Raw genomic sequence first — 54,353 nt, forward strand, 5'->3', positions numbered from 1 at the left:
CACGAGCGCGAACAGCGCCACGAAGGACACGGCCAGGGTCGAGCGGGTGATGTCGTAGATCTGCAGGCCGACGGCGACGATCGTGATCTGGCTGCCGATCCCCGCGATGGCGTTGCCGATCCACAGCCGAGCGAACAGCGGGCTCTCCCTGAGCGGCGCCGTGTCGACGAAGACCGAGCGGCGCACCGCTGTCGCCGGCGCCGGATGGTCGGGGTCGCTCACCGATCCAGATTACGGCAGGTAGGGGGCCAGCCTCCGTTTCAGCGCGGGCGCCAGCGCCGCCGAGAACGTGGCCGTGATGTGGTGGGAGTCGCGGTACACGAGCCGGCCGCCGATGATCGGCGGGCAGGTGCGGGCGCAGAAGTAGTCCGTCATGTCGACGAACTCCGCGCGCGTGCTGTCGGCGGCCTCGCGCACCGCTTCGCTCACCGGCTTCTTGAACGCGAGGGATGCCTCGCGCGCGCACGCCGCCGTGTCGTCGAGGTGCGCCGACAGGCAGTCGACGGGGCTGGTCCCGAAGTCGGGGGTGTCCGAGAGCAGCACGATGCGGGTCTGGGCCGGCACCGCCACGATGGTTGCGGCGAGGCCCTGCGACCACTGCTGCTTGGTCGACGATCCGTCCGGCAACTCCTCGCCTTCGTAATCGGCCAGCACGAGCACCTCCGGCGGGTCCGCGGCGAGCTCACGCAGCACCGCGTCGCGCCACTGGTCGCAGGACGGATACGGTGCGCCGTCCCGCACGTGGTCCTCCAGCACCGAGGCGCAGGCGCTCTTCGTCTGGGTGACGAGCTGATATCCGCTCTGCTTCGCGATCTTCTCCAGCGCGGGCGCCCACTGGGCCGCCTGCGAGTCGCCGAACAGGACGATGCGGGGCGCCCCGTCCTTGCCGAAGGAGCACGGCTTCGGCGTCGACTCGGAGAAGCCCAACTCGCAGCCGTCGTCGTACAGCTCGGCGTTGTCGTCCTTGGCCGCGGCGAGGGACGGTTCCAGGTTGCTGGGTACGAACGGCGTGCCCACCGGCGGCGCGGTCGGCGCCGTGTGCGGCACGGCCTCGTCGACGTACATCCGCGTGGAGCTCGCCCCCGACAGGGCCGTCACGGCGAGGCACGCCAGCACGGCGCTGCCGGCTCCGGCGGCCAGCAGCGAGCGCTGCGGGCGGGCGGCGGCGAGCCGGCGCATCCGTCGCATCGGCTGCTCGACGAAGCGGTACATGGCCCACGCGATGGGCACCGCGACGGCGGCGAGCAGGCACGTCGCCCAGAGCGGAAGCGGCGACTCGTAGCCGACCCGCGCCTGCGTGAGCTGCAGCAGCGGCCAGTGCACCAGGTACAGCGAATAGGAGATCGCGCCGACGAACTGGAACGGCCGGGTGGACAGCAGCGGCCCTGGCCCCCAGCGCACCGGCACGCACCCGGCCGCGATCAGGGCGGCGGCGCCGGCGACCGGCAGCACGGCGGCGATGCCAGGGAAGGAGGTGTCCGAGCCGAACAGCGCGCACGCGGCGACGATCGCCGCGAGACCTGCCCAGCCCAGCACCGCTGAGACGGCCGGCCGCAGGACGCGGCCGAGCAGGGGAGCGCCGATCGCGAGCAGGCCGCCCGAGGCGAGCTCCCACGCGCGGGTCCACAGCGAGAAGAACGCCCAGGGCTGGGACGGTCCGGTCAGCGCCACCTCGATCGCCAGCGAGACCGCGATCACGACCGCCATCGCGGCACCCACCAGCACCCGGCGCCGCCGGACCCGGTGCGCCAGCGCCCACAGCCCGAGCAGCAGCGCGGGCCAGAGCAGGTAGAACTGCTCCTCCACCCCGAGCGACCAGTAGTGCTGGAAGACCGACGGCGCCGTGTCGGCCAGGTAGTCCGTGCCGCGTATCGCCAGGACGTAGTTCGGCACATAGAGCGCGACCGCCACGGCGTCGGAGAACGACTGCGGGCGCAGCGCCGGTGGCACGCACACGAGCACCCCGGCGATGGTCAGCGCCAGCACCGTGAACGACGCCGGCAGGATGCGGCGGGCGCGGCGGGCGTAGAAGTCGGCGAATCCGATGCGCCCCTGCTCCGACAGCCGCCCGAGCAGCTGCCCCGTGATGAGGAATCCGGAGATCACGAAGAACACGTCGACGCCGACGTAGCCGCCGTCGACGCCGGGCACGCCGGCATGGGAGAGCAGCACGGCGGCCACCGCGATGGCGCGCAGGCCCTGCACATCAGCACGGAATCGGGATTTCACTCGTGCCACACTCCCAAACACGACCTTGCCGGCGCCCCGCAACGTACCCGGGTTTGCCGGAAGTTCACCCGGCCCCGGAGTGCCCGCAGTGCTCTGCTAGACTCTGGAGGTTGCCGTCAATCGGCCGCGGATCAAGAGAGCTCAGGCATCCGGCCCCGGGCACCGCGCAACGAGAGAACGAGAGAGAGGGGATCCCATCCATGGCACTTGATGCAGAGGCCAAGAAGGCGATCATCGACGAGTACGCTACCCACCCCGGTGACACCGGATCCCCTGAGGTCCAGGTCGCCATCCTGACGAAGCGGATCAAGGATCTGACCGAGCACCTGAAGGAGCACAAGCACGACCACCACTCGCGTCGTGGCCTCCTCATCCTGGTCGGCCAGCGCCGCCGCCTCCTCGGATACCTGCAGGAGATCGACATCGAGCGCTACCGTTCGCTGATCGAGCGCCTGGGACTGCGCCGCTAGTCTTTTCAATTCGCCTTTTCAGGCTCTGGGACGGCCGCCACTGTACTGTGGCGGCCGTTTCCCGTATCCGTCGTCGACTACGAAGAAGAGGATCCCGTGCCCCGGCCCCGACGCAAGCCCTTCTGGCGGTGGACGCCGCTGCCCTGGGTGGTCGTCGTGCTGCTCATGCTGGCCACCGGGACCGCGCAGGACGTCGGGGCGGCAAGCGCCTTCCGCGTGCTGCTCGCGGTCACGATCGCGGCGGCGGTCGCGTCCGCGATCTACGTGGCGACGGATGCACGGCGCCGCGGCCCGCAGTTCACGGCCGAAGGGCAGCTGCGATCGCTGGAGGGGCTCGAGCTGGTGCCGGTCGCCGGCACGGGGCATCCGATCACCGTCGCCGACGCCCGGCGCGACCAGCACGGAATCGAGGCGGCACGCGCCCGCGGCGGCGAGCGGCTGCCCGCCGTGCTCGTACCCGACGCGGGCAACTGGTGGAATCTGCGCAGTGACATCGCCGTCTATCTCGTGGTGGACGGCGTCGCCTACCGTGCCGGGCGCCTCGGCGACCAGGCGCAGGTCGCCTGGCAGCAGCGCCTCGACGAGCTGAAGGCCTCCGGCCGCTACGCGGTGGTCGAGGCCGAGATCGTCGGCACGGCCCGGCCGTTCGCCGTCGATGTGCGGTTGGAAGGAGCCCGAGTCTGATGTTCCGTCGTCATCCCGTGCTGGCCCCCCTCACCCTGCTCTATCTAGCGGGAGTGGCCTGGATCACCCTCGGCCCGCAGCCCCTCGACAACCACCAGCAGGAGTGGGTGTACCGGCTGCTCGTGTTCGCCCGGCGGGTGACCGAGTACCGCTGGCCGCGGCTGTCGGAGCAGCTCACCTACGCCCATGTCGAGTTCGCGGCGAATATCGCGATGTTCATCCCGGTCGGCGTGTTCTTCGTGCTGCTGCTCGGCCGCAGGCTGTGGTGGGCGGCGATCCTGCTGTGCTTCGGCATGACCCTCGCCATCGAAGCCGCTCAGCGGTACATCCCGGGGCGGGTGTCGGATGTGCGCGACCTCGAATCCAACGGGCTCGGCGCGATCATCGGCGTCCTGCTGGCGCTGCTGCTCACCATTCCCTCGGCGCTGCGGGAGCGCGACCGACGGCGCATCGACGAGCTCGAGGGCGAGCTCGCGCGCTACCGTGCCCAGCGCGGCTGAGCATTGCCGACGGCGTCCGTATTCTGAGGGAGAGATGAGCGACACCCTCGTCAAGCAGAACCCGTCGGCGCCGCCCGGCTTCTTCGAGGCCGAGGCGGCCGGCTTGCGCTGGCTGGCCGAGGCGACGGATGCCGGCGGCGCCCGCGTCGCCCGCGTGATCGGCGTCTCGCCCGGCCGCATCGAACTGGAGCGCGTGCCGTCCGCGCGGCCGTCCGCACAGGCGGCCCGCGAGTTCGGCCGCGCGCTGGCGGTCACCCACGACGCCGGCGCCGCCGCCTTCGGCGCCCCGCCCGACGGGTGGGACGGCCCCGGTTTCATCGGCAAGCGGCCGCAGCCGTTCGCCCACGAGGAGCGCTGGGGTGCGTTCTACGCCCGCGACCGGGTGCTGCCGTTCCTCGCCGTCGCCGAGCAGGCCGGCAGCGTGACGGCGGACGAGGCCCGCGTCATCCGTGACGCCTGCGAACTCGTCGCGGACGGCGCCTTCGACGACGACGAGCCGCCGGCGCGGCTGCACGGGGACCTGTGGAACGGCAACGTGCTGTTCTCGCCGGACGGGGTCGTGCTGATCGACCCGGCGGCGCACGGCGGCCACCGCGAGACCGACCTCGCGATGCTGCAATTGTTCGGAGCGCCCTTCCTCGGCGAGATCCTCGCCGGCTATGAGAGCGCGCATCCGCTGCGGCCCGGCTGGCGGGAGCGCGTGCCGGTGCACCAGCTGCACCCGCTCGCCGTGCACGCGGCCGGCTTCGGGCGCGGCTACGGCGTCGAACTCGTCGACGCGGCGCGCGCCACGCTCGCGCTCGGCCGCCACTGACGCGCCTGCTGATAGCATCGACAGCAAACAGGAGCAGGCCCGACAGGCGCTGGTCCTCGGTGGTGGATTTCGGAAGCACGGGCTTCCGCGTTCTTCTACTGGTGGCCAGCACGAGCCCGGGCGGAGGAGTCCGACTCGATTCTGTGACGTTTCCTGCTCCTGACGTACGCCTGCATCGCAACACGGCGATGCGGAAAGACCGAAGGAGAGAGACCTCGATGGAAGGTCCCGAAATCAAGTACGCCGAGGCCGTTCTCGACAACGGCAAGTTCGGCAAGCGCGTCGTCCGGTTCGAGACCGGCCGCCTCGCCCAGCAGGCACAGGGCGCCGTCGCCGCCTACCTCGACGAAGACACCATGCTGCTGTCCGCGACGAGCGTCAGCAAGCAGCCGAAGGACAACTTCGACTTCTTCCCGCTGACCGTCGACGTCGAAGAGCGCTCGTACGCCGCGGGCAAGATCCCCGGCTCGTTCTTCCGTCGCGAGGGCCGCCCCTCGACCGAGGCGATCCTCGTCTGCCGCCTGATCGACCGCCCCCTGCGCCCCTCCTTCGTCGAGGGCCTGCGCAACGAGGTGCAGATCGTCGTCACCGTGCTGTCCATCGCCCCGGACGAGTTCTACGACGCGCTGGCGATCAACGCCGCATCCGCCTCGACCCAGATCTCCGGCCTGCCGTTCTCCGGCCCGATCGCGGGCGTCCGCCTGGCCCTGATCGACGACCAGTGGGTGGCCTTCCCCAAGCACTCTCAGCTCGAGAACGCCGTCTTCGACATCGTCGTGGCCGGCCGCGTCGTCACCGACGCGCAGGGCAACGAGGACGTCGCCATCATGATGGTGGAGGCCGAGGCGACCGAGAGCAGCTGGAACCTCATCAAGGCCGGCGCCACCAAGCCGTCGGAAGAGGTCGTCGCCCAGGGGCTCGAGGCGGCCAAGCCGTTCATCAAGACCCTCGTCGAGGCGCAGGCGAAGCTCGCCGCGCAATCGGCCAAGGAGGTGCAGGACTACCCCGTGTTCCTGCCCTACACCGCGGAGACCTACCAGGCCGTCGAGCAGCTCGCACTCGAGGAGCTCGGCCCCATCTACCGCATCGCCGACAAGATCGAGCGCCAGAACGCCGACGACGAGCTGAAGGCCCGCGTCAAGGAGCAGATCGCCGCGAAGATCGACGCGGGCGAGCTGCCCGAGTCGGCCGCCGCCGAGGTGTCCGCCGCCTACAAGTCGGTCACCAAGAAGGTCATGCGCGGCCGCGTGCTGCGCGAGGGCGTGCGCATCGACGGCCGCGGGCTCGCCGACATCCGTCCGCTCGACGCGGAGGTGCAGGTCATCCCGCGCGTGCACGGTTCCGCCATCTTCCAGCGCGGCGAGACCCAGATCCTGGGCGTCACCACGCTGAACATGCTCAAGATGGAGCAGCAGATCGACTCGCTGAGCCCGATCACGCACAAGCGGTACATCCACCACTACAACTTCCCGCCCTACTCGACCGGCGAGACCGGCCGCGTGGGCAGCCCGAAGCGCCGCGAGATCGGCCACGGCTTCCTCGCCGAGCGCGCCCTCGTCCCGGTGCTGCCGAGCCGCGAGGAGTTCCCGTACGCGATCCGCCAGGTCTCCGAGGCCCTCGGCTCCAACGGCTCCACCTCGATGGGCTCGGTGTGCGCCTCGACGCTGTCGCTGCTCAACGCCGGTGTGCCGCTCAAGGCGCCGGTCGCGGGCATCGCGATGGGCCTCATCTCCGAGACCGTCGACGGGGAGACCAAGTACGCCGCGCTGACCGACATCCTCGGCGCCGAGGACGCCCTCGGCGACATGGACTTCAAGGTCGCGGGCACCAGCGAGTTCGTCACCGCCATCCAGCTCGACACCAAGCTCGACGGCATCCCCTCGCACGTGCTCGCCGCCGCCCTGAAGCAGGCGAAGGACGCGCGCACGACGATCCTCGACGTGATCAACCAGGCCATCGACGGTCCCGACGAGATGGCCCCCACGGCGCCGCGCGTGATCAGCGTGCAGATCCCGGTCGACAAGATCGGCGAGCTGATCGGCCCGAAGGGCAAGACGATCAACGGCATCCAGGACGAGACCGGCGCCGAGATCTCCATCGAGGAGGACGGCACCGTCTACATCGGCGCGACCGACGGCCCGAGCGCGGAGGCCGCGCGCGCCGCGGTGAACGCGATCGCGAACCCGACCAACCCCGAGGTCGGCGAGCAGTTCCTGGGCACGGTCGTCAAGATCGCGACCTTCGGCGCGTTCATCTCGCTCCTTCCCGGCAAGGACGGCCTGCTGCACATCTCCGAAGTGCGCAAGCTGGCCGGCGGCAAGCGGGTCGAGAACGTCGACGACGTGCTCGGCGTGGGGCAGAAGATCCTGGTCGAGATCACCAAGATCGACGACCGCGGAAAGCTCTCGCTCGCCCCGGTGATCGCCGAGGCCGAGGTCGGCGAGGCCGCGGCCGAGGAGCCGGTGGCCGCCGAGTAGACCGCCCGACACACGCACGGATGCCCGTCCCGGACCCCCGGGGCGGGCATCCGTCGTTCTCGCCCGCCGAGGACGGATTCCGACCTCGAGTCGAACGTTTGATAACGGTTGCGCGTTTCGCGGCCGGCGATGTCGGCGGGCTGACATACCCTCACTGACAAGCGGGGCCGAGGCCGCACGGCCCGCGGAGTTGGACAACGGGGGGCCGGCATGGGCGAATTCTCACCACGCGGGGCGAGGGACCACGTCGCGAGTTCGGGGCGAGGCGCCGCGCAGGAGGCTGCGCCTGCGGGCATCTTCGCCGACGACGGCGCGCTCACCCGGCCGGTGCCCATCGTGGCTCCGCGCCGCGTGGGCGATTCCGAGCTCTCCGTGTACCCCTTCGCACTGGGGGCGGGCCGCCTCGCGGAGGTCGACGAGGTCGCCGCGGGCCGTATCCTGCACCGTTTCGCCGTGCGCGCCGGCGGCCTGATCGACGTGGTCGACGTCGACCGCTCCGGCCGCAGCGAGGAGGTGGTGGGGCTGTGGCTGAAGCGCGAGCGGCCCGCCGCAGCGGTGCTGGCGCTGTCCCCGTCCCTCACGCGCGACGCATCCGGTCTCGCCGGCGGCGCCCGGCTGCGACGCGCGGTGGAAGCCTCGCTCACCCGCCTCGGCGTGGAGCACGTCGACCTGCTGGTGCTCGACCTCGGCTCGGCCGAGCTCTCGATGGAGCAGCAGCTCGGGGCGGCGGAGCAGCTCGTGGCCGAGGGCAAGGTGCGGTACCTTGCCGCGTCGGCGGCGACGGCCGACCAGCTGCTGCAGGCGCGTCTGCTCGCGGCGGAGGGGCTGCCTCGTCTCGTGGCGGTGCGCAACGCCTGGGACGCGACGTCGGCGCCCCGGAGCGCCGACGAGGTGCGCATGGTGGCCGCGGCGCAGGGCCTCGCGCTCCTGCCCGACGCGAGCGCGGCGTCGCTCGCGCTGGCCGCTCCGTCGCTGCCGCAGAAGGTGCTGGCGGGGTGGGGCCGCAACGCGAAGCTCAGTCTCGCGGTGAACACCCGCGTGGTCGCGCCCGCGCCCGAGCGTGCCACCGATGTGCTGGTCGGCCGTGGGCGCCCGCACCGCATCGCCGTGGCGCTCGACCGCGTCTCGGCGGAGCTCGAGGTCGCGCCGGTCACGACGCACGCGGCATGGCTGCTGGCCAAGCGCGGAGTCGTGGCGCCGATCGTCTCCGTGACGAGGGCCGATCAACTCGAGCCGCTGATGGACGCGGCGGCCGTACGGCTCACCCGCTCGCAGATGCTCGAATTGGATCGCGCCATCGACGAGCGCTGAGCGGCGGGCCCTCCGTCAGACGGCGAGCGCGGTCGGGCTGCGCTCGGCGATGACGCGTTCGACGGCGCGGGCCAGCGCCAGCCCGGCACGCACCGGGTCGCCCACGTTGCTTCCGCTGAGCGCCCCGTCGCGGAAGAGCATCAGATCGTCGGCGGCCTCCTCGACCCGGGGGTGGGACAGCCGCTCGAGGATGTCGACCAGCACGGCGCGCTCCCATTCACGGTGCCGGGTGACCGCCCTGCGTGCGGGATGCTCCGGGTCGCTGAACTGCGCGGCGGCGTTGATGAACGGGCAGCCGTGGTAGTTCGGCTGCGTCGCGACCCGGCGGATCAGGTCCGACAGGGCGCGCAACTCGTCCGCGGGCGTCTGCGCGCCCGCCCGCGCCTGCTCGAAGAGCTCGACGGCCTGCTCGTGGCGCCGCTGCACGTACGCGACGATGAGCAGGTCCTTCGAGCGGTAGTGCTTGTAGAAGGTCGCCTTCGTCACGCGGGCCGACTGGATGATCCGGTCGACACCCACGGTGTGGATGCCCTCCGTGTAGAACAGGGTGTCGGCCACCTCGAGGATCTTGACCTTCGCCGGAGCGGGCGGTCGGTCATGGCGGGGGGCGAACGTCGTCAAGCGGTCCTCCGGGTCGGGCCAGGTTGCTGTTGCAGTATATCGGGCCTTGTCCTCATTCAAGGGGACAACGCCGAGGAGGCCGAGACGCCCGCGCCGCAGCGACCTCCGCCCCGCCGGGCGCGCCGATGCGCGGGGCACGCTCGGCTGCATAGGGTGGTCAGTGATGAACGGCGCCGTCAGCCTCCCCCTCGATGCACCCGACCTGGCGTTCGCCGCTTCCGGTGACGCACTGGTGCGACGCACGGTGCTGCCGGGCGGCGTGCGCGTGCTCAGCGAGCGCGTCCCCGGCGCGCGCAGCGCGACCATCGGCTTCTGGGTGACCGTCGGCTCGCGCGACGAGACCGGCGCGAGCGCCGAGCACAGCGCCAGCTACGGTTCCACGCATTTCCTCGAGCACCTGCTGTTCAAGGGCACGGCCACCCGCAGCGCGCTGGACATCGCCACCTCCTTCGACGCCGTGGGCGGCGAGCACAACGCCGCGACGAGCAAGGAGTACACCTGCTACTACGCCAAGGTGCAGGACAAGGACCTGCCGATGGCGGTCGAGGTCATCGGCGACATGCTGACCTCGAGCCTGATCGATCCCGACGAGTTCGACAACGAGCGGCAGGTGATCCTCGAAGAGCTGTCCATGGCCGAGGACGACCCCGCCGACGTGGCGAGCGAACGCTTCTACGAGAGCGTGCTCGCCGGCCATCCGCTCGGGCGGCCGATCGGCGGCACGCCCGAGACGATCCGCGCCGCGACCCGAGACGGCGTGTGGCAGCACTACCGCAGCGCGTACCGGCCCGGCAACATCGTGGTCGCCGCGGCCGGAGCCGTCGACCACGAGCGACTGGTGGCGGACGTGACGGCGGCGCTCGCCGCCCTGGGCGAGACGGATGCCTCGGGGCCGAGCCCCCGTCGCACCGCCCGCGCGGCCGAGCTGCAGCCCGCGGCATCCGTCGTGACCGTCTCGCGCCCGGTCGAGCAGGCGAACCTCCTCCTGGGGATGCCCGGGCCGGTGGCCACAGACGATCGGCGCTGGGCGCTCGCGGTGCTCAATTCCGTGCTCGGCGGCGGCATGTCGAGCCGGCTGTTCCAGGAGATCCGCGAGAAGCGGGGGCTCGCGTACTCGGTGTACTCGTTCGCGTCCGGGTTCTCCGACGCGGGCGTGTTCGGGGTGTACGCGGGCTGCGCGCCGCAGAAGGCGCCGCAGGTCGCCGAGCTGGTGCTTGACGAGCTCGCGCGCCTCGCCGAGTACGGCATCACCGGGGAGGAGCTGCGCCGCGCCGTCGGCCAGCTGTCCGGCTCGTCTGCGCTCGCTCTCGAGGATTCCGACACCCGCATGACCCGGCTCGGCCGCGCCGAGATCACGATGGGCGAGTTCGCCGATCTCGACGAGAGCCTGCGCCGGCTCGCCCTGGTCACGGCCGCCGACGTGCGGGAGCTGGCCCGGGAACTGCTGGCGCGCCCGCGCACGCTCGTGGCGGTCGGGCCCGTCGCGGACTCCGATTTCGCGCACCTGGGGCTCGGATGACGCACTACCTGTACCTCGTGCGGCACGGCGAGCAACTCGATGCGGAGCACGGGCTCGAAGACGGGCCGTTGTCCTCCCGCGGCAAGCGGCAGGTGACGATGCTCGCCGAGCGCATCGGCGGGGTGCCGTTCACCGGAGTGTTCCATTCGCCGCTGCAGCGCGCCGAGCAGACCGCGCAGGTGCTCTCGGCCAGGCTGCCCGCGCTCCAGCCCGAGCCGTCGAACCTGCTCTTCGACTGCATCCCCTCCGGGCCCGTGCCCGGCATGCCCCGGGCGTACGAGAGCTTCTTCCACGGGGTCAAGCCCGCCGAGATCGAAGCCGGCCGCGCCCAGATGGACGACGCGGTCGCCGAGTTCCTGGCTCCCTCGCGCGCCGAACGGCATGACCTGCTGATCACGCACAATTTCGTGGTCGGATGGTTCGTGCGCGAGGTCATGGGAGCCCCGTCGTGGCGCTGGCTGGGCCTCAACGCGGCCCACGCCTCCCTGACGGTGATCCGGCACCGGCCGGCGAAGCCGCCCGAGCTGATCGTCTTCAACGACCTGGGGCACCTGCCCGCCGAGTGGCGCACGGGCCTGCCGGAGGTGCTGCCGTACTAGCCGACGCCTAGCGGAGGTCCTTGCGGTACCAGGTCGTCGCGTTCGGGTTGTCGTTGTACGCGGGGATCGGCGAATAGCCGCTGGAGGCATACAGTCCGTTCGCCGCGGTCAGGCTCGCGTTGGTGTCGAGCACGAGCGTCTGCGCGCCCCGGGCGGCGGCCCGTCCCTCCAGCTCGGCGAGCAGGCGCCGGCCGGCCCCGGAGCCGCGAGCCGTCTCTCGCACCCAGAGGTGCTTCACCTCCCAGACGCTGCGGGCGGGCGCGCCGAGCACTTCGTCCGCGAGGCGCCGCACGGCGCCGCATCCGATCGCCCGGCCGTGGTCGTCGGTCAGCAGCAGGAACTCGCCGTCCGGCGGGGTGAAGGCGTCGTCCGCCGGCATGGCGACGACGTAGCCGCCGGGGGAGGGGAAGGTGGCGGCGCGGTAGCCGAAGTACTCGGTGAGCAGCTCGCGGGCACGGGGGTCGGTCACGGGCACGGACTCGAAGGGCACGCTCCCAGATTAGGCTGACCGTCATGAGCATTCGGGTGGCCGTGGTGGGCGCGACCGGGCGGCTGGGTTCGGCGGCGACCGCGCTGCTGGAGCGCACGGAGGGCTACGAGGTGGTGGCGCGGCTCGACTCCACGAGCTCTCCGGAGGACATGCTCGGCGCGCCCGAGGCTCCGAGCGACGTGGTGCTGGACGTCTCGCTGCCGCAGGTGAGCCCGGGCGTCGTCGAGTTCGCGATCACGCACGGCCGCAACGTCGTCGTCGGCACCTCCGGCTGGTCGGCGGAGCGGCTCGCGGGCCTGCGCACCCTGCTCGCGCGGCACCCGGAGCGCGGGGCGATCGTGGTGCCGAACTTCGCCCTCGGCTCGGCCCTCGGCACCGCCTTCGCCGCCGCGGCGAGCCGCTTCTTCGACGCGATCGAGATCATCGAGGCGCACGGGCCCGGCAAGATCGACTCGCCGTCGGGCACGGCGGTGCGCACCGCCGAGCTCATCCAGGCCGCCCGCGGCGAGCTCGGCCCTGTGCAGGCCCCGCACGTCGATCAGCGGGCCCGCGGGCAGCAGGTCGGTTCGGTGCCGATCCACAGCCTGCGCCTGCCCGGCATCTCGGCCAAGCAGGACGTCGTGCTCGGCGGCGAAGGAGAGACGCTGACCATCACGCACAGCGTGCTCGGCCCGGCCGCCTATTCGTCGGGCATCCTGCTCGCAGTGCGCAAGGGCGTGGACCAGCTGGGCCTCGCCGTCGGGCTCGACGCGCTCATCGACCTGGGGATCACGACGCCGTGAAGAACCGGTTCGCGGCGCTCCTGATGGCGGCGCTGCTGCTGATGTACATCGTGCTCGCCGGGCAGCGCGCGGTGCTGCTGTTGTCGTCGGGCTCGGTCTGGGGCGTCATCGGCGGGCTTGCGCTCCTCGTCTTCCCGCTCATCGCCCTGTGGGCGCTGTGGCGGGAGCTGCTCTTCGGCTGGCGCACCGAGCAGCTGGTGCGGCGGCTCGACGCCGAGGGAGGGCTTCCCGTGGAGCCGGCGACCGACTCGCGCCAGGCGGCGCGCGCCGCCGCCGACGCCGAATTCCCCCGGTTCAAGGCCGACGTCGAGGCCGATCCCGCCAGCTGGCGCGCGTGGTTCCGGCTGGGCCTCGCCTACGACGCCTCCGGCGACCGCCGCCGGGCCCGCTGGGCGTTGCGCGAGGCCATCCGGCTGTCGCGCGCGTCGGGCTGAGGGACGGCCGCTACTCTGCTGAGGTGAGCCTCAGCCCGGATGCATCCGTCGTCGACCGCCTGATCGTCCAGGTCCCCGACTTCCCCCAGCCCGGCGTCGTCTTCCGCGACCTGACTCCCGTGTTCGCCGACGCGGCCGCGCTCACCGCCCTGGCACGCGGGCTGGTGGCGCCGTTCGAGGGGCGGTTCGACCACCTCGGCGGTCTCGAGGCCCGCGGCTTCCTCATCGCCGGCGCCGCCTCGGTGCTGAGCGGCGCCGGGGTGCTGAGCGTGCGCAAGGCGGGCAAGCTGCCCCGGGCCGTGCTCACCCAGGAGTACGCGCTCGAGTACGGCACCGCGGCGCTCGAGGTGCACGTCGACCAGCTGCCGCCCGGCAGCCGCGTGCTGATCGTCGACGATGTGCTCGCCACGGGCGGCACGGCGCTCGCCGCGGTCAACCTGATCGAACGGGCGGGTTGGCACGTCGTGGGTGTCGCCGTCGCGCTCGAACTCGACGGGCTGGGCGGCCGGGCCGCGCTCGAGGCGCGCGGCGTCGAGACGTTCGCGCTGCTCACGTACTGAGACGCGGCCCGGCCGACGGATGCCTCAGGCCAGCGTGGCCTCGAGGGTGATCGGGATCCCGGCCAGCGCCTTCGACACCGGGCAGCCGGCCTTCGCGGCTTCGGCGATCTTCTGGAACTCCTCCTCCGAGATGCCGGGCACCTCGGCGTTGACGAGCAGGTGGCTGCCGGTGATGCCGCCCTGCGAGATGTCGAAGCTGACCGCCGCGGTGGTCGACACGCTCACCGGCGGGTGGCCGGCCGAGGCGAGCTCGTTCGAGAAGGCCATCGAGAAGCAGGCGGCGTGCGCCGCTCCGAGCAGCTCCTCGGGGGTGGAGACCCCGGCCTCTCCCTCCGAGCGCGCCTTCCAGTTGTAGGCGAAGGTGGCGAGCTTCGACGAGTCGAGCGTGATGTTGCCGCTGCCCGAGGCGAGGTCGCCGTTCCAGACCGCGGATGCTTCGCTGGTGAGTGCCATGTGGTTCCTCCTGACGATGGGTTCGTTCCGTCCTCACCCTAGGAGTACCCGCTGTTACGCGGCAGCCCCTCCCGAGCGGCCCAGCAGGCCCGAGCGCACGAGCAGCAGGTAGAGCTGGCAGCCCAGGCAGAAGCCGAACGCCGAATTGAGGAACGCGGCCACGAGGGCGAGCGCCGCGGCGATCGCCACGACGACCGGGAACAGGCCGCCGATCAGCACCCCGAGCCCGGTGATGACGAGTCCGACCAGCTGCGCGAAAGCAGGGGGCGCCGGGTCCTCGAGCTCGGCGGGGGCGGCCAGTCGCGGGCGCACGAAGCGCCGGTAGAGCCATCCGTACGGGTGGCGCTGCACGCCGGCCACGGCGCCCCAGGCGAACAGCACGGCGATCGCGAACAGCAGGATCCAGGCGGCGAGCTGCGCGCCGACGAGGGAGAGGAAGAGGTCGAGCGCGAGCAGCACGGCGGTGATGCCGGCCGAGAAGCGCGGGCCACGCGGGTCTATCCCGGCCCGGTCGGGCTTGGAGTGGGGATCAGGCTGCGACATGGTCTTCTCCGTTCAGGATGTCGGCGACGGTCGCCTCGAGCTCCGTCGGGCGCGGCGGTCCGCCGATGCGGCCGCGAACCGCGCCGTCGGCGTCGAGCAGCAGCGTCGTCGGCGTCTGCAGCACCCGGAAGCGCTGGGCGAGCGCGGGGGAGCGGGTCAGGTCCACCTCGACGTGGGCCACCCCGGGAGTCCGCTCGGCGAGGGCGCCGAGCAGCCGGCGCGTGGCGGGGCAGAACGCGCAGTGCTCCGTCGAGAACTGCAGCAGGGTGGCGCGCTCTCCGAAGACGGCGTCGGCCGCGCCATCCGTCACGTCGGCCGGTGTCACCACCTGCGCCTGCGCGCGCGGGCCCGCGACACGGCCGGCACGCGCGCGCCAGAGCACCCCGGCGAGCGTGGCAAGGGCGAGCAGTGCGATCACGAACACAGCGGCGGAGGTGGGGTCCATCGCGATCCAGGGTAGGTCGCATGCCGCGCCCGCGCAGCGCGGTGACGAACCGTTACGCGGTCGCCTGCCGGGCCGGCGGCCAGGTAGCCTGAGGGCATGTCCCACGCGCCCGACAACCCGTTCGGCCAGGTGCTCGTCGCCCTGGTCACGCCCATGACTCCGGATGGCGAGGTCGACTGGGCCGGCGTGGAGAAGCACATCGACGACGTCATCACGAACGGCGCCGACGGCATCGTCGTCTCGGGCACGACGGGTGAGACGTCGACGCTGACGGATGCGGAGAAGCTGCGGCTCATCGAGGTGGCCAAGAGCGTCTCGGCCGGCCGGGCCAAGATCATCCAGGCGGGCGGCTCGAACGAGACGGCGCACGCGATCCAGCTCTACAAGAAGAGCGAGCAGATCGGCATCGACGGCATCATGGTCGTCACCCCGTACTACAACAAGCCGACCCAGTCCGGCATCCTGACCCACTTCCGGCTGATCGCCGACTCGACCGACCTGCCGGTCATCCTCTACGACATCCCGGGGCGCACCGGGGTGCCCATCAAGTACGAGACGCTGCTGCGCGCCGCGAAGCACCCGAACATCCGCGCCGTGAAGGACGCGAAGGGCGACTTCGCCGAGGTCAGCCGCGTGCTCAACAACACCGACCTGCTGTACTTCTCCGGCGACGACGCCAACGTGCTGCCGCACCTCGCCATCGGCGCGAGCGGCCTGATCGGGGTGACGGCGAACATCACCTCGCGGCCGTACCGCACCATCGTCGACGCCGTGAACCGCGGCGACCTGAAGACCGCCACCGAGCAGCACAAGAAGCTCGAGCCGCTGGTGCGCGCCGTCATGACGCACATCCCGGGCACGGTGTCGGCGAAGTACATCCTGCACGGCCTCGGCCGCATCGGCAGCCCGCGGGTGCGCCTTCCGCTCGTCGGCCCGGAGGACTTCGAGGCCGCCATCATCGAGCAGGAGCTCGACCTGGTGCGCGACGTCGACGGCGCGGACTTCTCCAACTTCCGCCCCGACCGCAACGCCGCCGCAGGCGGCGCGCTGCCGAAGGTCGCCGGCGCCACACGCTAAGCGGGGCCGATCCCCGCATCATCCGATCGGAACCCAACAGAACATCGAGGAGACATGGCAGAAGCCGTCTTTGATCCGCCCGCACTCCAGCCCGGCACGCTCCGCGTGTTCCCCACCGGCGGCCTCGGTGAGGTCGGTCGCAACATGACCGTGTACGAGATCGACGGGAAGATCCTCATCGTCGACTGCGGCGTGCTCTTCCCCGACCCCGACCAGCTCGGCGTCGACCTGATCCTGCCCGACTTCGGCCCCATCCGCGACCGGCTCGACGACGTCGTCGGCGTCGTGCTCACGCACGGGCACGAGGACCACATCGGGGCGGTGCCCTACCTGCTCAAGCTGCGCCAGGACATCCCGCTGATCGGCTCCGGGCTCACCCTCGCGCTCGTGGAGGCGAAGCTCAAGGAGCACCGCATCAAGCCCTACACGCTGCTGGTGAAGGAGGGCCAGGTCGAGAAGCTCGGCCCGTTCACGCTCGAGTTCATCGCGGTGAACCACTCCATCCCCGACGCGCTGGCGGTCGCGATCACGACCTGGGCGGGCGTCGTGCTGCACACCGGCGACTTCAAGATGGACCAGCTGCCGCTCGACGGGCGGCTCACCGACCTGCGCGCCTTCGCGCGGCTCGGCGAGAACGGCGTCGACCTGTTCCTGCCCGACTCCACCAACGCCGACGTGCCCGGGTTCACCCCCATCGAGCGCGAGATCGGGCCGGTGCTCGACAACATCATCGGCCGCGCCCCGCGCCGCGTCGTCGTCGCGAGCTTCTCGAGCCACGTGCACCGCGTGCAGCAGGTGCTCGACGCCGCCGCCGCGCACGGCCGCCGCGTGGCGCTGCTCGGCCGCTCCATGGTGCGCAACATGGGCATCGCCGCCGAGCTCGGCTACCTCAAGGTGCCGGACAACGTGCTGATCGACTACAAGAAGGCCGCCGACCTGCCCGACGACAAGATCGTCTACATGTCCACCGGGTCGCAGGGCGAGCCGATGGCGGTGCTCTCCCGCATGGCCAACCTCGATCACCAGATCGAGCTGGGGGAGGGCGACACCGTGATCCTCGCCTCGAGCCTCATCCCGGGCAACGAGAACTCCGTGTACCGGGTCATCGACGGCCTCACCAAGCTCGGCGCCACGGTCGTGCACAAGGGCAATGCGAAGGTCCACGTGTCCGGCCACGCGGCGGCGGGCGAGCTGCTGTACTGCTACAACATCCTGAAGCCCAAGCACGTGATGCCCGTGCATGGCGAGTACCGCCACCTCACCGCCAGCGCGAAGCTCGCGCAGTCCACCGGCGTTCCGCCCGAGAACACGATCATCGGCGAGAACGGCACCGTGGTCGACCTCACCGAGGGCGTCGCCCGGGTGGTCGGCCAGCTCGACATCGGCTTCGTCTACGTCGACGGGTCGAGCGTGGGCGAGATCACCGACGCCGACCTGAAGGACCGCCGCATCCTCGGCGAGGAGGGCTTCATCTCCGTCATCGTCGTCGTCGAGGCGGCGACCGGAAAGATCACCGCCGGCCCGGAGATCCACGCCCGCGGCTTCGCCGAGGACGACAAGGTCTTCGACGCGGTGAAACCGAAGATCGCGGATGCGCTGAAGGAGGCCGCCCGCAACGGCGTGCGCGACAACCACGCGCTCACCCAGACCGTGCGCCGCACCGTCGGGCGCTGGGTGAACACGAGCTACCGCCGCCGGCCGATGATCGTGCCGCTCGTCATCGAGGCGTAGCAGGAGAGAGCGGATGCCCCGGCCGGGGCATCCGCTTTTCTCATGCCCCGCTCACAGACTCTCCGCGCCCGTTGCCGTCCGACGTCGCACCCCTCGGCTACGGTCGGATCCATGGCCACGAGTACCAAGTCGTCTTCGCGCGCCCGCGGGGCGGGCGGCGGCTCGCGCGCTCAGTCGTCGCGGCAGAAGACCGCCCCCACCAAGAAGCTGCCGGCGAGCCAGGCGGTGACGATGGAGCACAGCGAGGCCGGCGCCCTGGTCAAGGCGTGGCTCGGGCTCGCGCACCTCGTGGGCGGTGCGGCGCGCGCCCTCGGCCCCGAGACCCTCGCCAAAGAGGAGCGCCGCGACGGCGGCCCCTTCTTCATCGTGCTGCTCGCCGTGGCCGGGGCGGTCGTCGAGTGGTTCTTCATCAACGCGGGCTGGGCTCGCACCCTCGACGCGTGGACCTTCGGCGGCCTGTTCGGCCGGGTGGCCTTCGCGCTGCCCGTCATCATGCTGCTGTTCGCGGTCTGGCTGTTCCGCCACCCCTCGTCGGTGCACGACAACACCCGCATCGGCATCGGCCTCGCGATCGCGCTGATCTCGATCTCCGGCCTCTGCCATATCTTCTCCTCGCGGCCCGAGCCGGTCGACGGCATGCCCGTGCTCGCCCAGGCGGGCGGCGTGATCGGATGGATGGTGGGGGCGTCCCTCACCTTCCTGATCACCCCCTACGGCGCCTCGGGCGTGATGATCCTGCTCGCCGCGCTGAGCGTGCTCATCATCACCAAGACGCCGCCCAACCGCATCGGCGCCCGGCTCCGCGAGCTGTACGCCTACCTGTTCGGCGCACCGGTGGCGTCGGAGGAGGAACGTCAGGCGGCGAAGGCCGCCAAGGCCGAGCGCACCGTGCAGGCCGAGCTCGACGGGATCGACGAGGAGTCCTCGCCGAGTTCGCTGCCCTGGTGGCGCCGCAACAAGTCGGGCAGGGAAGAGGATCCCGACTTCGACCACTCGGCCGACTCCATCACCGAGGTGCTCGGCGAGGGCGCAGGCAAGGGCGGCTTCACGTCGGCGCTGGAGGGCACGCCGGAGCCCGCGGCCGAGCCGGGCGGCATCGACGTGTTCGACGAACTCACCAAGGCAGAGGAGGCCGTCAAGCGATACACCGGCGAGGTGGCACCGAGCCGTGCGGGCGGTCTGCGCAGCGACAACATGACCGAGGTCATCCCGGTCGATGACAAGCTGCCGCTGGTGGGGGAGTCCGGAGAGCCGGCGCCCGCGATCGCGAAGGCCGACGAGCGGCCTGCCCACCCGTATGTGCTGCCGTCGGCCAACACGCTGTCCGCCGGTCCGCCGCCGAAGACCCGGTCGGCCGCGAACGACGAGGTCGTGCGCGCGATCACGGGCGTGCTCGAGCAGTTCGGCGTCGACGCCAAGGTCACCGGCTTCTCCCGCGGACCGACGGTCACGCAGTACGAGATCGAGCTCGGTCCCGGCGTCAAGGTGGAGCGGGTCACCGCCCTGTCGAAGAACCTCTCCTACGCGGTCGCCAGCAACGAGGTGCGCATCCTGTCGCCGATCCCCGGCAAGAGCGCGATCGGCATCGAGATCCCCAACTCGGACCGCGAGACGGTCTCCCTCGGCGACGTGCTGCGCTCCGCGGCGGCCACCGGCAGCAAGCATCCGATGACCATCGGCGTCGGCAAAGACGTCGGCGGCGGCTACGTCGTCGCCAACCTGGCGAAGATGCCCCACCTGCTCGTGGCCGGGTCCACCGGCTCCGGCAAGTCGAGCTTCGTGAACTCGATGATCACCTCGCTGCTGATGCGGGCGAAGCCCTCCGAGGTGCGCATGGTGCTCATCGACCCGAAGCGCGTCGAGCTGACCATCTACGGCGGCGTCCCGCACCTGATCACGCCCATCATCACGAACCCCAAGAAGGCGGCCGAGGCGCTGCAGTGGGTCGTGAAGGAGATGGACATGCGGTACGACGACCTGGCGTCGTTCGGCTTCCGCCACATCGACGACTTCAACAAGGCGGTCATCAACGGCGAGATCCAGCTGCCGGAAGGCAGCGAGCGCAAGCTCAAGCCGTACCCGTACCTGCTGGTCGTGGTCGACGAGCTGGCCGACCTGATGATGGTCGCGCCGCGCGACGTCGAGGACTCGATCGTGCGCATCACGCAGCTCGCCCGCGCATCGGGCATCCACCTCGTCCTCGCGACCCAGCGCCCCTCCGTCGACGTGGTGACGGGTCTCATCAAGGCCAACGTGCCCAGCCGTCTCGCCTTCGCGGTCACGAGCGTCACCGACTCGCGCGTCATCCTCGACCAGCCGGGCGCCGACAAGCTGATCGGCCAGGGCGACGCGCTATTCCTGCCGATGGGGGCAGGCAAGCCGATCCGTGTGCAGGGCGCCTGGGTCAACGAGTCCGAGATCCAGAAGGTCGTCGACCACGTCACGCGCCAGGCGCAGCCGGACTACCGGCCGGACGTGGTGCCCGCGGAGCAGAAGAAGCAGGTCGACTCCGACATCGGCGACGACCTCGAGCTGCTGCTCGCTGCCGCCGAGCTGGTGATCTCGAGCCAGTTCGGCTCGACCTCGATGCTGCAGCGCAAGCTGCGGGTCGGCTTCGCCAAGGCGGGGCGCCTGATGGACCTGCTCGAGTCGCGGGAGATCGTCGGGCCCTCGGAGGGCTCGAAGGCGCGCGACGTGCTCGTGCCGCCGGACCGGCTCGGCGAGGCGCTCGCCCGCATCCGCGGCGAGGACGTGGCGCCGGCGCCGGCCGCGCCGGCCCAGGCATCCGGTCACGGCGACCGCTACGGCACCGACGCGGTGGGGGCTCAGTACGACGGTCTGGAGGAGGTCGACGGCGGTTCCGACGAAGACGCGTGGGGCCTCACCGGCCGAGACTGATCGGCGACACCGGGCCTAGGCTGGAGCCATGACCCAGCCCGGTGCCGTCCCGAGCCGACCGGCCCGCCCGAGCAATCTGAACCTCCCCAACACGATCACCGTCGTGCGCATCCTGCTCGCGCCGATCTTCGTCTGGATGCTCTTCGCCGACGGCGGTCAGGACGGGCCTCTGCGCTGGTGGGCGGCCGTGCTGTTCATCGTCGCCATCGCGACCGACGGCCTCGACGGCTACCTGGCGCGCAGCCGCGGCCTGGTCACCGAGCTCGGCAAGCTGCTCGACCCGATCGCCGACAAGGTGCTCACGGGGGCCGCGCTCGTGTCGCTGTCGATCCTCGGCGAGCTGTGGTGGTGGGTCACGATCGTGATCCTGGTGCGCGAGATCGGCATCACCGTCTACCGCTTCGCGGTCATCCGCGAGGGGGTGATCCCGGCCAGCCGCGGCGGGAAGTGGAAGACCATGTTCCAGGCCGTCGCCATCTCGCTCGCGCTGCTGCCGTTCTGGACGCTGCTCGGCGACTGGGTGCATTGGGTGAACTGGGTGCTGATGGCCGTCGCACTCGTGCTCACCGTGGTCTCCGGTCTCGACTACGCGGTGAACGCCGTGCGGCTTCACCGGGGCGATGCGGGCACGGATGCCTGAGCCGGCGCTCGCTCCGGATGCGTCGGCCGAGCTCATCCGCGCGCTCACCGCGCGCGGCCAGACGCTCGCCGTCGCCGAGTCGCTCACCGGCGGTCAGCTGACGGCCGAACTCACGCGGCCGGCCGGCGCCTCGGCCGTGGTCACCGGCGGCGTGGTGGTCTACGCGACGCAGATCAAACGCGACGTGGTGGGTGTGGATGCGCAGCTGCTCGAGCGGCACGGCCCGGTGCATCCGGAGGTCGCCCGGCAGCTGGCAGAGCGGGTGCGCCGCGTGCTCGCGGTCGACGGCCGCCCCGCCGACATCGGCGTCTCCACGACCGGCGTCGCCGGTCCCGACCCGCAGGGCGGGCAACCGGTCGGCACGGTCTACCTCGGCATCTCGATCTGGGACCGCACCGAGTCGGTCGCGTTGCAGCTGTCGGGGGACCGGTCGGAGATCCGGGCCGCGGCGGTGCGTCATGCGGTGTCCGAGCTCGTGTCCCGGCTCGCGGAATAGGGGTGGTTTCGACCGCGTTACGTTTGCCAGCTTTAACCAGCGGATTGCAGGGATTGTGAATTACAGTGCATCGCATGGAACGCCACAGGGTAGTGTTCCCTCCACATCGCAAGCGTTCGGCCGGCAGGTCGAGAAGGGGGCTCCAATGATTCTCGTTCGTCAGGAGATCGGCGACGTCCTCCGCGACTTCCGTCTGCAGAAGGGTCGCACGCTGCGGCAGGTGGCCAGCAAGGCGAGTGTCGCGCTGGGCTACCTCAGCGAGGTGGAGCGGGGTCAGAAGGAGGCGTCGAGCGAGATCCTCGCCTCGGTCGCCGAAGCGCTCGACACCCCGATCTCGGTCATCATGCGCGAGGTCGGCGACCGGCTCGCCGTGCTCGAGGGCATCGACGCGATCGTGCCCGACGCCCTGCCCGACGACTTCGCGTCCGACATCGACGCCGAGCTGGTCTCGCAGCGCTGATCACGTCAGACGTTCTCATCGGATGCCCCGGGGTACAGCCCCGGGGCATCCGCCGTATCTAGGCTGGAAGAGATGCGACTGAGTGAGTTCAACCGCGCCGTCGCCGACGAGTTCGGCGCCGCGTACGGACGGCAGCTGGTGCGCGACCTCGTGATCGTCGAGCTGGGCGGCCGCACCTGCGAGCAGGCGCTCGCGGCCGGCGTTCCGGCCCGGGATGTGTGGCTCGCGCTGTGCGAGGCGACGGATGTGCCGGCGGAGCGGCGGCACGGGGCGGGGCTGCCCGACCCGAAGAAGCACTGAGGCGTGCATCCCTCGCCGCGGTACGAGAAAAACCGGGTGACACGCCGTGTCGATGTCGAACACGAGTTCGAGGATTGCTAGGGTGGCGTCATCGGCGACTTGCCCTGCACAGCTCGGCCGCCGCCAGAGTTTCACACCGTTCCCGCTCGTCCGGCAGTCGATGTCGGAGGCGGCGCGTACTGTCTCAGACGTCACCGCTCACGTCCTCTCGAAGGGATTGAAATGCCTACTCCAGCCGATCGCGAGAAAGCGCTCGAAACCGCTCTCGCTCAGATCGATCGCCAGTTCGGCAAGGGCTCGGTCATGCGCCTCGGCAGTGACGAGCGCGCGCCGGTCGAGGTGGTCCCCACCGGCTCGATCGCCCTCGACGTGGCCCTCGGCATCGGCGGCCTTCCGCGCGGCCGCATCATCGAGATCTACGGTCCCGAGTCCTCCGGCAAGACGACTCTGACGCTGCACGCGATCGCCAACGCGCAGAAGAACGGCGGCATCGCGGCCTTCATCGACGCCGAGCATGCGCTCGACCCCGAGTACGCGAAGAAGCTGGGCGTCGACATCGACTCGCTGCTCGTCTCGCAGCCCGACACCGGTGAGCAGGCGCTCGAGATCGCGGACATGCTCGTGCGCTCGGGTTCGATCGACCTGATCGTCATCGACTCGGTCGCCGCGCTCGTGCCGCGCGCCGAGATCGAGGGCGAGATGGGCGACTCGCACGTCGGTCTGCAGGCGCGCCTGATGTCGCAGGCGCTGCGCAAGCTCACGGGTGCGCTGAACTCGACGAACACGACGATGATCTTCATCAACCAGCTGCGCGAGAAGGTCGGCGTGTTCTTCGGCAGCCCCGAGACCACCTCCGGCGGAAAGGCGCTCAAGTTCTACGCGTCGGTCCGCCTCGACATCCGCCGCATCGAGACCCTGAAAGACGGCGCCGACGCGGTGGGCAACCGCACCCGTGTCAAGGTCGTGAAGAACAAGATGGCCCCGCCCTTCAAGCAGGCCGAGTTCGACATCCTCTACGGCGTCGGCATCTCCCGCGAGGGCAGCCTGCTCGACTTCGGCGTGGAGCACGGCATCGTGAAGAAGTCGGGCGCGTGGTACACCTACGAGGGCGACCAGCTCGGACAGGGCAAGGAGAACTCGCGCAACTTCCTGATCGAGCATCCCGAGATCGCGGCCGAGATCGAGCAAAAGATCCTCGTCAAGCTGGGCGTCGTGAAGGGCGCCGAGGCTCCCGAGGCGGCACCGGTCGACGAGATCTCGGCGAAGCTGCAGCAGCGCAAGGGCGCATAGCGGGGCCTCATGGTCGTCCGGTTCTTCCCATCCGACGAAGAGCGCTCGGATCGGCGCCGGTCCGACCGGTCCGGCGCGAGCGGGCGCAGCGAGCACGGCGCCCGTCCCGGGGCTCGGCCCGCCGGCGCCGCTCCCATCGCGTACCTGCCCGGGGCCGAGCCGAGCGCGAAGTCCCGAGCCGCGGCCGCGGCGGTGCAGGCGGTGGCCGATGCTGACGCCGCGGCCGATGCTCCGGAGAGCGGCGATGCCGCCCTCGAGCGGGTGCGAGAGAAGGCGGGGCGCCGCGCACTCAACGTCTCGACCCACCAGCTCGCCCGGCGCGGCATGTCCCGATGGGAGCTGCAGCAGGTGCTGCGCAAGCGCGGCGTGGAGGACGAGGTGGCCGAGGCCGAGCTCGACCGGCTCGAGTCCGTGGGCCTGCTCGACGACGACGCGCTCGCGGTGTCCCTCGTCTACGCCGCCCGTGCCCGCAAGGGGCAGGGTCGGCAGGCGATTGAGCGCGAACTGCGCCGCCGTCACATCGACGACGACGCGATCAGCGCCGCCCTCGCCGACTTCGACGAGGAGGCGCAGGTCGATCAGGCGATCGAGCTTGCGATCAAGCGCGTCGGGCAGCTGCGCGACCTCGACGACGCCACGGCCGAGCGGCGTCTGTTCGGCTATCTGCACCGGCGCGGCTACCCGACCGAAGTGGTGTGCATCGCCGTCGGCGATGCCATGCGTACCCGGCACTGACGGCGCCGGGCGAGTACGCCCGCGCGTCGTGCGCGACAGTGACCGCTACGTATGATTGACGCACCATGAGCATCGCCATCTCCCGTCGCGATCACGCCCGGCCGAGCGAGGCGCCGACGCTGATCCCGCAGTCCGACGCCGCGTTCGATGAGAGTGGCCGCGTGCGCACCTATGAGGTGCGCACCTATGGCTGTCAGATGAACGTGCACGACTCGGAGCGACTCTCGGGCTCGCTCGAGGCCGCCGGCTACGTGCCCGCGGGCGATGCGGAGCCCGATGTCGTGGTGATCAACACCTGCGCCGTGCGCGAGAACGCCGACAACAAGCTCTACGGCAACCTCGGCCACCTCGCCGCCGTCAAGCGCCGGCACGCGGGAATGCAGATCGCGGTCGGCGGCTGCCTCGCCCAGAAGGACAAGAACGTCATCCTCGAGAAGGCGCCCTGGGTGGACGTTGTCTTCGGCACCCACAACATGGGCTCGCTGCCCAGCCTGCTCGAGCGGGCTCGCCACAACCACGAGGCGCAGATCGAGATCCTCGAGGCGCTCGAGACGTTCCCGTCAACACTGCCGACCAAGCGCGACTCCAGCTACAGCGGCTGGGTGTCGATCTCGGTCGGATGCAACAACACCTGCACCTTCTGCATCGTCCCGTCGCTGCGCGGCAAGGAGCGTGACCGGCGCCCCGGCGAAGTGCTGAACGAGATCCAGTCGCTCGTCGAGCAGGGGGCGATCGAGGTCACGCTGCTCGGCCAGAACGTGAACTCCTACGGCGTCGAGTTCGGCGACCGCCAGGCGTTCGGCAAGCTGTTGCGCGCGGCGGGGCAGATCCCGGGCCTCGAGCGCATCCGCTTCACCAGCCCGCACCCGGCGGCCTTCACCGACGACGTGATCGATGCGATGGCCGAGACGCCCGCCGTCATGCCACAACTCCACATGCCGCTGCAGTCCGGCTCCGACCGCGTGCTACGCGCCATGCGCCGCTCCTACCGCAGCGAGAAGTTCCTCGGCATCCTCGACCGCGTGCGGGCGAAGATCCCGCATGCTGCCATCTCGACGGACATCATCGTCGGGTTCCCGGGCGAGACCGAGGAGGACTTCCTCGAGACGATGCGGGTCGTCGAGCAGGCCAGGTTCGCCTCGGCTTTCACCTTCCAGTACTCGATCCGGCCGGGCACGCCGGCCGCGACCATGGCCGACCAGGTGCCCAAGGAGGTCGTGCAGGATCGCTACGACCGCCTCATCGCGCTGCAGGAGCGCATCTCGCTGGAGGAGAACCAGAAGCAGGTCGGCCGTGAGGTCGAGGTGCTGGTCTCCACCGGCGAGGGGAAGAAGGATGGCGAGACGCACCGCATGTCGGGGCGCGCCGAAGACAGCCGGCTCGTGCACTTCGAGGTGCCGGCCGGTTCCCCCGTTCCCCGTCCCGGCGACATCGCGACCGTTCGGGTCACGCACGCCGCGCCGTTCCACCTGCTTGCCGACTCGCCCGACGGTGCCCCCTTGCGGGTGCGGCGCACCCGCGCCGGCGATGCGTGGGATCGCGAACAGGCGGAGTCCTGCGCCGTTCCGAGCCATGGCGCCCCGGCGGCCGGTGGCCCCGTCTCGCTCGGCATGCCCGCGCTTCGCGCGCCCGGCGCGCCCGCCGTCGCCACGGTGCCGATCTACAGTCCCGACGACGACCTGCGGTGACGTGAACGCCGGGCCGCTCCTTGTCATCGTCGGCGCGACCGGCAGCGGCAAGTCCGACCTGGCCCTGCGCGTCGCCGAGCTGCTGGCGGCGCGCGGGGAGTGCGCCGAGATCGTCAACGCCGACGCGATGCAGCTGTACCGCGGCATGGACATCGGCACGGCGAAGGTGCCCCCGGCCGAGCGCCACGGCGTTCCCCACCACCTGCTCGACGTCCTCGACGTCACCGAGGAAGCGAGCGTGGCCGCCTACCAGCTCGATGCCCGCGCCGCGATCGAGGGCGTCCTCGCCCGCGGGTCGGTGCCGATCCTGGTCGGCGGCAGCGGCCTGTACGTCAGCGGCGTCGTCTTCGACTTCCGATTCCCCGGCCGTGACCGAGAGGTCCGGGCGCGACTGGAACGCGAGCTCGACGAGCACGGCCCGGGCGCGCTGTTCCAGCGTCTGAAGCAGCTCGACCCGGCTACCGCGGCGCGCGTCGACCCGTCCAACGGCCGCCGCGTGGTGCGGGCGCTCGAGGTGCACGAGCTCGCCGAGCAGGGGCACGGCGGCGCGCTGCCCGGGGCGCCCCGGCTGTGGCATCCGTCGCTCATCGTGGGCCTCGCGACCCCACGCGACGTGCTCGTCGAACGACTCGACCGGCGAGTGGTCGCCATGTGGCAGGCGGGGATGCTCGATGAGGTCAGGGCGCTGCGCGAGCAGGGCCTCGAGCAGGGCGTCACCGCCAGCCGTGCGATCGGCTACGCCCAGGCGCTCGCCCAGCTGCGCGGCGAGCTCGGCGAATCCGACGCCATCGCCCAGACCCAGGCGCTCACGCGTCGCTACGCGCGCCGCCAGGTGAGCTGGTTCAAGCGCTATGCGGGCGTCGGATGGCTCGACACCGAGACGCTCGGCGGCGCCGATCGGGCCCGGATGGTGCTCGATAGGCTGGAGCAATGGCGATCACGCTCCGCTTCAGCAAGGGCCACGGCACCGGCAACGACTTCGTCCTCTTCGCCGACCCCGACGGTTCCCTCGAGCTGACGCCCGCGCAGATCGCCGCCATCTGCGACCGCCACTTCGGCGTGGGCGCCGATGGGATCATCCGCGCCGTACGCTCCGCGAACCTGCCCGCCGGCCGGGCCGCGCTCGAAGAGGACCCTGACGCGGAGTGGTTCATGGACTACTGGAACGCCGACGGTTCCGTCGCCGAGATGTGCGGCAATGGCATCCGGGTCTATGCGGAGTTCCTCACCCGCAGCGGTCTGGCCGAGCTTCCCGCCGGTGAGACCCTTCCGATCGGCACGAGGGCCGGAGTGCGCGACGTGCAGCGCTCCGCCGTGGGCTACCGCGTCGACCTCGGCGGCTGGCGGCTGGACGGCGGGGAGCCGCTCGTGAACGCGCGCGAACTCGCCGTGGCGCGGCCCGGGCTCGGCATCGACGTCGGCAACCCGCATGTGGTGGTCGCCCTCTCCGACGAGGCCGAGCTCGAGGGCCTCGACCTGAGCTATGTGCCGGTGCTCGACCCCGAGCCGCCGGCCGGCGTGAACGTGGAGTTCGTGGTGCCGGGCGACCCGCTCGTGAAAGACGGCGTCGGCCGCATCCGCATGCGGGTGCACGAGCGGGGCGTCGGCGAGACGCTGTCCTGCGGCACCGGTGTGGTCGCGGCTGCGCTCGCGACGCGCCACTGGGCCGGCCAGGGAGCACCCGATGATTGGCGCGTCGAGGTGCCCGGGGGAGCGCTGGCGGTGAAGATGTTCCCGACCGAGGAGGGCGAGCACGTCGCGCTCAGTGGGCCGGCCGAGCTGGTCTTCGACGGAGAGCTGACCCTCGCCTAGGGTCTACGCGGCCTCGGCCCGGTTGCGCACGCGCAGCACGCGGAAGCCCTTGCTGGTCGCCGCGCGCGTCGTCGCGAAGGTCGTCGGCAGGGTCGCTCCGAGCCAGCGCTGCAGCGAGTCCGAGCCGAGATTCCGAGCGATCACGAGCCACGCGTCCGATCCCGGCTCCAGGCGGGGGAGCCAATGCTGCAGCAGGTTGTGCAGCACGTTCTTGCCGACCCGGATCGGCGGGTTCGACCAGATGGTCATGAACCTCAGCTCGGCCGGAACATCCTCCGGAGTCACGACGTTGACGTTGTCGACGCCCGCCGCGGCGGCGTTGCGCCGCGTCAGATCGAGCGCCCTCTCATTGACATCCACCGCCCACACCGTCGCATGCGGCGAGGCGAGCGCCAAGGAGATCGCGACCGGGCCCCACCCGCAACCGATGTCGAGCAGATGCCCTCCCGGCGGGGGCGTGGGCGTGTGGGCAAGCAGCACCTGGGTTCCGACGTCCACATGGTCGGGGCTGAACACGCCCGACGCGGTCGTGAGTTCCAGATCCCGACCCGCGAGCCGCACGTGGAGCGGACGCAGCCGAGCGGCGCTTTCCGGCGACGCGCTGAAATAGTGGTCGCCGGATGACATGACAGAAACCGTACAGCACGATGAGAACTAGAGTTAAGCCTCAATAATGACCGAAGATCACACGGGCACCACCCCCGCCAGCGCCCCCGAGAGCGACGACGTCGTCGCTCGGATTCTTGCGAACGCCGACTCGCGTGCCTCCGGGTACGCCCTGTTCGCCTCCCCCGCGCAGGCGCTGTCGAGCGACACGGATGCCGCAGCCGGCGACGGCTACGACGGCGAGCAGTTCGACCGTGAGGAGCGCGCGGCGCTGCGCCGTGTCTCCGGCCTGTCCACCGAGCTCGAAGACGTCACCGAGGTCGAGTACCGGCAGCTGCGCCTCGAGAACGTCGTGCTCATCGGCGTGTACTCGCAGGGCTCTCTCGACGACGCGGAGAACTCGCTGCGCGAGCTGGCCGCGCTCGCCGAGACGGCCGGCGCGGTCGTCCTCGACGGGCTGCTGCAGCGACGCCCGCATCCGGACCCCAGCACCTACCTCGGTCGCGGCAAGGCCGAGGAGCTGCGCGGCATCGTCGCACACCTCGGCGCCGACACGGTCATCGCCGACACTGAACTCGCCCCGAGCCAGCGCCGCGCACTGGAAGACGTCGTGAAGGTGAAGGTGATCGACCGCACGGCCGTGATCCTCGACATCTTCAGCCAGCACGCCAAGAGCCGCGAGGGCAAGGCGCAGGTGGAGCTCGCACAACTCGAGTACCTCCTTCCCCGGCTGCGCGGCTGGGGCGAGTCGATGAGCCGCCAGGCGGGCGGCCAGGTCGGCGGAGCCGGCAACGGCATGGGCAGCCGCGGCCCCGGTGAGACGAAGATCGAGTTGGACCGCCGCCGCATCCACTCCCGCATGGCGAAGCTGCGCCGGCAGATCAAGGACATGAAGCCCGCGCGCGACGCCAAGAAGGCGAACCGGCGCCGCAACGCCGTGCCGTCGGTCGCGATCGCCGGGTACACGAACGCGGGCAAGTCCAGTCTGCTCAATCGCATCACCCGGGCGGGCGTCCTGGTCGAGAACGCTCTGTTCGCCACCCTCGACTCGACCGTCCGGCGGGCCGAGACCTCCGACGGGCGGCCGTACACCCTCGCCGACACCGTCGGGTTCGTGCGCAATCTTCCGCACCAGTTGGTCGAGGCGTTCCGCTCCACCCTGGAGGAGGTGCAGGACGCGGACCTCATCGTGCACGTCGTCGACGCCTCGCACCCCGACCCCGCGTCTCAGCTGCAGACCGTGCGCGACGTCATCGGCGAGGTCGGGGCCCGCGACGTGCCCGAGCTGGTCGTCTTCAACAAAGCGGACCTCATCGACCCCGACACCCGCCTCGTGCTGCGAGGTCTGGAGCCCGGGGCCGTGTTCGCCAGCGCGCGCACCGGCCAAGGCATCGACGACGTGCTCGCGGCGATCGAGCGACTGCTGCGCGACCCGGCGGTTCCGGTGGAGCTGCTGGTGCCCTACGATCGTGGCGACGTCGTCGCGGCCGTCCACGCGCGCGGCCGGGTGACGGCCACGGCCTACACGGCGGAGGGGACCCACGTGAGCGCACTGCTCGATCCGACCTTCATCGCCCCCTTCGAGCCGTATCGACTCGAGGCGGGCGCGAGGTCGTGAGCCGAGTCCCGTTCTCGTTCGAGTTGCATCCACCGCGGAACGAGCGGGTCGCGGCCGAGTTGCCCTCCCGCATCGCCCGGCTCGTCGCCGCGGGGCCGGACTTCGTCTCGGTCACCTACGGAGCAGGCGGCTCCTCGCGCGAGGCGTCGCTCGATGTGCTCAAGCACCTCATCGCCACGCATCCGCGGGTACGGGCCATGGCGCACCTCACCTGCGTCGGCTCGACGTTCGCACAGGCCGGGCAGACCGTGCGCGAGTTCCTCGCAGCGGGAGTCCGCAGTTTCCTCGCCGTGCGCGGCGACCCCCCGGCCGACGCACCGGAGGGTTTCGCGGCGGGGGAGATCAAGACGGGCGCCGAGCTGGTCCAACTGATCCACCGCATCCAGTCCGAATACGCACCGTATCGGGAATCCGCCGTTCCCGGGCTGCGCGCCCGCGCCGTCGACCCCGAGCGGCGCGAAGAGGTGACGATCGCGGTGGCGGCGTTCCCGAACGGCCACCCGCGCTCCCACTCGCCCAGCCAGGACATCGACACCCTGCTCGCGAAGCAGGCCGCAGGCGCCAACCTCGCGATCACCCAGTTGTTCTTCCACGCCGAAGACTACTTCCGTCTCGTGCGCCGTGCCCGCGAGGCCGGCGTCGAGTTCCCGATCCTGCCGGGCATCATGCCGATCACGAGCCCCGCGAGACTTCATCGGATGCTCGAGCTGAGCGGCGAGGACGTGCCGGCCGACCTCGCCGTCGCCCTCGAGGTGGAACCGACGGAGGAGGGGCGCCGTGAGATCGGCATCCGGCACGCCGCCGACCTCGCCCGTCGTCTGATCGAGGGCGGCGCACCGGGGATCCACCTCTACACGCTCAATCAGCATGAGGCGCCGCTGGCCGTGCTCGAGCGCGCCGGCCTGATCGACGCGGCGGTCTCCGGCTAGACGGCGCGCAGCACGGCGACGACTTTGCCGAGCACCTCGGCCTGATCGCCGAGGATCGGTTCGAAGGCGGTGTTGCGGGGCAGCAGCCAGGTGTGCCCGTCGCGCTGACGGAAGACCTTGACGGTGGCCTCGCCATCGAGCATCGCCGCGACGATGTCGCCGTTCTCGGCGGTCTGCTGCTGCCGCACGACGACCCAGTCGCCGTCGCAGATGGCGGCGTCGATCATCGACTCGCCCACGACCTTGAGCATGAACAGCTCGCCGTTGCCGACGAGCTGGCGGGGAAGGGGGAAGACCTCCTCCACCTGCTGGTCGGCGGTGATCGGCACGCCCGCGGCGATCCGGCCGACAAGAGGCACCAGGGTCGCGTCGCCGACGGGCACCTTGCCCTCGAAGTCCATGGACTCCTCCGCCGGCGCCGGCGGATCGATGAGGATCTCGAGGGCGCGGGGACGATTCGGGTCGCGACGCAGGTAACCGGAAAGCTCGAGCTGGTGGAGCTGGTGCGTGACGCTCGACAGCGAGGCGAGGCCGACCGCGTCGCCGATCTCCCGCATGCTCGGCGGGTAACCGCGGGCCGCAAGCGACTTCTTGATCACGTCGAGGATGGCGAGCTGCTTCTCGCTCAGGTTCTTGCGGCGGCGCGTGCGTCGTTTCGGTGCGGCGTCAGTGGTCACGAGAGTCCCCAATGTCAGTGGTGCCTGTTTGCATTTCTGCTGTCAGCCCACACTGTAGCGACAAACGTCGCGGTAATAGGGAATGTGTTCGAGCGAGTCGTGGAAACGCGGCGCGGCGTTCGCCATCCGGTGGGGGTTGAGGTTCGATGAAATCGAAGATAGATTCGCAAGCGCTTCAGTTCTCGAACGCATGTTCCGAACCGAGTACCGACATTGGAGGCCATCAGATGAGCAGCATCGCGGTTCACACGTCCGCTCGCACCATGGGCGGGCAGGCGGCGGCACACTCCCGTCTGCGCATCACCCGTCGTGGTCGCGCCGTGCTGGCGACGGCGTCCGCCGCACCCCTTGTCGCGGCGGCGCTCTTCTACGGCGTCGCATCCGGCGGCGCGGCCGCGACGAGCGGTGGCGGCGTGGCTCCGGCTGAATTCGGTCACGTCACAGTCGAACCGGGCCAGTCACTGTGGCAGATCGCCGAGCGCGTCGCGCCGCACGACGACCCGCGTGACGTCATCGACGAGATCGTCGATCTGAACGGGCTGCAGAGCTCGTCGCTGTCTCCCGGCCAGACCCTGGCGATCCCGGCCGAGTACGCGCACTAGCGGCGCAGGTGCCGCGCCTACCATTGAGAGGGTGACGTCGCTTTCCGATCTGCCCATCCGAGACGATCTGCGCGGGCGCGAGCCGTATGGTGCGCCTCAGCTGCATGTGCGTGTGGAACTGAACGTCAACGAGAACACCCATCCCGTTCCGGACGCCGTGCAGGCAGACATCATGTCCCGTCTCCAGTCCGCGGTGAGCGGGGTGAACCGGTACCCCGACCGCGAGTTCACGGAGCTCCGTGACGCGCTCGCCGGCTATCTGGGCCACGGACTGACCCGTGACAACATCTGGGCGGCGAATGGCTCCAACGAGATCCTGCAGCAGCTCATGCAGGCCTTCGGCGGCTTCGGTCGCACGGCTCTCGGCTTCGCGCCGACCTACTCGATGTATCCGTTGCTCGCGGCCGGCACGGGAACCGGCTGGGTCGCGGGGGATCGCGACGACGACTTCGAGCTCACGAGCGAGCGCGCGGTCGACTGGGTGCGCCGCGTGAGACCGGATCTCGTCCTGTTGTGCTCACCGAACAACCCGACCGGAACGCCTCTGGACCTCGAGGTGATCGAGGCGGTGTACGACGCATCCGACGGGATCGTCGTGGTCGACGAGGCGTACGCGGAGTTCTTCCCGGAAGGCGAGTCGAGCGCACTCACGCTGCTGCCGGGCCGCGAGCGCCTCGTCGTCTCCCGCACGATGAGCAAGGCGTTCGCGTTCGCCGGGGTCCGCCTCGGCTACCTGGCTGCGGATCCCGCCATCGCCGACGCCCTCCGCCTCGTGCGGCTGCCGTATCACCTGTCCGCTCTCACCCAGGCGGCCGCGCTCGGTGCGCTCGCGCACGCCGACGAGATGCTCGCCATGGTGGAGGACATCAAACGGCAGCGCGACCGCATCGCCACCGGTCTCGCCGAGCTCGGTTTCCTCGTGCACCGCACGTCCAGCAACTTTGTGCTGTTCGGCGAGGTCGAGAACCCGCGCGGGGTGTTCGAGGAGCTGCTGGCGGAAGGCATCATCATCCGCGAGATGGGCATACCCAACCACCTTCGCGTCTCGGCCGGCACCGAGGCCGAGACGACCGAGTTCCTCGACGCCATGGCGCGTTACATCGAGCGGCACGGCTCCCCGAAACGGGCGGCCTCGCCCTCGCCGGTAGGGTGAACGGCATGAGCTCCGCCCCCCGCACCGCTTCCCTGACGCGCGAGACGAGCGAGTCGAGCATCGAGCTCTCGCTCGACCTCGACGGAACCGGCGCGAGCGACATCAGCACGTCGGTGCCGTTCTACGACCACCTGCTGACCGCCTTCGCGAAGCACTCGCTCACCGACCTCGTCGTGCGCGCCCACGGTGACACCGAGATCGACGTGCACCACACCGTCGAAGACGTGGGCATCGTGCTCGGCACCGCCATCAGACAGGCCCTCGGCGACAAGAACGGCATCGGCCGCTTCGGCGACGCCGTCGTGCCGCTCGACGATGCCCTCGTGCAGTCCGTCGTGGACATCTCGGGCCGCCCCTATCTCGTGCACTCGGGCGAGCCCGCCGGATTCGAGTTCCACCTCATCGGCGGCCACTTCACCGGGTCCATGGTGCGCCATGTCTTCGAGGCGATCGCCTACAACGCCGCCTTGACCGTGCACGTGCGGGTCCTCGACGGCCGCGATCCGCACCACATCGCGGAGGCCGAGTTCAAGTCGTTCGCGCGGGCGTTCCGTCAGGCGAAGGCGGCGGACCCGGCAGTGAACGGAGTGCCGTCCACGAAGGGGACGCTGTGAGCGACGCGAGAACGGATGCTTCGCCGACGGCCGCCCCTTCGGTCGTCGTCCTCGACTACGGCAGCGGCAACATCCACTCGGCGGCGAAGGCACTGGAGGCGGCCGGCGCCCGGGTGACCGTGACGGCCGACCGCGGCGCTGTCATAGACGCCGACGGTCTGCTCGTGCCGGGCGTCGGCGCGTTCCAGGCGGTGATCGCGGGCCTCAGGTCCGTGCGGGGCGACGAGCTGATCGAGCGCCGGCTGGCGGGAGGGCGCCCTGTGCTCGGCATCTGCGTGGGAATGCAGGTCATGTTCGAGCGCGGGGTCGAGCGCGGCACCGAGAGCGACGGGCTGGGGCAGTGGCCCGGCGAGGTCACCGAGTTGGGCGCCGCGGTGCTGCCGCACATGGGCTGGAACACGGTCGACGTGCCCGAGGGCTCCGTGCTGTTCCGCGGCCTGGAGCGGGAGCGCTTCTACTTCGTGCATTCGTATGCCGCGCAGCACTGGAGCCTCGAGGCGCTGGCGCCGTTCCCCGCGCCGAAGGTGACCTGGGCCGAGCACGGCACGCGCTTCATCGCCGCGGTCGAGAACGGTCCCCTGTCGGCCACGCAGTTCCACCCCGAGAAGTCCGGCCGAGCAGGCATCCGCCTGCTCACCAACTGGGTCGACTCGCTGCGCTCGTGACGCGGCTGCCGCACCCGATCCGATCAGGAAGCACCATGACCGAGAACTCCCCTCTGCCCGCCCTCGTACTGCTGCCGGCGGTGGACGTCGCCGACGGCAAGGCCGTCCGGCTCACCCAGGGCGAGGCGGGCAGCGAGACCAGCTACGGCAGCCCCGTCGCGGCCGCGCTGGAGTGGGCCGAGCAGGGGGCGGAATGGATTCACCTGGTCGACCTCGACGCCGCGTTCGGGCGCGGCGAGAACCGCGCAGTGCTGCGCGAGGTGCTCCACGAGGTGCAGGGGGTGAAGATCGAGCTCTCCGGCGGCATACGTGACGACGCGTCCCTCGAGCAGGCTCTCGAACTCGGCGCCGCTCGGGTGAATCTGGGAACCGCGGCGCTCGAGAACCCGGACTGGGCGGCCGAGGCGATCGGCCGATTCGGCGAGGCCGTCGCCGTCGGCCTCGACGTGCGCGGAACGACCCTCGCCGCCCGCGGCTGGACCCGCGACGGCGGCGACCTGTGGCAGGTCCTCGAGAGGCTCGAGCAGGCAGGATGCCGGCGTTACGTCGTCACCGATGTGACCAAGGACGGCACGCTGCGCGGCCCCAATCTCGAGCTGCTCGCCGAGATCGCGGGAAAGACCGACAGACCGGTGGTCGCCTCCGGCGGCATCTCCAGTCTGGATGACATCAGCGCGCTGCGATCGCTCGTGCCGCAGGGCGTCGAGGGGGCGATCGTCGGAAAGGCGCTGTACGCCGGCCGGTTCACGCTCGCGGAGGCGTTGCGTGTCGCCGGATCCTGACAGGGCACGTCCTCTTCCCGGCCGGCCGGCCCATCTCGCGGATTCGGCCGGCCGGCTCTGGGCAGGCCGCAGCTTCGAACCCAATCCGGCGGCCGGCGACGACGGATCGGCCGATCCCGCTCTTCTGGCGGCATTGCAGGGCTTCCGGTCAGGCAGCGCGACGGCCCGGGACGTCGTGCAGGCGGTGCGCCACGCCCGCTTGATCATCCCGCTCGTCGCACACGCCGGAGACGTCGGTGTCGCGCCGTCCGGCCACCTCGTCGACAAGACTCAGGAGCTGTCGATCGTGACGGTCGCGGGACCTGACGGCCGTACCGTGCTGCCGGCGTTCACCTCGGTCGGCACGCTTGCCACCTGGAACCCGAAAGCGCGCCCGGTTCCCGCCGCCGGCCCGAGGATCGCGCTGGCAGCGGCGAGCGAGGAGACGCAGTTGATCGTGATCGATCCGCTGAGCCCCACCGAGTTCGTGCTGCGCCGCCCGGCGGTCTACGCGCTCGGCACCGACACGGAATGGATTCCCGCGGTCGACAACCCGGCGGTGCGGGCCGCGTTCGAGGCATCCGTCGCCGCCGATCCGGACGCCGAGAGCGTGGAGCTCGCCGCGGGCGACCCCGATCAGCGTCTGCGTGCGGAGGAGCTCGTGGTGCGGTTGCGCCTGCGCGCAGGGCTCGACCGTTCCGGCCTTCAGGCGGCGGTCGCGCGTCTCACCGAGCGATGGGCGGCCGACCCGGCCGTTGCGAACGGCGTCGACTCTCTCGCGCTGCGGCTCGTGCGGGCGTGACCCGGCGATATCACTTCGAGGTCGTCCACGAGACGCCGGAGAGTGCGGTGCTGGCCAGTGCGGAGCGCAGCGCACCCGAGTGGTTGCGCCCGTCGTCCGCGAAGGTCACGTCGAGATCGCCGGGCTGCAGATTCCAGGTGTAGGGCACGGTGACGGCGACCTGTTCGACGCCCGGCACGGCCGATGCCGTCGCAACGGCTTGTGACAGGGCGGTCACCGTGCGCGCGGAGACCACCGAGTCGAGGGCGTGCCGGTATTCGACCACGGATGCCGCGTGCCCGTCGCCGGCCGGGGAGCTCAGTTCGAGGTTCACCTGGGAATCCGGGACCTGCTTGATCATCGCGAGCACGACGGCGGCGGCCTGCTGGGGCGTCGCCTCGGGGTTCATGATGACCGACACGTCATATGAGTAGTCGATGCCGACGGCTCCACGCTCGGCCGACGGCGTCGCGGCGGTCTCCGTGGTGACGGTGGCGCTCGCCGTGGCCACGCCGGGCAGCGAGGTGAGGTCGGTCACCGCAGCGGCGATCCGGGCTTCGCGCCCGGGATCGGGGGTCGACTCGCTGTCAGCCCCCTCCCCGTGCTGCATCGCGGAGGCGGAGGTCTGCAGATAACGGTGCACGGCGAAAGTGCTCAGCATCAGCCCTCCGGCGACGACGAGGGCGACGGAGCAGACGGCAGCCCCGATCCACGCGAGTGCCTGCCGCCTGACCACGAGTCGAAGCTAACCGCGTCGTCTGGGCGAACCCCGCACGCAGGCGGCGAACGGGCTCGGCATCCGCCCGGTAAGCGCCGGGCGGATGCGGCGAATCAGGTGACCGGGCCGGTCCACTTCTCGCCCGGGCCCTTGCCCGGTTCGTCGGGGATCCTCGAGGCTTCGCGGAAGGCGAGCTGCAGGGTGCGCAGGCCGTCGCGCAGGGGGCGCGCGTGCTGGTCGCCCACATGCGGCGCGGCCGCGGTGACGAGTCCGGCGAGAGCATCGATGAGCTTGCGCGCCTCGTCGAGGTCCAGATCCTTCTCGCCCGCCTCGGCGAGGCCCAGTTTCACCGCCGCCGCGCTCATCAGGTGCACCGTCACGGTGGTGATGACTTCTGCCGCCGGCACCTCGGAGATGTCTCGCGTCGCGTCCTCGACGTCGCTCATTGACCTGCCTTCATGGTGATTCCGCTGCCGCGTACGCCTCTGGTAGACTCGGTGCTCGGCTCCAGGGCTTCGACGCCCTGGAACGAAAGTGGAATAACTTCCCACCCGCGTTGACCGCTTCATCAGGTTACCGGGTCGTGACCCTCCGCCGGTTCGCAAGGACAGGTAGTCAGGGGGTCGGCCGAGTGATTGCACGCGTGTGTGCGCGGGCGTCGCGGCGAAGTCGTTCTCCTCTCGTTGCCACCGGGCAGCCGCACCACACGCTGAACAGAGGAGAAACGCATCAGCGATCCCCGTACCAATGACCGTATCCGCGTCCCCGAAGTACGCCTTGTCGGCCCGAGCGGCGAGCAGATCGGCGTCGTCAAGATCGAGGTCGCACTTCGCCTGGCACAGGAGGCGGATCTCGACCTCGTAGAGGTCGCCCCGAACTCCAAGCCGCCCGTGGTGAAGATCATGGACTACGGCAAGTTCAAGTACGAGGCTGCGCAGAAGGCCAAAGAGGCCCGGCGCAACCAGGCGAACACCGTCCTCAAGGAGGTCCGGTTCCGCCTCAAGATCGACAAGCACGACTACGAGACCAAGATGAAGCGGGCCATCGGGTTCCTCCAGGCGGGGGACAAGGTGAAGGCCATGATCCTCTTCCGCGGTCGCGAGCAGTCCCGCCCCGAGCAGGGTGTGCGGCTGCTGCAGAGGTTCGCCGAGGACGTCGCCGAGTACGGCACCGTGGAGTCGAACCCCACCATCGACGGCCGCAACATGACCATGGTCATCGGCCCGGTGAAGAACAAGGCGGAGGCGAAGGCCGAGGCCAACGCGCAGCGAGCTCGGGCGAAGGCCGAATCGCGGGCGCACACCGAGAACAGTTCGCCGGCTGAGGGCACTCAGCCTGAGGCGACGAACGAGTAAGGAACAACGAGATGCCCAAGCAGAAGACCCACTCGGGCGCCAAGAAGCGCTTCAAGATCACCGGCAGCGGCAAGATCAAGAAGCAGCAGTCCGGCATGCGCCACAACCTGGAGCTCAAGTCGAGCCGCCGCACCCGGCGCCTCAACCAGGACCAGGTCATCAACAACAGCGACGCCAAGGCCATCAAGCGCCTGCTCGCCAAGTAACCCGACGAGACTGACGAAGGAAACGAACAGAAATGGCTAGAGTCAAGCGCGCCGTCAACGCGCACAAGAAGCGTCGGGTCGTCCTCGAGCGCGCCGAGGGTTACCGCGGTCAGCGTTCGCGCCTGTACCGCAAGGCCAAGGAACAGGTCACCCACTCGCTCGTCTACGCGTACCGCGATCGTCGTGCCCGCAAGGGCGAGTTCCGCCGGCTGTGGATCCAGCGCATCAACGCGGCCGCCCGTCAGAACGGCATGACCTACAACCGCCTCATCCAGGGTCTGAACCTGGCCGGCATCGAGGTCGACCGCCGCATCCTGGCCGAGCTCGCGGTGAACGAGCCCGCCACGTTCGCGGCCCTCGTCGAGAGCGCGAAGAAGGCCCTGCCCGCCGACACCTCGGCGCCCAAGGTCGCGTAACAGCGTCTTCTGCACCAAGGCCCGGCTACCGTCACGGTGGCCGGGCCTTTGTAGACTTGCGCCCGTGCTCGACAACCCCAGGTCACCGCGAGTGCGCGCCGTCGCCAAGCTCGCAAAGAAGTCGGCACGGGCGGAGACCGGCATGTTCCTGCTGGAGGGGCCGCAGGCCGCCGGCGAAGTGCTCACCTGGCGCCCCGAGCTCATCGTCGAGCTCTACGCCACACCGACCGCCCTCGACCGCCACACCGAGATCGCGCAGGCGGCAGAGGACGCGGGCGTCGACGTCGAGTTCGTCACCGAAGAGGTCCTCGATGCGATGGCTGACACGGTCACCCCGCAGGGGTTCGTTGCCGTGGTGCGTCAGTTCCCCACATCCGTCAAAGACATCTTCGCCGGCGCGCCGAGGCTCGTCGCCGTGCTGGAGGAGGTGCGCGACCCGGGCAACGCGGGCACGATCGTGCGCGCAGCCGATTCGGCAGGAGCCGACGCCGTGGTCTTCGCCGGCCGCAGTGTCGACCTGTACAACCCCAAGGTGGTGCGGTCGACCACCGGATCGATCTTCCACCTTCCCATCGCGGTGGGCGCCGGCCTGGCCGACGTCGTCGCACGCGCGCACGCGGCAGGGATGCAGGTGCTCGCTGCCGATGTCAAAGGCGAGGACCTGCTGGTCGCTCGGCGGGAGAACCTGCTGGCAGCGCCCACAGCGTGGGTGTTCGGCAACGAGGCGCGCGGCCTGCAGGACGAAGACCTCGAGCAGGCCGACCGGGTCATCACCGTGCCGGTGTACGGCCATGCCGAGTCCATGAACCTGGCGACCGCGGCATCCGTGTGCCTCTACGAGTCCGCGTTCGCGCAGCGCAGCTGACGCGCCGGCGCCCGGCGCGCCGCCGGTAGACTCGACTCCCGTGTCTGACACTCCCGAGCTCAACGAGGAGTCCGTCCGCGCCGCCGCCGACGCCGCACTCGCGGCCATCGCCGCCGCCGACGACTCCGCCGCCCTGAAGGCGGTGCGCGCCGAGCACCTCGGCGAGCACTCGCTTCTGGCCCGCCTGAACGCACAGCTGCGCAACGTGCCCAGCGATCAGAAGGCCGTCTACGGCAAGCTGGTCGGCGGTGCGCGTGGCCGGGTGAACCAGGCGTTCGCGGCCAAGGAGCAGGAGATCTCGGAGGCGGAGGCGGCGGCGCAGCTGCGGGCCGAGACGCTCGACGTGACGGCGATCCCGGTTCCGGGGCGCGTCGGCGCGCGTCATCCGCTCACCCTGATCCAGGAGCGCGTGGCCGACGTCTTCGTCGGCATGGGCTGGGAGGTGGCCGAGGGGCCTGAGCTCGAGAGCGAGTGGTTCAACTTCGACGCCTTGAACTTCGACGAGGACCACCCGGCGCGGGCGATGCAGGACACCTTTTTCGTCGACCCCGTGGGCAGCCACCTCGTGCTGCGCACGCACACGAGCCCCGTCCAGGTGCGCTCGCTGCTGGAGCGCGAGCTGCCGGTCTACGTGGTGGCGCCGGGTCGCGTGTACCGCACCGACGAGCTCGACGCGACCCACCTGCCCGTGTTCAGCCAGATCGAGGGCCTCGCCGTGGACAAGGGGCTGACCATGGCTCACCTGCGCGGCACGCTGGAGCACTTCGCCCGGGTCATGTTCGGGTCCGAGGCGAAGATCCGCCTGCGTCCCAACTATTTCCCGTTCACCGAGCCGTCAGCCGAGCTCGACATCTGGCACCCCGCCGCCAAGGGGGGCCCGCGCTGGATCGAGTGGGGCGGGTGCGGAATGGTCAACGCCAATGTGCTGCGCGCGACCGGTGTCGACCCGGAGGTGTACTCCGGTTTCGCGTTCGGCATGGGCCTCGAGCGCACGCTGCAGTTCCGCAACGACTTGAGCGACATGCGCGACTTCCTCGAGGGCGACATCCGCTTCTCGCAAGCGTTCGGAATGGTGGTCTGATGCGCGTCCCACTCAGCTGGCTCGCCGAGTACGTCGACCTCGCGCCCGGCTCGACTCCCGGGGACGTCCACGCGGCGCTCGTGAAGGTCGGCCTGGAAGAGGAGGCCGTGCACCGCTTCGACGTGACAGGGCCGGTCGTGGTCGGGCGTGTGCTCGAGTTCGTGGAGGAGCCGCAGACGAACGGCAAGACGATCCGCTGGTGCCAGGTCGACGTCGGCGCCGAGAACGGGGGAGTACGCGGCATCGTCTGCGGCGCCCACAACTTCCAGCCCGACGACAAGGTCGTGGTCACCCTGCCCGGCGCCGTGCTGCCAGGGCCGTTCCCGATCTCCGCCCGCAAGACCTACGGGCACCTCAGCGACGGCATGATCGCCTCGGCGCGCGAGCTGGGACTCGGAGACGACCACGCGGGAATCCTCGTGCTCCAGAGGCTCGGCCTCGATCCCGAGGTCGGAACCGACGCCATCCGCCTACTCGGACTCGACGACACCGCCGTCGAAGTGAACGTCACCCCGGACCGCGGCTATGCATTCTCCATCCGCGGCATCGCTCGCGAATATTCGCACGCGACGGGCGCCGAGTTCCGCGACCCGGCCGACCAGGTGGCGACGGATGCGCCGGCCGAGGGCTTCCCCGTCGAGATCGCCGACCGCGCTCCCATCCGAGGCAAAGCCGGAGCGAGCGTGTTCGTGGCGCGCGTCGTGGAGGGGATCGATCCGACCCGCCCGACGCCGGCCTGGATGATCGCCCGGCTGAAGCTCGCGGGCATCCGCTCGATCTCGCTGCCGGTCGACATCACCAACTACGTCATGCTCGAGTTGGGCCAGCCGATCCACGGCTACGACCTCGACAAGCTGAGCGGCGGCATCACGGTGCGGCGCGCGCAGCCCGGCGAGACGCTGCGCACCCTCGACGGCGTCACGCGCACCCTGGATCCCGAAGACCTGTTGATCACGGATGACTCGGGGCCGATCGGCCTCGCCGGCGTGATGGGCGGAGCAGCCACCGAGATCTCCGACACGACCACGCGAGTGCTCATCGAGGCGGCCAACTTCGACCCCGTCTCGATCGCCCGCACGGCGCGTCGTCACAAGCTTCCGAGCGAGGCGAGCCGGCGCTACGAGCGGGGCGTCGACCCGGAGGTCGCCGAGGCGGCCGCGGCCCGCGTCGTGCAGCTGTTGGAACAGCTCGCCGGCGGGCGCGCCACGCCGCTGGGAGCGCGTCTGCACGCCGCGAGTGCGCCGGCCCCGATCACGCTTCCGGACGGGTTCGTCGCCGGACTGATCGGCGTCGAATACACCGGCGACGAGGTCGAGAAGGTGTTGCGCGAGATCGGCACCGAGGTCGAGCGCACGGAAGGCGCCCTGGTCGTCACGCCGCCGAGCTGGCGGCCGGACCTGACCGACAAGGCGACCCTCGCCGAGGAGGTCGCCCGGATCTCCGGCTATGAGCGCATTCCGAGCGTGCTGCCCGTCGCGCCGCCGGGACGCGGTCTCACCAGGCAGCAGCAGTTGTGGCGCCAGGCTGCGACCGCGCTGGCAGCCGCCGGACTGACCGAAGTGCTCTCGACGCCGTTCGTCACGGCCGCGCAGAACGACGCGTGGGGTGCCGCCGATCAGGCATCCGTGCCCGCCGTCAAGCTCGCCAACGCTCTCGACGCGAGCACGCCGTTCCTGCGCACCACGCTGCTTCCCGGCCTGATCGAGGCCGCGCACCGCAACCTGTCGCGCGGACTCACCGACCTCGCCCTGTTCGAGCTCGGGGTCGTCTTCCGGCCCGACGGCGGCGTGCGCTATGGCACCGAGCTGCTGCCGGCCGCGACCGCGCGGCCCGATGACGCCGCTCTCGCATCCCTCAACGCGGGTATCCCCCCGCAGCCGCGTCACGCGGGCGCCCTCTTCCTCGGCGACCGCACCCCGAAGCAGCCCGGCCGCGCCGCGGAGCCCTCCGGCCTCGCCGACGCGCTCGCCGCGGCCCGCACACTTGCGCGCGCGGTCGGGGCCGAGCTGTCCTGGCGTCAGGGAACCCACAAGTCGCTGCACCCCGGGCGCACCGCCGAGCTGTTCGTCGACACCGCCGACGGTCCTGTCGTCGTGGGTCTGGCCGGGGAACTGCTGCCCGCCCTCGCCGCGGAGCTCGACCTGCCCCGCGTGGTCGCCGTGTTCGAACTCGACCTCGACGCGCTGATGGCGCTCGCGCCGAGCCGCCTTGACATCGCGCCGATCTCGTCCTACCCCGCGGCGACGCAGGACCTGTCTCTGGTCGTGCCTGTCGACGTGCCGGCAGGGGAGGTGCTGCGCGCCGTCACCGCGGGGGCCGGAGAACTGCTCGAGCACGCCGACCTCGTCGACGACTACCGGGGCCCGGGACTCGGAGAGGGGCGCAAGAGCCTCACCTTCGCGCTGCGCTTCCGCGCCGACGATCGCACCCTCACCGCCGCCGAGGCCACTGAGGCGAAGCTGGCCGGCGCGGCCCGCGCGGCCGAGGCGTTCGGTGCGACGGTTCGCGAGTGATGCGGGCTCGCCTATATGCTGGCGGCATGACCTTCGTCCGCCGCAGCCTCACCGCACGTGCCGGTGTCGCGCGTGTGCTGCGCCGACGCGTTCTGGGCGGCCGAATCTCGGCGGCGCTCGCGTAGTCCGTCTCGAACGGTTCCACGCAGGCGTCGCCGTGATCCAGGATCCCGTCGCCGTCCAGATAACAAAGGTGGAACCATGACGTACTCGGTCGCCGTCGCCGGAGCTTCCGGCTACGCGGGCGGAGAGGTGCTCAGGCTGCTGGCCGGGCACCCGGATTTCGAGGTGCGCACCGTGACCGCGTCGTCGAACGCGGGCCGGCCCCTGAGCGAGCTGCAGCCGCACCTGCGGTCGCTCGCGCACCTCACGCTGCAAGACACCACGCCAGACATCCTCCGCGGGCACGAGGTCGTCGTGCTCGCGCTTCCGCACGGTGCCTCCGGGGCGCTCACCGACGAGCTCGGCGACGACGCCGTCGTCGTCGACTGCGGCGCCGACCACCGGCTCGCCGACCGGGCGGCCTGGGAGGCCTTCTACGGGGGCCCGTACCACGAACCGTGGACGTACGGCGTGCCCGAGCTGCCGACCGGCGACGGGAAACTACGCGAGCGCCTCGACGGGGCCACCCGCATTGCGGCGCCCGGCTGCAATGCGAGCGCCGTCTCTCTCGCTATCGCCCCCGGTATCGCGTCCGGGCTGATCGACGAGGAGATCGTCGCCGTGCTGGCAGTCGGCCCGTCCGGCGCCGGAAAGAGCCTGAAGGTGCCCTACCTGGCCAGCGAGCTGCTCGGTTCCGCCAATCCCTATGCGGTCGGGGGCAGCCACCGGCACATCCCTGAGATCCAGCAGAATCTGCGGCTCGCCGGCGCCCACAACCCCACCGTGTCGTTCACCCCGGTGCTGGTGCCGATGGCCAGAGGCATCCTCGCGACCGTCACGGCCAGCCTCAAGCCAGGAGTCGACCGGGCGCTCGTCCGCGAGGCGTGGGAGCAGGCGTACGAGGGGGAGCCGTTCGTGCAGGTGCTGCCCGAGGGGCAGTGGCCGCGCACGGCCGACGTGCTCGGCGCCAACACCGCGCTGATCGGCGTCACCGTCGACGAGGCGGCGAACCGGGTCGTGGCGCTCATCGCCGTCGACAATCTCGTGAAGGGCACGGCGGGCGCCGCCGTCCAGTGCCTCAACCTCGCCCTCGGCCTGCCGGAAGGCCGGGGCCTGACCGTGAACGGAGTCGCCCCGTGAGCGTCACCGCCGCCGCCGGATTCCTCGCCGCGGGCGTGCCCGCGGGCCTCAAGTCCACCGGCAACCCCGACGTCGCGCTCGTGCGCAACGTCGGCCCCCTGCAGAATGCGGCCGCCGTCTTCACCAGCAACCGCTGCAAGGCGAACCCCGTGCTGTGGAGCGCCGAAGCGATCAAGGACGGCACGATCGGCGCGATCGTCCTCAACTCCGGCGGCGCCAACTGCTACACCGGCGCCCAGGGCTTCCACACCACGCACGCGACCGCCGAGCGCGTGGCCGAGCTGCTCGGCATCTCCGCCGGAGACGTGCTGGTCTGCTCCACCGGGCTCATCGGCGAGCAACTCGACCTGGCCAAGGTGACGAGCGGGGTGACGGATGCCGCATCCGCTCTCGCCGGAACACCCGAGGCCGCCCTTGCCGCCGCCGAGGCGATCCGCACCACCGACACCCGGCCCAAGCAGGCGCAGCGTACCTCACCGGCGGGCTGGACGATCGGCGGCATGGCGAAGGGCGCCGGCATGCTGGCGCCGGGGCTCGCCACGATGCTGGTCGTGATCACGACCGACGCCGTGCTGTCCAGCGCCGAGCTCGATGCTGCGCTGCGGGAGTCCACCAGAGTCACCTTCGACCGGCTTGACTCCGACGGCTGCATGTCGACCAACGACACGGTCGCCCTGCTCGCCTCGGGCGCGAGCGGGGTGGCCGCCGAGGCAGCCGAGTTCACGGCCGTGCTGACCGAACTGTGCGCGGACCTCGCGCGGCAACTGCAGGCCGACGCAGAAGGGGCGAGCCACGACATCGCCATCACCGTCGCCGGCGCCGCCGACGAGGAGGAGGCCGTCGAGGTGGCCCGCGCCGTCAGTCGCAGCAACCTGTTCAAGGCGGCGATCTTCGGCAACGACCCGAACTGGGGCCGCGTGCTCGCCGCGGTCGGCACCACCGCAGCGCACTTCGATCCGTACGGCATCGACGTCAGCTTCAACGGCGTGCGCATCTGCCGCGCCGGCGAGCCGGACCAGCCGCGCGAACTCGTCGACCTTGCGCCGCGGCAGGTCGACATCCTGATCGATCTGCACGTCGGCGACGCATCCGCGACCGTGCTCACCAACGACCTCACGCACGACTACGTGCACGAGAACAGCGCCTACGCGAGCTGACCCATGACCGACGAGACACTCACCACCATCGATCCCGACGACGCCCAGATCGTGGCCGCCCGTCAGGCCGCGCTCGACAAGACGGCGATCCTCATCGAATCCCTGCCATGGCTCGGCGCGTTCCGCGACAAGATCGTCGTCGTCAAATTCGGCGGGAACGCGATGGTCAGCCCCGAACTCCAGCGCACCTTCGCCGAAGACATGGTGTACCTGCGCTACGCCGGCCTGAAACCGGTCGTAGTGCACGGGGGCGGCCCGCAGATCTCGGCCATGCTCGACCGGCTCGGCATCGCCAGCGAGTTCCGCGGCGGCTACCGCGTGACGACGCCCGAGGCGATGGAGGTCGTGCGGATGGTCCTCACCGGCCAGATCAACCGGGGCATCGTGCGCTCCATCAACGACTTCGGCCCCCTCGCGCTCGGCATGTCCGGCGAGGACGCCGGACTGTTCCAGGGACGCAAGCGCGGTGCCGTCGTCGACGGGGACGAGGTCGACCTCGGTCTCGTCGGCGACGTCGTCGACGTCGACCCCGAGGTGCTGCTCACGCAACTCGACGCCGGCCGCATCCCCGTCGTGTCGTCGGTCGCCCCGGACGCCGACGTGCCGGGCCAGTCGCTGAACGTGAACGCGGATGCCGCGGCGTCGGCGCTGGCAGTTGCGCTCGGCGCCGAGAAGCTCGTGATCCTGACCGATGTCGCCGGGCTCTACCGCAACTGGCCCGACCGCTCCTCGCTGTTGACCAGCGTCGCCGCCGACGAGTTGCGGCGGCTGCTGCCCGGCCTCGAGTCGGGCATGATCCCCAAGATGTCCGCCTGCCTGGCCGCCGTGGAGCACGGAGTGCCGAAGGCGGCCATCATCGACGGGCGGATCCCGCATTCGATCCTGCTCGAGATCTTCACCCACCAGGGCATCGGAACGGAGGTGGTCGCATGAGCGCCACGACAGGGGAGTGGGCGGCGCGCTACGACGCCGACCTGATGAAGACGTTCGGCACTCCGCCGCTGCTGCTCGACCACGGGCAGGGAGCATGGGTGTGGGACGCCGACGGCAACGCGTACCTCGACTTCCTCGCCGGCATCGCGGTGAACGCGCTGGGGCATGCGCACCCGGCGCTGATCGCCGCCATCAGCGCGCAGGCGGAGAAGCTCGTGCACGTCTCCAACCTGTTCGCCTCCCTGCCCCAGCTCGAACTCGCCCGCACGCTCAAACGGCTCGCCGGCACGGGCGACGAGGGCCGCGTCTTCTTCGCCAACTCTGGCACCGAGGCGAACGAGGCGGCGTTCAAGCTCGCGCGCCTGAACCGCGGCGACGACGGACGCAAGACCCGCATCCTCGCGTTGAACGGCGGATTCCACGGCCGCACCATGGGCGCCCTGGCGCTCACCGGCAAGGCGTACCTGCGCGCGCCGTTCGAGCCGATGCCCGGCGGAGTCGAGTACCTCGACGCCACGATCGATGCGCTCGAGTCCGCCGTCGACGACACCGTGGCCGCCCTCTTCGTCGAGCCGCTGCAGGGCGAGGCCGGCGTCGTCGAGCTGCCCGAGGGCTTCCTGGCCGAGGCACGTCGGATCACCGCGCGCCACGGGGCGCTGCTCATCGTCGACGAGGTGCAGACGGGCGTCGGCCGCACCGGCGAGTGGTTCGGCTTCCAGCACTCCGGCATCACGCCCGACGCGATCACCCTCGCCAAGGGCCTCGCCGGCGGCGTGCCCATCGGCGCCCTCGTCACGTTCGGCGCCGCCGGTGAGCTGTTGGGGCGCGGGCAGCACGGGTCGACGTTCGGCGGCAACCCCCTCGCGACGGCGGCGGCGCTCGCCGTGGTCGGCGAGATCGAGGCATCCGATCTCGTCGCCAACGCGCGGGCGCGCGGTGCCGAGTTGCGCCGGGTGGTCACCGGGCTCGGCTCTCCTCTGATCGCCGGGCTCAGCGGGGCCGGTCTGCTGATCGGCGTGAAACTCACCGCCCCCGTCGCCGAGGCCGTCGTGGCCTCGGCCCGCGAGCACGGGCTCATCATCAACGCGACGGGCCCCGACCGTCTCCGGCTGGCGCCCCCTCTGATCATCGGAGAGGCCGAGGTGCGGGAGTTCCGCGACCGCTTCGCCGCCTCCCTGGCCGCCGTGTCTTCCGACGCCGATCGCGCGGAGGTGACCGCATGACCCGACACTTCCTCCGCGACGACGATTTGACGCCCGCCGAGCAGTCCGAGGTGCTCGACCTCGCCGCCCGGCTCAAAGAGGACCGCTTCGCCGCGCAGCCCCTGGCGGGCCCGCAGACCGTCGCCGTGATCTTCGACAAGACGTCCACGCGCACGCGGGTCAGCTTCGCCACGGGCATCGCGGACCTCGGCGGCAGCCCGTTGATCATCAACCCGGGCGAGTCGCAGCTCGGCGCCAAGGAGTCGATCGCCGACTCGGCGCGCGTGCTCGAGCGCATGGTCGCGGCGATCGTGTGGCGCACCTACGCGCAAGCGGGCCTCGAAGAGATGGCCGCAGGCACCCGTGTGCCGGTGGTCAACGCGCTCTCCGATGACTTCCACCCCTGCCAGCTCCTGGCCGATCTCCTGACGATCCGCGAGCACAAGGGCACCACCTCGGGTCTCACCCTGGCCTTCGTCGGCGACGGTTCGAACAACATGGCGCAGTCCTATCTGCTCGCCGGGGCGACGGCGGGCATGCACGTGCGCGTTGCGACGCCGGCCGGCTTCGACCCTGACGTCCAAGTCGTGACGGATGCCTCGCGCATCGCTGAGCGCACCGGCGGCTCCGCCGCCGTGCTGGTCGACCCCGCCGAGGCCCTCCACGAAGCCGATGTGGTCGTCACCGACACCTGGGTGTCGATGGGGCAGGAGGAGGAGAAGGCGGCCCGCGTCGCGGCGTTCGCCGGTTACACCGTCGACACCGCACTGATGGCGCACGCGAAGCCCGATGCGATCTTCCTGCACTGTCTGCCGGCCTACCGAGGCCTCGAGGTCGCGGCCGATGTCATCGACGGTCCGCAGTCCGTCATCTGGGATGAGGCGGAGAACCGCCTTCACGCGCAGAAGGCGCTGTTGGCGTGGCTGCTCGAGGCGAACGCGAAGGAGACCGCATGAACGACGAGCAGGGCAGCCGCGCAGGCAATGCCGGGGCGCTGTGGGGCGGGCGCTTCGCCGGAGGGCCGTCCCCCGAGCTCGCCGCGCTCAGCCGATCGACCCAGTTCGACTGGGGCCTCGCGCTGTACGACATCGCGGGTTCGCACGCCCACGCGAAGGCACTGGCCGCCGCGGGATATCTGACACCCGACGAAGAGACCGCCATGCACGCCGGACTCGACGCTCTCGAACGCGGCATCGCCGACGGCGCCCTTCAGCCGAGCGAGGACGACGAGGACGTACACGGCGCCCTCGAGCGCGCTCTCATCGAAGAGGTCGGGAGGGAGCTCGGCGGGAAGCTGCGCGCCGGCCGCAGCCGCAACGATCAGATCGCCACGCTCGTGCGCATGTACCTGCGCGACCACGCCGACCGCATCGCGCGACTCGTGATCGACCTCATCGACGCGCTCGCCGCGCAGGCCGAGGCCCACGAAGGGGCGATCATGCCGGGCCGCACCCACCTGCAGCACGCACAGCCGGTGCTGCTCGCCCACCACCTGCTCGCCCATGCCTGGTCGCTCAGCCGCGACGTCGAGCGCATCGTCGACTGGCGTCGCCGCGCCGACGCCTCGCCGTACGGTTCCGGCGCCCTGGCCGGCAACACGCTCGGGCTGGACGCAGAGCTCATCGCCGCTGAGCTCGGGTTCTCGCGCGTGGCGCCGAACTCGATCGACGCGACCGCGTCGCGCGACGTCGTCGCCGAATTCGCGTTCGTCTGCGCGCAACTCGGGGTGGATCTCTCCCGCATCGCGGAGGAGATCGTGATCTGGAACACCCGGGAGTTCGGTTTCGTCGTGCTCGACGACGGCTACTCGACCGGGTCGTCGATCATGCCGCAGAAGAAGAACCCCGACATCGCCGAGCTCGCGCGGGGCAAATCGGGTCGGCTGATCGGCAACCTGACCGGCCTGCTCACGACGCTCAAAGGCCTCCCGCTCGCCTACAACCGCGACCTGCAGGAGGACAAGGAGCCCGTTTTCGACTCGGTCGCGACCCTGGAAGTGCTGCTGCCCGCCTTCACCGGCATGGTCGCGACCCTGCGGTTCGACACCGAGCGGATGCTCGCGCTCGCGCCCGAGGGCTACTCCCTCGCCACCGACGTGGCGGAGTGGCTCGTCAAACGCCACGTCCCGTTCCGCGATGCGCACGAGATCACCGGCAAGCTCGTCGCCTATGCCGAACAGCGCGGCCTGGCGCTCGACCAGGTCGACGACGACGCCCTCGCCGCGATCTCCGACCGGCTCACCCCGGAGGTCCGCGAGGTGCTCACCGTGGAGGGCTCGGTGGCCAGCCGAGACGGAGTCGCCGGAACGGCTCCCGCCCGCGTGGCCGAGCAGCTCGCGCGGCTGACGGCGCACGTCCACCGGCTCAGCAGCGAGCTCGTCACCCCCGAGCAGACCCGCTGATGGCCCGGTTCGTCGAGTTCCGGCGCAATCCGGACAAGAAGGCCAGTCCGCGGTGGCAGACGCTGACGATCGTCATCGTCGCCGCTCTCGTGATCGCGGCCGGCATCGTCGCGACGTTCGTGTTCGGCGATGGCCGCTTCTTCGGCTGACCGTGTCCACCGGCTACTTCTCGCCGTCGCGCGACGTCTTCACCGCGTCATCCGTCGACCTCGCGCCGCGCCTGCTCGGTGCGCGCCTGACGCATGAGACGGATGCCGGTTCCGTCGTGCTGCGCATCACCGAGGTCGAGGCGTATCTCGGTGACGGCACGGATCCCGGCTCGCACGCGTTCCGTGGCCGCACTCGCCGCAACGAGGTGATGTTCGGCGAGCCCGCTCACGTATACGTCTACTTCACCTATGGCATGCATGCCTGCGCGAACATCGTCTGCTCGCCGGCGGGAACCGCTTCGGCCGTTCTGCTGCGCGCGGCGGAAGTCGTCGCGGGCGCGCAGCTCGCGCAGGCCCGCCGCGGGACAGTGCCGCCTCGCGACCTCGCTCGGGGGCCGGCACGGCTGACGGTCGCCGCGGGCATCCGTCTCGACGAGAACGGAGCAGACGCGCTGGCCGCTCCGTTCGCCCTCGAGATGCCGGTCCGCGTGTCGCCGCACCTCAGCGGACCGAGGGTGGGAGTCTCCGGCGAAGGCGGCACCGAGGCCTACCCGTGGCGCTTCTGGATTCCTGGGGATCCGAGCGTCAGCGTCTACCGTCCCGCTACCAGGCGAGGTGCGCGAGCGCTCCGCACACCGCCGCCCAGCCGAGGCTGACGAAGGTTCCGATGATGAACCGCTCCTGAGCCTCCGACGCGCCCAATTCGCTGAATCGGCCCACACCCTTGATGGCGATGACGACCGCGATCGCCTCGGGCACCCCGGCGAGGATGGACGCGCTGGTCGCGATGCGCTCGAGCACGCCGATTGTCAGCCCGCCACGCAGTACCTCGCGCGTGCGTCCGTCGCCTTCGGCCTCCGGTGCGGCGATGAGGATGCCTCCGGCGGATCCCTCCTCGACTTGCCGCGTCGCGAGCGCGAGTACGGTCTTGACCGCCGGGCTGCCGCCGAAGGCCGAGATCGCGACGGATGCGAGGGCGACGACCGCCTCGATGACCGGGGGAGCCTCGGGATGCGGCACGCCCACCATCACGACGGCGACGAGCAGCAGGGCTGCGGAGCCGATGATGAACCAGCGCCCGCCCGTCTTCCCCGCGAGCACCGCGAGCACGAGACTGCCTGCGACCACCAGCGCGAGCATGACCCAGAACACGAGGCCGAGCACGAGGGAGATTTCGTCGTCGTATGTCATCGCGGCTACGGCTCCTTCGTCTCGGGATCGGCCTGTGCCACGAGCCTAGTGAGGGCCGGTGTCGCCGCGAACTCGGCCCTGATCTGCGCCGCTCGGGCGCGAGCACTCGCCGCTGCCGCCGTGATGCCGAGGCGCTTCGCCGCCTCCGCTTGCGTCAGACCCTGCCGAAGGAGGTCGTACAGCTCCCATCCCGCGGCGGAGCGCCGGTCGCGCAGGATCAGCAAGAGGGTGAGCAGCGCTTCGGCATCTCGCGCCGGCTCGCTCGGCTCGTCTGCGCCGGCTTGTCGCTGCACGGCGAGGCGGACGGCCGTGCCTTTGGCTCGGGCGACGGCATCGCGGGCCGCAAAGAACGCAGGGCCGGTCGCTTCCCGGGTGCTCTGCGGCAGCGGTGTGCGGATCCGACCGAGACCCAAGCCCACATGGAACTGCTGCGAGCGGGTCAGCTCGAGTGCGATCTCGAGCGCGGTCGCCGCGTCGTCGGTCAGAGCCTGAAGTTCATCGCCTGCGCTGCGGTCGGGTGGAAGCAGCAGGCGGTCGCCGTACTCGGCTTCGATGCGCTTTCGCTCCGCGCCGACGCGGTCGGCGGTGGATCGGGAGTTGATCTGGTCGGCGATGATCGCGTACATGCGACCTCCTCAAGTCACGGCCGTTCACCGGCACGCGATCAAACCCTAAAGCTTGACTCCAGAATCATCAAGCCCGCAGGCTTATTCAGCGCAGCAGTTCTCGGGGCGGCCGCTGATACTGTTGGGGCGTGTCAACGCCCGAGATCCTGGCCGCGCAACACAACGACGAGTCCTTCGACACCATCTGGGATGAGCTCGTCTGGCGCGGACTCATCCACGTCTCCACCGACGAAGGCGAGCTGAAGCAGCTCCTCTCCGGCGATCCGATCACCTACTACTGCGGCTTCGACCCGACGGCGCCCAGCCTGCATCTGGGCAATCTCGTTCAGCTGCTCTTGCTGCGGCGCTTGCAATTGGCCGGCCATAAGCCACTCGGCCTCGTCGGCGGTTCCACCGGGCTCATCGGCGACCCGCGCGAGTCCGCCGAGCGCGTGCTCAACCCGAAAGAGACCGTCGCCGAGTGGGTGGGTCGGCTTCAAGCCCAGGTCTCCAGGTTCTTGAGCTTCGAGGGCGAGAACGCGGCCCGGATCGTCAACAACTTGGACTGGTTCGGCCCGCTCAGCGCCATCGATTTCCTGCGCGACGTGGGGAAGCACTACCGGGTCGGCACCATGCTCAAGAAGGACGCCGTGGCCGCGCGTCTCAACTCCGAGGCCGGCATCTCATATACGGAGTTCAGCTACCAGATCCTGCAGGGCCTCGATTTCCTCGAACTGTACCGCCAGTACGGTTGCGTGTTGCAGACCGGCGGAAGCGATCAGTGGGGCAACCTGACCAGCGGCACAGACTTGATCCACCGCGTTGAGGGCGCATCGGTCCACGCGATCGGCACTCCGCTGATCACCGACGCGGAAGGCAAGAAGTTCGGAAAGAGTGAAGGCAACGCCGTTTGGCTCGACCCCGAATTGACGAGTCCCTACGCGTTCTATCAGTTCTGGCTCAATCAGGACGATTCGCTCGTCGTCACGCTGCTCAAGATCTTCACGTTCCTGTCGCGCGCCGAGATCGAGCGGCTGGAGGAGGCCGTGCGCACCGAGCCCTTCCGCAGAGAGGCGCAGCGCGCACTCGCGCTCGAGGTCACCAGCGTCGTGCATGGGGCCGATGCCGCGAACGCTGCTGTGCTCGCCTCCCAGGCGCTCTTCGGCAACGGCGACCTCCAGGCCCTCGACCGGGAGACTCTCGAATCCGCTCTGCGCGAGTTGCCCACCGTGCGAGCCCGCCCCTCGGACGCCATCGCGCAATTGCTGGTGGAGACGGGCCTGACGTCGAGCCTGAGCGAGTCGAGGCGCGCAATCGGGCAGGGCGGCGTCTACGTCAACAACCGCAAGGTGGACGACGAGCAGGCAACGATCGGCGAGCATCTTCTCGATGGCCGGCCGGTCGTGCTGCGGCGGGGCAAGAAGACACTGGCGGGCGTCTTCTCCGCCTGACGTGAGCGCAAGGAATCGCGGTTCGTGCCCGGCCCCGCGGGCGACACGCCCGGGCTGCAGAACGATTTGAGAGCACCCGAGCATCGGCATAAAGTAATAACTCGTCACCCCAAAGGTGCGGCTGAGCGGAAGCGCTCGCCGGCCTCAAGCGGGACGCCATCTCGCGTCGATCAGGTCCTTGTTGGATCTGGTTCGGGTGATTAGGATGGAAAACCCACCCCGGTCTCGACCCTCGGTTTCGAGTTGAGGCGAGCCCCGGGTGTGGTAACTTTGGGAAGTTGCCCCGGTGCGATGGCCGCAAGGTCTAGACCGGGTGCGTACGGTCCTTGAGAACTCAACAGCGTGCACATTGTCAATGCCAATTGTCCCTGGCATCTGGCCTTTTTGGTTGGGTGTTTGGGTTC

The 54,353-nt window shown here is 70.5% G+C and carries 59 protein-coding genes (1 of these 59 running past the window's edge); 46 read left to right on the top strand and 13 right to left on the bottom strand.

Annotated elements, in window-relative coordinates; genetic code table 11:
* A protein-coding gene (locus tag H563_RS0106385; RefSeq protein WP_022881775.1) for an MFS transporter crosses the window boundary here: on the bottom strand, window positions 1–222 show its 5' portion. Its footprint begins 1,110 nt before the window's first position; only the first 222 of its 1,332 coding nucleotides appear in the window; its start codon is at window positions 220–222; its stop codon lies off the left edge, out of view.
* A gap of 9 nt (window positions 223–231) precedes the next feature.
* Complete coding sequence (locus H563_RS15355) at window positions 232–2,229, bottom strand: acyltransferase family protein (protein WP_022881776.1); 1,998 nt, start codon at window positions 2,227–2,229, stop codon at window positions 232–234.
* A 200-nt stretch (window positions 2,230–2,429) separates the two neighbouring features.
* Between H563_RS15355 and rpsO the strand changes: the two genes are divergently transcribed.
* From rpsO to H563_RS0106420, 6 genes are all read left to right on the top strand, one after another.
* The gene (rpsO, locus tag H563_RS0106395; protein ID WP_022881777.1) at window positions 2,430–2,699 is read left to right on the top strand and encodes a 30S ribosomal protein S15; all 270 of its coding nucleotides are present in this window, start codon (window positions 2,430–2,432) and stop codon (window positions 2,697–2,699) included.
* 96 nt (window positions 2,700–2,795) lie between these two features.
* A complete protein-coding gene (locus H563_RS0106400; protein ID WP_022881778.1) occupies window positions 2,796–3,383 on the top strand; it encodes a hypothetical protein in 588 nt (195 codons plus the stop codon).
* Window positions 3,383–3,883, top strand: coding sequence for a VanZ family protein (locus H563_RS18285; protein ID WP_022881779.1), 501 nt, complete (start codon window positions 3,383–3,385; stop codon window positions 3,881–3,883). The genes H563_RS0106400 and H563_RS18285 overlap by 1 nt, the downstream gene beginning before the upstream one ends.
* A 34-nt stretch (window positions 3,884–3,917) precedes the next feature.
* A complete protein-coding gene (locus H563_RS0106410) occupies window positions 3,918–4,697 on the top strand; it encodes a fructosamine kinase family protein (RefSeq protein WP_022881780.1) in 780 nt (259 codons plus the stop codon).
* 218 nt (window positions 4,698–4,915) lie between these two features.
* Window positions 4,916–7,174 carry a polyribonucleotide nucleotidyltransferase gene (locus H563_RS0106415; protein ID WP_022881781.1) on the top strand — a complete coding sequence of 753 codons (2,259 nt, stop codon included), beginning with the start codon at window positions 4,916–4,918 and terminating at the stop codon, window positions 7,172–7,174.
* Window positions 7,175–7,384: 210 nt separating this feature from the next.
* Complete coding sequence (locus H563_RS0106420) at window positions 7,385–8,485, top strand: aldo/keto reductase (protein ID WP_022881782.1); 1,101 nt, start codon at window positions 7,385–7,387, stop codon at window positions 8,483–8,485.
* Window positions 8,486–8,500: 15 nt separating this feature from the next.
* On the opposite strand, the gene H563_RS0106425 is transcribed toward H563_RS0106420, so the two are convergent.
* Window positions 8,501–9,166 (bottom strand): TetR/AcrR family transcriptional regulator, encoded by a 666-nt coding sequence (locus H563_RS0106425; RefSeq protein WP_245556825.1) that lies wholly within the window; start codon window positions 9,164–9,166, stop codon window positions 8,501–8,503.
* A gap of 103 nt (window positions 9,167–9,269) precedes the next feature.
* Between H563_RS0106425 and H563_RS0106430 the strand changes: the two genes are divergently transcribed.
* Both H563_RS0106430 and H563_RS0106435 read left to right on the top strand, forming a co-directional pair.
* Window positions 9,270–10,625: a M16 family metallopeptidase gene (locus H563_RS0106430; RefSeq protein ID WP_022881784.1), complete on the top strand. Its 1,356-nt coding sequence runs from the start codon at window positions 9,270–9,272 to the stop codon at window positions 10,623–10,625.
* The gene (locus H563_RS0106435) at window positions 10,622–11,224 is read left to right on the top strand and encodes a histidine phosphatase family protein (RefSeq protein WP_022881785.1); all 603 of its coding nucleotides are present in this window, start codon (window positions 10,622–10,624) and stop codon (window positions 11,222–11,224) included. Before H563_RS0106430 ends, H563_RS0106435 begins: the two co-directional genes overlap by 4 nt.
* Before the next feature lie 7 nt (window positions 11,225–11,231).
* On the opposite strand, the gene H563_RS0106440 is transcribed toward H563_RS0106435, so the two are convergent.
* Window positions 11,232–11,714 carry a GNAT family N-acetyltransferase gene (locus H563_RS0106440; protein WP_022881786.1) on the bottom strand — a complete coding sequence of 161 codons (483 nt, stop codon included), beginning with the start codon at window positions 11,712–11,714 and terminating at the stop codon, window positions 11,232–11,234.
* Between the two features lie 23 nt (window positions 11,715–11,737).
* On the opposite strand from H563_RS0106440, the gene dapB reads away from it, so the two are divergent.
* From dapB to H563_RS0106455, 3 genes are read left to right on the top strand one after another with little or no spacing between them, the layout of a single operon-like run.
* Window positions 11,738–12,496: a 4-hydroxy-tetrahydrodipicolinate reductase gene (gene dapB / locus H563_RS15365; RefSeq protein ID WP_022881787.1), complete on the top strand. Its 759-nt coding sequence runs from the start codon at window positions 11,738–11,740 to the stop codon at window positions 12,494–12,496.
* Window positions 12,493–12,930 (top strand): hypothetical protein, encoded by a 438-nt coding sequence (locus H563_RS0106450; protein WP_022881788.1) that lies wholly within the window; start codon window positions 12,493–12,495, stop codon window positions 12,928–12,930. Before dapB ends, H563_RS0106450 begins: the two co-directional genes overlap by 4 nt.
* Window positions 12,931–12,953: 23 nt before the next feature.
* The gene (locus H563_RS0106455; RefSeq protein WP_022881789.1) at window positions 12,954–13,490 is read left to right on the top strand and encodes an adenine phosphoribosyltransferase; all 537 of its coding nucleotides are present in this window, start codon (window positions 12,954–12,956) and stop codon (window positions 13,488–13,490) included.
* Between the two features lie 24 nt (window positions 13,491–13,514).
* Here H563_RS0106455 and H563_RS0106460 read toward each other — a convergent pair whose 3' ends face one another.
* The 3 genes from H563_RS0106460 to H563_RS0106470 are packed head-to-tail and all read right to left on the bottom strand — an operon-like array spanning window position 13,515 to window position 14,931.
* A complete protein-coding gene (locus tag H563_RS0106460) occupies window positions 13,515–13,943 on the bottom strand; it encodes an OsmC family protein (protein WP_022881790.1) in 429 nt (142 codons plus the stop codon).
* Between the two features lie 54 nt (window positions 13,944–13,997).
* Window positions 13,998–14,486, bottom strand: coding sequence for a DUF4395 domain-containing protein (locus tag H563_RS0106465; RefSeq protein WP_022881791.1), 489 nt, complete (start codon window positions 14,484–14,486; stop codon window positions 13,998–14,000).
* Window positions 14,473–14,931: a TlpA family protein disulfide reductase gene (locus H563_RS0106470; protein ID WP_022881792.1), complete on the bottom strand. Its 459-nt coding sequence runs from the start codon at window positions 14,929–14,931 to the stop codon at window positions 14,473–14,475. Before H563_RS0106470 ends, H563_RS0106465 begins: the two co-directional genes overlap by 14 nt.
* 96 nt (window positions 14,932–15,027) lie before the next feature.
* Between H563_RS0106470 and dapA the strand changes: the two genes are divergently transcribed.
* The 12 genes from dapA to dapF all read left to right on the top strand — a co-directional run bounded on the left by dapA (window position 15,028) and on the right by dapF (window position 28,058).
* Window positions 15,028–16,008: a 4-hydroxy-tetrahydrodipicolinate synthase gene (dapA, locus tag H563_RS0106475; protein WP_022881793.1), complete on the top strand. Its 981-nt coding sequence runs from the start codon at window positions 15,028–15,030 to the stop codon at window positions 16,006–16,008.
* Between the two features lie 54 nt (window positions 16,009–16,062).
* Complete coding sequence (locus H563_RS0106480; RefSeq protein ID WP_022881794.1) at window positions 16,063–17,739, top strand: ribonuclease J; 1,677 nt, start codon at window positions 16,063–16,065, stop codon at window positions 17,737–17,739.
* A gap of 111 nt (window positions 17,740–17,850) precedes the next feature.
* The gene (locus tag H563_RS0106485) at window positions 17,851–20,637 is read left to right on the top strand and encodes an FtsK/SpoIIIE family DNA translocase (RefSeq protein WP_022881795.1); all 2,787 of its coding nucleotides are present in this window, start codon (window positions 17,851–17,853) and stop codon (window positions 20,635–20,637) included.
* A gap of 28 nt (window positions 20,638–20,665) precedes the next feature.
* Entirely contained in the window at window positions 20,666–21,277 is a 612-nt protein-coding gene (gene pgsA, locus H563_RS0106490) for a CDP-diacylglycerol--glycerol-3-phosphate 3-phosphatidyltransferase (protein WP_022881796.1), read from the top strand.
* Window positions 21,270–21,773: a CinA family protein gene (locus H563_RS0106495; protein WP_033209763.1), complete on the top strand. Its 504-nt coding sequence runs from the start codon at window positions 21,270–21,272 to the stop codon at window positions 21,771–21,773. The genes pgsA and H563_RS0106495 overlap by 8 nt, the downstream gene beginning before the upstream one ends.
* Before the next feature lie 145 nt (window positions 21,774–21,918).
* Entirely contained in the window at window positions 21,919–22,233 is a 315-nt protein-coding gene (locus tag H563_RS0106500) for a helix-turn-helix domain-containing protein (protein WP_022881798.1), read from the top strand.
* Window positions 22,234–22,305: 72 nt separating this feature from the next.
* The gene (locus H563_RS0106505) at window positions 22,306–22,533 is read left to right on the top strand and encodes a DUF3046 domain-containing protein (protein WP_022881799.1); all 228 of its coding nucleotides are present in this window, start codon (window positions 22,306–22,308) and stop codon (window positions 22,531–22,533) included.
* 222 nt (window positions 22,534–22,755) lie between these two features.
* On the top strand, window positions 22,756–23,823 hold the full coding sequence (gene recA, locus H563_RS0106510; protein ID WP_022881800.1) for a recombinase RecA: 1,068 nt from the start codon (window positions 22,756–22,758) through the stop codon (window positions 23,821–23,823).
* A gap of 9 nt (window positions 23,824–23,832) precedes the next feature.
* Complete coding sequence (locus H563_RS15370) at window positions 23,833–24,558, top strand: regulatory protein RecX (RefSeq protein WP_022881801.1); 726 nt, start codon at window positions 23,833–23,835, stop codon at window positions 24,556–24,558.
* Between the two features lie 65 nt (window positions 24,559–24,623).
* Complete coding sequence (miaB, locus tag H563_RS0106520; RefSeq protein WP_022881802.1) at window positions 24,624–26,246, top strand: tRNA (N6-isopentenyl adenosine(37)-C2)-methylthiotransferase MiaB; 1,623 nt, start codon at window positions 24,624–24,626, stop codon at window positions 26,244–26,246.
* Between the two features lies 1 nt (window position 26,247).
* Window positions 26,248–27,264 (top strand): tRNA (adenosine(37)-N6)-dimethylallyltransferase MiaA, encoded by a 1,017-nt coding sequence (gene miaA / locus H563_RS15375; RefSeq protein ID WP_022881803.1) that lies wholly within the window; start codon window positions 26,248–26,250, stop codon window positions 27,262–27,264.
* On the top strand, window positions 27,177–28,058 hold the full coding sequence (dapF, locus tag H563_RS0106530; protein WP_022881804.1) for a diaminopimelate epimerase: 882 nt from the start codon (window positions 27,177–27,179) through the stop codon (window positions 28,056–28,058). Before miaA ends, dapF begins: the two co-directional genes overlap by 88 nt.
* Window positions 28,059–28,061: 3 nt before the next feature.
* Here the strand turns inward: dapF and H563_RS0106535 are convergent, their stop codons facing one another.
* Window positions 28,062–28,685 (bottom strand): class I SAM-dependent methyltransferase, encoded by a 624-nt coding sequence (locus tag H563_RS0106535; protein ID WP_022881805.1) that lies wholly within the window; start codon window positions 28,683–28,685, stop codon window positions 28,062–28,064.
* 46 nt (window positions 28,686–28,731) lie between these two features.
* Between H563_RS0106535 and hflX the strand changes: the two genes are divergently transcribed.
* Together hflX and H563_RS0106545 are read left to right on the top strand one after the other, a co-directional pair.
* The gene (gene hflX, locus H563_RS15380) at window positions 28,732–30,282 is read left to right on the top strand and encodes a GTPase HflX (protein ID WP_022881806.1); all 1,551 of its coding nucleotides are present in this window, start codon (window positions 28,732–28,734) and stop codon (window positions 30,280–30,282) included.
* Window positions 30,279–31,211 (top strand): methylenetetrahydrofolate reductase, encoded by a 933-nt coding sequence (locus H563_RS0106545; protein ID WP_022881807.1) that lies wholly within the window; start codon window positions 30,279–30,281, stop codon window positions 31,209–31,211. The genes hflX and H563_RS0106545 overlap by 4 nt, the downstream gene beginning before the upstream one ends.
* On the opposite strand, the gene lexA is transcribed toward H563_RS0106545, so the two are convergent.
* The gene (lexA, locus tag H563_RS0106550; RefSeq protein ID WP_022881808.1) at window positions 31,208–31,888 is read right to left on the bottom strand and encodes a transcriptional repressor LexA; all 681 of its coding nucleotides are present in this window, start codon (window positions 31,886–31,888) and stop codon (window positions 31,208–31,210) included. The two genes, H563_RS0106545 and lexA, sit on opposite strands and share 4 nt — an antisense overlap.
* Window positions 31,889–32,115: 227 nt before the next feature.
* Between lexA and H563_RS0106555 the strand changes: the two genes are divergently transcribed.
* The 6 genes from H563_RS0106555 to H563_RS0106580 are packed head-to-tail and all read left to right on the top strand — an operon-like array spanning window position 32,116 to window position 36,485.
* Entirely contained in the window at window positions 32,116–32,490 is a 375-nt protein-coding gene (locus H563_RS0106555; RefSeq protein WP_022881809.1) for a LysM peptidoglycan-binding domain-containing protein, read from the top strand.
* A 31-nt stretch (window positions 32,491–32,521) separates the two neighbouring features.
* Window positions 32,522–33,643, top strand: a complete 1,122-nt coding sequence (locus H563_RS0106560) for a histidinol-phosphate transaminase (protein ID WP_027479182.1) — start codon at window positions 32,522–32,524, stop codon at window positions 33,641–33,643.
* Between the two features lie 5 nt (window positions 33,644–33,648).
* Window positions 33,649–34,257, top strand: a complete 609-nt coding sequence (gene hisB / locus H563_RS0106565; RefSeq protein ID WP_027479183.1) for an imidazoleglycerol-phosphate dehydratase HisB — start codon at window positions 33,649–33,651, stop codon at window positions 34,255–34,257.
* On the top strand, window positions 34,254–34,922 hold the full coding sequence (gene hisH / locus H563_RS0106570) for an imidazole glycerol phosphate synthase subunit HisH (RefSeq protein ID WP_022881812.1): 669 nt from the start codon (window positions 34,254–34,256) through the stop codon (window positions 34,920–34,922). The genes hisB and hisH overlap by 4 nt, the downstream gene beginning before the upstream one ends.
* A gap of 35 nt (window positions 34,923–34,957) precedes the next feature.
* Window positions 34,958–35,704, top strand: coding sequence for a bifunctional 1-(5-phosphoribosyl)-5-((5-phosphoribosylamino)methylideneamino)imidazole-4-carboxamide isomerase/phosphoribosylanthranilate isomerase PriA (gene priA / locus H563_RS0106575; RefSeq protein ID WP_022881813.1), 747 nt, complete (start codon window positions 34,958–34,960; stop codon window positions 35,702–35,704).
* The gene (locus H563_RS0106580; RefSeq protein WP_022881814.1) at window positions 35,688–36,485 is read left to right on the top strand and encodes an SseB family protein; all 798 of its coding nucleotides are present in this window, start codon (window positions 35,688–35,690) and stop codon (window positions 36,483–36,485) included. The genes priA and H563_RS0106580 overlap by 17 nt, the downstream gene beginning before the upstream one ends.
* Before the next feature lie 10 nt (window positions 36,486–36,495).
* Here H563_RS0106580 and H563_RS0106585 read toward each other — a convergent pair whose 3' ends face one another.
* Window positions 36,496–37,200 carry a hypothetical protein gene (locus H563_RS0106585; RefSeq protein WP_022881815.1) on the bottom strand — a complete coding sequence of 235 codons (705 nt, stop codon included), beginning with the start codon at window positions 37,198–37,200 and terminating at the stop codon, window positions 36,496–36,498.
* 95 nt (window positions 37,201–37,295) lie between these two features.
* Complete coding sequence (locus H563_RS15385; RefSeq protein ID WP_022881816.1) at window positions 37,296–37,628, bottom strand: DUF1844 domain-containing protein; 333 nt, start codon at window positions 37,626–37,628, stop codon at window positions 37,296–37,298.
* A 282-nt stretch (window positions 37,629–37,910) separates the two neighbouring features.
* Here H563_RS15385 and infC point away from each other — a divergent pair, with 282 nt between their 5' ends.
* The 14 genes from infC to H563_RS15390 all read left to right on the top strand — a co-directional run bounded on the left by infC (window position 37,911) and on the right by H563_RS15390 (window position 51,358).
* Window positions 37,911–38,537 carry a translation initiation factor IF-3 gene (gene infC, locus H563_RS0106595; protein WP_081416165.1) on the top strand — a complete coding sequence of 209 codons (627 nt, stop codon included), beginning with the start codon at window positions 37,911–37,913 and terminating at the stop codon, window positions 38,535–38,537.
* Window positions 38,538–38,548: 11 nt separating this feature from the next.
* On the top strand, window positions 38,549–38,743 hold the full coding sequence (gene rpmI, locus H563_RS0106600) for a 50S ribosomal protein L35 (RefSeq protein ID WP_022881817.1): 195 nt from the start codon (window positions 38,549–38,551) through the stop codon (window positions 38,741–38,743).
* Between the two features lie 32 nt (window positions 38,744–38,775).
* On the top strand, window positions 38,776–39,159 hold the full coding sequence (gene rplT / locus H563_RS0106605) for a 50S ribosomal protein L20 (protein ID WP_022881818.1): 384 nt from the start codon (window positions 38,776–38,778) through the stop codon (window positions 39,157–39,159).
* 64 nt (window positions 39,160–39,223) lie between these two features.
* Window positions 39,224–40,024, top strand: coding sequence for a TrmH family RNA methyltransferase (locus H563_RS0106610; RefSeq protein ID WP_022881819.1), 801 nt, complete (start codon window positions 39,224–39,226; stop codon window positions 40,022–40,024).
* Window positions 40,025–40,064: 40 nt separating this feature from the next.
* On the top strand, window positions 40,065–41,105 hold the full coding sequence (gene pheS / locus H563_RS0106615; protein ID WP_022881820.1) for a phenylalanine--tRNA ligase subunit alpha: 1,041 nt from the start codon (window positions 40,065–40,067) through the stop codon (window positions 41,103–41,105).
* On the top strand, window positions 41,105–43,618 hold the full coding sequence (gene pheT, locus H563_RS0106620) for a phenylalanine--tRNA ligase subunit beta (RefSeq protein ID WP_022881821.1): 2,514 nt from the start codon (window positions 41,105–41,107) through the stop codon (window positions 43,616–43,618). The genes pheS and pheT overlap by 1 nt, the downstream gene beginning before the upstream one ends.
* A 201-nt stretch (window positions 43,619–43,819) precedes the next feature.
* Window positions 43,820–44,860, top strand: coding sequence for an N-acetyl-gamma-glutamyl-phosphate reductase (argC, locus tag H563_RS0106625; protein ID WP_022881822.1), 1,041 nt, complete (start codon window positions 43,820–43,822; stop codon window positions 44,858–44,860).
* A complete protein-coding gene (argJ, locus tag H563_RS0106630; protein WP_022881823.1) occupies window positions 44,857–46,017 on the top strand; it encodes a bifunctional glutamate N-acetyltransferase/amino-acid acetyltransferase ArgJ in 1,161 nt (386 codons plus the stop codon). The genes argC and argJ overlap by 4 nt, the downstream gene beginning before the upstream one ends.
* Before the next feature lie 3 nt (window positions 46,018–46,020).
* The gene (gene argB, locus H563_RS0106635) at window positions 46,021–46,950 is read left to right on the top strand and encodes an acetylglutamate kinase (RefSeq protein WP_022881824.1); all 930 of its coding nucleotides are present in this window, start codon (window positions 46,021–46,023) and stop codon (window positions 46,948–46,950) included.
* Window positions 46,947–48,173 (top strand): acetylornithine transaminase, encoded by a 1,227-nt coding sequence (locus H563_RS0106640; protein ID WP_022881825.1) that lies wholly within the window; start codon window positions 46,947–46,949, stop codon window positions 48,171–48,173. The genes argB and H563_RS0106640 overlap by 4 nt, the downstream gene beginning before the upstream one ends.
* Window positions 48,170–49,108 carry an ornithine carbamoyltransferase gene (gene argF / locus H563_RS0106645; protein WP_022881826.1) on the top strand — a complete coding sequence of 313 codons (939 nt, stop codon included), beginning with the start codon at window positions 48,170–48,172 and terminating at the stop codon, window positions 49,106–49,108. Before H563_RS0106640 ends, argF begins: the two co-directional genes overlap by 4 nt.
* Window positions 49,105–50,553 (top strand): argininosuccinate lyase, encoded by a 1,449-nt coding sequence (argH, locus tag H563_RS0106650; protein ID WP_022881827.1) that lies wholly within the window; start codon window positions 49,105–49,107, stop codon window positions 50,551–50,553. Before argF ends, argH begins: the two co-directional genes overlap by 4 nt.
* The gene (locus H563_RS17865) at window positions 50,553–50,702 is read left to right on the top strand and encodes a hypothetical protein (protein WP_022881828.1); all 150 of its coding nucleotides are present in this window, start codon (window positions 50,553–50,555) and stop codon (window positions 50,700–50,702) included. Before argH ends, H563_RS17865 begins: the two co-directional genes overlap by 1 nt.
* A gap of 2 nt (window positions 50,703–50,704) precedes the next feature.
* Entirely contained in the window at window positions 50,705–51,358 is a 654-nt protein-coding gene (locus H563_RS15390) for a DNA-3-methyladenine glycosylase (protein ID WP_022881829.1), read from the top strand.
* On the opposite strand, the gene H563_RS0106665 is transcribed toward H563_RS15390, so the two are convergent.
* Complete coding sequence (locus H563_RS0106665) at window positions 51,306–51,893, bottom strand: hypothetical protein (protein ID WP_022881830.1); 588 nt, start codon at window positions 51,891–51,893, stop codon at window positions 51,306–51,308. The two genes, H563_RS15390 and H563_RS0106665, sit on opposite strands and share 53 nt — an antisense overlap.
* 5 nt (window positions 51,894–51,898) lie before the next feature.
* The gene (locus H563_RS0106670) at window positions 51,899–52,519 is read right to left on the bottom strand and encodes a SatD family protein (RefSeq protein WP_022881831.1); all 621 of its coding nucleotides are present in this window, start codon (window positions 52,517–52,519) and stop codon (window positions 51,899–51,901) included.
* 128 nt (window positions 52,520–52,647) lie between these two features.
* Here H563_RS0106670 and tyrS point away from each other — a divergent pair, with 128 nt between their 5' ends.
* Complete coding sequence (gene tyrS / locus H563_RS0106675) at window positions 52,648–53,949, top strand: tyrosine--tRNA ligase (protein WP_022881832.1); 1,302 nt, start codon at window positions 52,648–52,650, stop codon at window positions 53,947–53,949.
* Window positions 53,950–54,353 lie beyond the last annotated feature (404 nt).

This window comes from Gryllotalpicola ginsengisoli DSM 22003 (genome assembly GCF_000419445.1).
GTDB lineage: Bacteria > Actinomycetota > Actinomycetes > Actinomycetales > Microbacteriaceae > Gryllotalpicola > Gryllotalpicola ginsengisoli.

Excerpts from the sequence above, each read along its gene's own strand:
- rplT (WP_022881818.1), top strand. The coding sequence starts at position 38,776 with ATGGCTAGAGTCAAGCGCGCCGTCAACGCGCACAAGAAGCGTCGGGTC.
- H563_RS0106670 (WP_022881831.1), bottom strand. The coding sequence starts at position 52,519 with ATGTACGCGATCATCGCCGACCAGATCAACTCCCGATCCACCGCCGAC.
- H563_RS0106535 (WP_022881805.1), bottom strand. The coding sequence starts at position 28,685 with ATGTCATCCGGCGACCACTATTTCAGCGCGTCGCCGGAAAGCGCCGCT.
- rpsO (WP_022881777.1), top strand. The coding sequence starts at position 2,430 with ATGGCACTTGATGCAGAGGCCAAGAAGGCGATCATCGACGAGTACGCT.
- H563_RS15370 (WP_022881801.1), top strand. The coding sequence starts at position 23,833 with ATGGTCGTCCGGTTCTTCCCATCCGACGAAGAGCGCTCGGATCGGCGC.
- H563_RS17865 (WP_022881828.1), top strand. The coding sequence starts at position 50,553 with ATGGCCCGGTTCGTCGAGTTCCGGCGCAATCCGGACAAGAAGGCCAGT.
- H563_RS0106430 (WP_022881784.1), top strand. The coding sequence starts at position 9,270 with ATGAACGGCGCCGTCAGCCTCCCCCTCGATGCACCCGACCTGGCGTTC.
- argB (WP_022881824.1), top strand. The coding sequence starts at position 46,021 with ATGACCGACGAGACACTCACCACCATCGATCCCGACGACGCCCAGATC.
- hisB (WP_027479183.1), top strand. The coding sequence starts at position 33,649 with ATGAGCTCCGCCCCCCGCACCGCTTCCCTGACGCGCGAGACGAGCGAG.
- pheT (WP_022881821.1), top strand. The coding sequence starts at position 41,105 with ATGCGCGTCCCACTCAGCTGGCTCGCCGAGTACGTCGACCTCGCGCCC.
- H563_RS0106470 (WP_022881792.1), bottom strand. The coding sequence starts at position 14,931 with ATGGACCCCACCTCCGCCGCTGTGTTCGTGATCGCACTGCTCGCCCTT.
- argH (WP_022881827.1), top strand. The coding sequence starts at position 49,105 with ATGAACGACGAGCAGGGCAGCCGCGCAGGCAATGCCGGGGCGCTGTGG.
- H563_RS0106435 (WP_022881785.1), top strand. The coding sequence starts at position 10,622 with ATGACGCACTACCTGTACCTCGTGCGGCACGGCGAGCAACTCGATGCG.
- H563_RS18285 (WP_022881779.1), top strand. The coding sequence starts at position 3,383 with ATGTTCCGTCGTCATCCCGTGCTGGCCCCCCTCACCCTGCTCTATCTA.
- argF (WP_022881826.1), top strand. The coding sequence starts at position 48,170 with ATGACCCGACACTTCCTCCGCGACGACGATTTGACGCCCGCCGAGCAG.
- priA (WP_022881813.1), top strand. The coding sequence starts at position 34,958 with ATGACCGAGAACTCCCCTCTGCCCGCCCTCGTACTGCTGCCGGCGGTG.
- argC (WP_022881822.1), top strand. The coding sequence starts at position 43,820 with ATGACGTACTCGGTCGCCGTCGCCGGAGCTTCCGGCTACGCGGGCGGA.
- pgsA (WP_022881796.1), top strand. The coding sequence starts at position 20,666 with ATGACCCAGCCCGGTGCCGTCCCGAGCCGACCGGCCCGCCCGAGCAAT.
- H563_RS0106665 (WP_022881830.1), bottom strand. The coding sequence starts at position 51,893 with ATGACATACGACGACGAAATCTCCCTCGTGCTCGGCCTCGTGTTCTGG.
- H563_RS0106640 (WP_022881825.1), top strand. The coding sequence starts at position 46,947 with ATGAGCGCCACGACAGGGGAGTGGGCGGCGCGCTACGACGCCGACCTG.
- miaB (WP_022881802.1), top strand. The coding sequence starts at position 24,624 with ATGAGCATCGCCATCTCCCGTCGCGATCACGCCCGGCCGAGCGAGGCG.
- H563_RS0106500 (WP_022881798.1), top strand. The coding sequence starts at position 21,919 with ATGATTCTCGTTCGTCAGGAGATCGGCGACGTCCTCCGCGACTTCCGT.
- H563_RS0106555 (WP_022881809.1), top strand. The coding sequence starts at position 32,116 with ATGAGCAGCATCGCGGTTCACACGTCCGCTCGCACCATGGGCGGGCAG.
- dapF (WP_022881804.1), top strand. The coding sequence starts at position 27,177 with ATGGCGATCACGCTCCGCTTCAGCAAGGGCCACGGCACCGGCAACGAC.
- H563_RS0106495 (WP_033209763.1), top strand. The coding sequence starts at position 21,270 with ATGCCTGAGCCGGCGCTCGCTCCGGATGCGTCGGCCGAGCTCATCCGC.
- hflX (WP_022881806.1), top strand. The coding sequence starts at position 28,732 with ATGACCGAAGATCACACGGGCACCACCCCCGCCAGCGCCCCCGAGAGC.
- H563_RS0106485 (WP_022881795.1), top strand. The coding sequence starts at position 17,851 with ATGGCCACGAGTACCAAGTCGTCTTCGCGCGCCCGCGGGGCGGGCGGC.
- dapB (WP_022881787.1), top strand. The coding sequence starts at position 11,738 with ATGAGCATTCGGGTGGCCGTGGTGGGCGCGACCGGGCGGCTGGGTTCG.
- H563_RS0106480 (WP_022881794.1), top strand. The coding sequence starts at position 16,063 with ATGGCAGAAGCCGTCTTTGATCCGCCCGCACTCCAGCCCGGCACGCTC.
- rpmI (WP_022881817.1), top strand. The coding sequence starts at position 38,549 with ATGCCCAAGCAGAAGACCCACTCGGGCGCCAAGAAGCGCTTCAAGATC.
- H563_RS0106420 (WP_022881782.1), top strand. The coding sequence starts at position 7,385 with ATGGGCGAATTCTCACCACGCGGGGCGAGGGACCACGTCGCGAGTTCG.
- H563_RS0106465 (WP_022881791.1), bottom strand. The coding sequence starts at position 14,486 with ATGTCGCAGCCTGATCCCCACTCCAAGCCCGACCGGGCCGGGATAGAC.
- recA (WP_022881800.1), top strand. The coding sequence starts at position 22,756 with ATGCCTACTCCAGCCGATCGCGAGAAAGCGCTCGAAACCGCTCTCGCT.
- dapA (WP_022881793.1), top strand. The coding sequence starts at position 15,028 with ATGTCCCACGCGCCCGACAACCCGTTCGGCCAGGTGCTCGTCGCCCTG.
- H563_RS0106460 (WP_022881790.1), bottom strand. The coding sequence starts at position 13,943 with ATGGCACTCACCAGCGAAGCATCCGCGGTCTGGAACGGCGACCTCGCC.
- H563_RS0106505 (WP_022881799.1), top strand. The coding sequence starts at position 22,306 with ATGCGACTGAGTGAGTTCAACCGCGCCGTCGCCGACGAGTTCGGCGCC.
- H563_RS0106410 (WP_022881780.1), top strand. The coding sequence starts at position 3,918 with ATGAGCGACACCCTCGTCAAGCAGAACCCGTCGGCGCCGCCCGGCTTC.
- H563_RS0106415 (WP_022881781.1), top strand. The coding sequence starts at position 4,916 with ATGGAAGGTCCCGAAATCAAGTACGCCGAGGCCGTTCTCGACAACGGC.
- H563_RS15385 (WP_022881816.1), bottom strand. The coding sequence starts at position 37,628 with ATGAGCGACGTCGAGGACGCGACGCGAGACATCTCCGAGGTGCCGGCG.